The sequence below is a fragment of the Ruegeria sp. Alg231-54 genome, from assembly GCF_900143525.1.
Lineage (GTDB): Bacteria > Pseudomonadota > Alphaproteobacteria > Rhodobacterales > Rhodobacteraceae > Ruegeria.
The window spans coordinates 57,123-111,907 of the sequence record NZ_FREZ01000007.1 but is presented as its reverse complement, the minus strand read 5'-3'; the positions used below and the strand labels follow the sequence as shown (position 1 = coordinate 111,907).

Sequence of the window (54,785 nt, the reverse complement as noted above, 5' to 3'; positions counted from 1 at the left end):
TGAACCTGGCTTTTGGCCGCGCGGATCAGGCTCAGGTCATGGGTCGCGATCAGCACGGTCTTGCCCATCTTGTTCAACTCGACCAGCAGGCGTAGCAATCGCTGGGACATTTCCCAATCCACATTGCCGGTCGGCTCATCGGCCAGCACAACGTCCGGCGACAAGATAACCGCCCGCGCCAACGCCGCGCGCTGACGTTCGCCCCCGGAAAGTTCCGGAGGAAGCGCATCGAGCCGTGTGCCCAGCCCGACCCAGTTCAGCAATTCCAGCAGGTCTTCTTTCTGCGCATTCTCGCCTTTGCCGGACACCATCAACGGTAAAGCGACGTTTTCAGCCAAGGTCATATGGTCCAGAAATCGGCAATCCTGATGCACGACCCCGATCCGGCGACGCAGCAGCGCCATCTGATCTCGGTCCAGGCGTGCAATGTCCTGCTCAAATGCGGTCATCCGTCCTGATGTGGCCAGCAACGCGCCATAACATAGCTTGAGCAAGGTCGTCTTGCCCGCACCGGACGGACCGGTCAGAAAATGGAACGACCCCGGCTGCAACTGAAGCGACACGTCGCTTAGCAACTCACCATCACCATAGGTGTAGCTGACGTTTTCCAGCTCGATCACAAGGGCCCCCAATTATTGTTGCCGCCCTTCTTGCCCGAGCGCGGTTGTGGTTTCAATGCCTGCACCGGGTCGAATTGGTGACACTTGCCGTGTGAAACCGAAAACACCCTTTGCGGTCAGGTCTTAACGGAATAACATCCCTGAAAAAACTATTATCAGGTCGGGCCCCCGACCGGGAGGCAGCATGCGTCTTACTTGTCCGAATTGTGGTGCTCAGTACGAAGTGCCAGACGAGGTCATTCCCGAGGAAGGCCGCGATGTGCAGTGTTCCAACTGCGAAAAGACTTGGTTTCAGGCCAAATACCCCGAAACTGCATCTGAACCGGAAAAGCCGGAACCGCCCGCGGACGAACCCGCGGCAAAGGCGGAAACGCCAGAGATTGTCGCGAAACCTGTCGAAGAGCCCAAATCAGAGCCTGAACCTGCCGCAGCTTCCTCGACCGGCAATGTCGACCCGGCGGTTGCCAACATCCTCAAGGAAGAAGCGGCCCGCGAAGCAGACCTGCGCGCCCACGAAGGCGGCGGCCTTGAGACGCAGACCGATTTGGCACTCGACGCGCCGCCCGAAGTGGAAAAAGCCGCTAAGGACTTGATCGCGACAGAAACCGCAAAGGATTTCGGTCAGAAAGACGCGTTGCCGGATGTCGAGGCGATCAATTCCAGCCTGCGCAGCGACGACCCCCTGCCAAAGCTGGACGAAGACATTCCCCCGCCCCGCAAGTCTGGTGGGTTCCGGCGCGGGTTCCTGCTGATTCTGGTTGTCGGCGTGATCCTGTTGCTGATCTACAGCAATTCTCAGAAGATTTCCGAAGCGGTGCCGCAGGCTGATCCGGTTCTCAACAGCTATGTCTCTCTGGTGGATCAGGCGCGTTTGTGGCTTGAGGCACAGACCGGGTCTGGCACTTCTCAGAACTGACTTAGATCAGAACCTCTCTAACAGGCGTTTGAGGTATTCCAGTTCGATCTGGGGGCGATCCGATTCCCCAGTCCGGCGGCGAATTTCGTCCAGCAATTCGCGGGCGCGGCGATAGACATCTTCACCCTGCAGCAGGTTTTCATCGGTTGAGATTGTGCCATTGGCCCCCGGGCTGCGGCCCAGCGGATCACGGTTGTCGGCTTGCATGTCGCCTTCCTGCGAACCTTGGCCCGGCTGGTTCTGCTGGTTTTGTGCCAGCGCTTCGCCCAGGGATCGCATGCCCTCGCGCAGGGCCTCCATCGCTTCGGACTGTTGGTCGATTGCTTCGGCCAGATCATCTCCGCGCAGGGCTTCTTCGGCTCCCTCCATCGCGCGCCCGGCACGGTCCAGCGCATCGCGCGCGGCGTCACCTTCGGGGGTTCCGGTACCGGGCAATCCTTGCTGCTGCCGATTGAGCTCATCGCGTAAGGCCTGCTGGCGATCTGCAAGTGACCCCTGGCCTTGCTGGCCGCCGCCCTGTTCGTCAGTCCCCTGACCCTGACCGCCCTGCCCTTCATGGCTTTGACCCCGGCCCTGCCCACCCGAACGGCCTTCGTTGCCCTGGCTTTCGCCGGCTTGCGCGCCAGGGTTGAACTGTTCCTGCAGATCACGGAAGGCCTGATCGCTCAGACCCTGCTGTTCGCGCAGAGTTTCGGCCAATCCTTCCATCGCCTGTTGGCCTTCAGACTGTTGCCCCTGACCCTGTCCCTGGGTAACGCGCATATTCTCCATCATCTGCTGGAACTCTTCCAGCGCCTGCTGCGCCTCGGCCATGCGGCCCTGTTCCATCAGCTCTTGTATACGGTCCATCATGCGCTGCAGGTCGTCCTGCGTCATTTGCATGGACTCGCCGTCCTGACCTTGCTGGTTCTCGTCGAAATCGCCGTTTTCCTGCGCCAGACGCTGCAATTGGCGCATGTAGTCCTGCGTTGCCTCGCGCAGTTCCTGCATCAACTCGGCGATCTCTTCATCAGTGGCACCGTTTTTCATCGCCTCAGTCAAACGTTCCTGCGCGCGGCGCATACGCTCCAGCGCGTCGGCAAGAGTGCCGTCTTCGATCAGAACGCCTAGCTCCCAAAGCGCCTCAGCGATTTCTGCCTGCTGTTCCTGTTTCAGGCCGTACTCGTTGAACATTTCCAACCGTCGTAGGATCACGCGCAAGCGCAGATAGGCGGTGTCGGACCGGAAAAGCTCTTCGGGCAGGTGCGATACCGCCCGCAGCATCTGCGAAACCCGGGTCGCGTTTTCGCGCGTCCACAGTAGATCGCGGCGCTGTTCGATTACGGCAGCCGCCAGCGGATCAAAGAACCGACGGGCGGGCAGCGCAGTCGCATAAGGCTCGGATTGCCCCTCTTGATCCGCCGCGTCTCGGGCCATCAAAGTGATTTTTACCGGCAAATGCGCCCATGGATGCTGTGAAAAATCCTCGATAAGATCTTCGGTGAAATCCGCACGGTCGCCGGTGATCGGCATGGGTAGTTCAACCGTTATGACCTCGCGCGGCTCAGGCGCAGCCGTCAGACCATACTGCCGGTCGACTGAGGCCAGATCCAATTCGATCACAGCCGAGCCGGATACCACGCCATAATCATCGCTGGCAGCAAATGGCAGTTTCATCTGACCGCCGGCCTCGGACTCGGCGGAACCCGCCACGGCCACCTGTGGGCGGGTATCCGCAACGACGTTCAGCGCCCAGTCGCGGCCCGATGGGCCGTCGATTTTGAACTGGCCCGAGCGTTCGACGACAAAATCCTGCTCCGGCTCGGTGGCCGCCTCAGTGCCCAAAGGCGTGGTGGTTTCCGTCAAACTGTGCGCGCCGATTTCTCCGTAGAAGCGCAGAGTGATCCGGCTGCCCTGCGGGACAGACAGTGTTGGATCGGATTGATCAGCCAGATAAAGCGTCGGTAGCCCGGTGTAACGCGGCGGCTCAACCCAGCCTTCCCAGCTGGGGCCTTGCCCTGCCACGGCAGCGCCCGGCGTCATCTCAGCCACCGAGCCGATGCGCCAGAACGACCCGAACATCGCTGCGATTACCAGCGCAAGCAGTGCCGAATAGCGCAGCGCATAGGGGTCGCGATCCGCCAGCCGCAAATCGGGTTTGACAGGTTCCGCCTGCGCAACACGTCGTGCCATCCGATTTTGGTGCGCGTGCCACAGTGCAACGGAATCCGCGTCCATCGCGCCGATGGCCTGATCATCTATCAAAGCTTGGATAGGCCGCCCCGGCATCGCCGCGTCCAGCCGCATCAGCGCTTCGGCCCGTGAAGGGAAATGGAATCGCCTTGCACCAACAAACAGCGTAGCGGCCAGCCCCAACAGTGCGACAGCGCCCACGCCCCAGACGATTTCAACGCGGACCTCGTCCTGCAAACCCAGCATCAAAGCCGCCAGAATTGCCATCAAAACCGAGAAAAACGGCCAAAATGCACGCAAGAACTGCTCGGCCAGCATCCCTGCGTGCGTCAGCCACAGGGACAGTCTTGGGATCGGCAGGTTGTGTTTTGCGCGCAAGGCGGGCCTCCTGATCGGGCCCACGCGCCTATCGCGTCAAAGCCACTCAGGTATGGTATCGCGGTTTATGATTTCGTCAAAGCTTGGGCGTTCACGAATAACTGCAAATTGATCCCTGTGCACCAGAACCTCGGGGATCAGAGGGCGGGTATTGTATTCGCTGGACATCACTGCGCCATAGGCCCCGGCGCTGCGGAACGCGACCAGATCGCCCGGTGAAAGGGGCGGCATGTTGCGTTCCTTGGCAAATGTATCGCCGCTTTCGCAAACCGGGCCGACAATGTCATAGGGTTGCTGTTCGACGCCCGGAGCGGGTTCCTGCACGGCCACAATATCGTGATGCGCCTCGTACATCGCCGGGCGGATCAGGTCGTTCATCGCCCCGTCGAGGATCAAGAAATCACGGCCCTCACCAGATTTCACGTAGATCACTTTGCTGACCATCAAACCCGCATTACCGGCAATAAGACGCCCGGGTTCGATTTCAATCTCGCAGCCCAGATGGCCCAGCGTTTTCTTGATCAACGCGCCATACTCCACCGGCAACGGTGGTGCGTCATTGGCGCGGGTGTATGGAATGCCCAATCCCCCGCCCAGGTCAAGGCGGCGGATATTGTGGCCCTCGGACCGCAGCTTTTCGGTAAGTTCGGCGACCTTGGTGTAGGCCAGCTCGAACGGCTCCAACTCGGTGAGTTGCGAGCCGATGTGGACGTCGATACCGATCACCTCCAGCCCCGGAAGGCTGGCAGCGTGGGCGTAGACCTCAGATGCGCGGGTGATCGGAATGCCAAACTTGTTCTCGGACTTGCCAGTCGCGATCTTGGCGTGGGTTTTTGCGTCAACATCCGGGTTCACCCGAACGGTGATCGGTGCAACCACCCCGAGTTCCAACGCGATAGCGTTGATCACTTCCATCTCGGGTTCGGATTCAACGTTGAACTGGCGGATGCCGCCGCTCAGCGCAGCGTGAATCTCATCCGCGGTTTTGCCAACGCCCGAGAACACGATCTTGTCGCCCGGTACGCCCGCCGCCCTGGCACGCAGGTATTCCCCGCCCGAAACCACGTCCATCCCCGCACCGGCCTGTGCCAGCGTCTTCAGGATCGCCTGATTGCTGGCCGCCTTCATCGCATAACAGACCAGATGATCCATGCCGTCCAGTGCATCGTCAAACAGCTGGAAATGCCGCAATAACGTCGCGGTGGAGTAAACATAGAATGGTGTTCCGACCGCAGCTGCGATTTCAGAAATCGGGACATCCTCGGCGTATAGCGCGCCGTCGCTGTAGAGAAAGTGATCCATGACTGCGCGCTTAGACCAAAATGGCCACGCGGATCAATGGATTCCGCGCAAGATCAGTTCGATGTGGAAACACCGACCCGGCCATAGCCAGAGATTTTGATGCCGTTCCCGGTTGATGTCTCTGCGGGCTCGGGGCGGGGTTTATACGTTGGGTCGCAGGCTGCCAGCACGACAAGCGAGAGGATCAGGCCGATGATTTTCATTGTCTTGACTTCTTTTTTGAATTTGGCGCTCAGCCACTATGCCGTTCAAATAGGCATGGTAATGCGAGATTGCTATCGACGACTACAGCCCCAGGAAAACGCCGACCCCGCCGCGTCGCAGGCCGACCCCGACACCGCCATAGGTGCCGCTGCTGCCAACACCGATATTTGCGCTCATCGTGGGTTGGATGGGTTCGCCGTCCGCTCCACAGCCGGCCAGAAGAGCCCCGGCCGAAATAAGAAGCACCACACGTAGTATCTGCATCACACCAGCGCCTTCCACCGCTTGACCTGGGCACGCACCTGATCCGGCGCTGTGCCACCATAAGACTGGCGTGAGTTTACCGAATTTTCGACGGTAAGGACAGAATAGACATTGTCGGTGATGTCCGCGTGGACCGATTGCATGTCTTCCAGTGTCAAATCGGGCAGGTCACAGCCCTTGCTTTCGGCCATGGCGACCAGCGATCCGGTGACATGGTGCGCGTCGCGGAACGGCAGGCCCGGCACACGAACCAGCCAATCGGCCAGATCGGTCGCGGTCGAGAAACCAGACCCTGCGGCGGCAGCAAGGCTTTCGCGGTTGGCCGTCATGTCCTTGACCATGCCTTCCATCGCGGCCAGAGCCAGCATCCAGTTGTCGGCGGCGTCAAAGACCTGTTCCTTGTCTTCCTGCATGTCCTTTGAATACGCCAGAGGCAGGCCCTTCATCACCATCATCAGCGCAGTATTCGCACCGTAAATCCGACCCACTTTGGCACGGATCAGTTCCGCGGCATCAGGGTTCTTTTTCTGCGGCATGATTGACGAACCGGTCGAGAACCGGTCGGACAGCGTAACAAAGCGGAACTGGGCTGAAGACCAGATCACCAGCTCTTCGGCAAAACGCGACAGGTGTACAGCGCAGATTGAGGCGGTCGACAAGAATTCCAGCGCGAAATCACGGTCGCTGACGGCGTCCAGCGAGTTGGCGGCGGGGCGGTCAAAGCCCAGCGCCTCAGCCGTCATCTGACGATCGATGGGGAAGGACGTTCCAGCCAGCGCGGCAGCACCCAAGGGGGATTCGTTCATCCGGGCGCGTGCATCGCGGACACGGGACAGATCGCGACCAAACATCTCGACATAGGCCATCATGTGATGGCCCCATGTGACGGGCTGCGCCACCTGCAGATGGGTAAAGCCCGGCATGACCCAATCGGCCCCGGCCTCAGCCTGCGCCAAAAGCGCGCGGATCAGGGCCAGCAGGCCGGATACAGCCGCATCAAACTGATCGCGGACCCAAAGTTTGAAATCGGTCGCCACCTGATCATTACGCGAACGGCCTGTGTGCAATCGACCTGCGGGTTCGCCAATCACCTCTTTCAGGCGCGCCTCGACATTCATGTGGATGTCTTCCAACGCAGTCGAGAACTGAAATTCTCCGTTCTGGATTTCTGACAAAACGGTGAGCAGCCCTTCCCGAATAGCCTGCGCATCACTATCAGTTATAACACCTGTGGCAGCCAGCATGGCGGCATGGGCACGCGAGCCTGCAATGTCCTGGGCTGCCATCCGCTGATCGAACCCGATCGAGGCGTTGATCGCCTCCATGATCGCGTCTGGACCGGCGGCAAAGCGGCCGCCCCACATCTGGTTCGAAGATTGATCGGTCATGTAAGAAAACCCGGAGTTGATATGCGCCTATTTCGTCTGATCCCCCTTTATATGGCCCTTGCGTTGGGTGCAAACGCGGCTTTCGCCACGGATGCCGAAACTCTGGCACCGCTCCGGGAGGACTCCCTAAAACGACTGATCCTGCACAAAGAGCCAAAGCCAGTCGAAGCAATTGAATTTCAGCTTGAGGATGACGGCGGCACCGCGACGCTTGCGGATTACAAGGGCAAGTATGTTCTGCTGAACTTCTGGGCCACCTGGTGCGCGCCGTGTCGCAAGGAAATGCCCCAGATCGCCGAACTGCAAGAAGAATTCGGCGGCGACAAGTTCGAGGTCGTGACACTGGCCACCGGGCGCAACTCGCCAGCCGGGATCAAAAAGTTTTTCGAGGAAAACGGCATCGACAACCTGCCACGTCATCAGGATCCCCAATCGGCAGTTGCACGCAAAATGGGCGTGATCGCCCTGCCAATCACCGTCATTCTGGATCCCGACGGCAATGAGATTGCTCGATTGATTGGCGATGCCGAGTGGAATTCGGACAGCGCCAAGGCCATCGTTTCAACCCTTGTCGAGGGCAACAGCTGAAGCATCAGGCCTTCCTGAACGTTTTGTGTTATGCTGAAACCGGCCCAGATGGGCCGGTTTTCGTTTGCAACCTGAAGGAAGGGGAGACGACGATGAAACCGGTAGTTCTGTTGATTGGAAAATTGCCCAACGTGATCGGTGATGTTGCGCGTCAATTGGATCACCTTCCGATCCAATGGCTTGGCGCGCATGATCAGGAAGAAGTCAAACGGCAGCTGGACGAAGAGCCGCGCATCGCCTGCGCGATCATGGGTGCCGGTCTTGATGACAGGATGCGCGGCGAGATGGTGGGCATCATCGCGGCGCGCAGGCCCGATATCTGTATCCACCTAAAGGATCGCGCCTCGGGGTCGGAGGGGTTGGTGCCGTTTGTCCAGCGAGTTGTCCAGTATGAGGTTCTGGACAGTCTGGAACATAGCTGACGCGACGCCACCTTTGACAGCCTGCCTGCCGCTTTGCACTCTGCCTCGCAGGAGGACGGAATGCCGCTTGATATTCTATTGGTTCTGGTGGTCGGAGGCATCGCCGGGATAACCCTGTTGCTGCACCTGACAGGTAGATCCAGATTGCGCGTGCTATCGCCCGAATTGGCGTGGTCAGAATGGCTGCGCCATGCGCCGGATGATTCGATCATCGATGTCACCGTTGCACATGACGGGCACGCGGCCCTGATCCGAACCGAAACAGGAAATGGTCTGCTGTGGTCTTTCGGTGCAGACACCGTGGCCCGGCACCTGCTGGACTTTGATCTGCTGGATCACCCGCAAGGGTTCCAGGTTCAATTCCACGACTTCGCAACGCCCAAGGCCATAATCCACCTTGATGAACGCGAACGCCGCCACTGGCAGCACCTGATGGAGCCCGCATGACCGACCACGTGACTTTCCCGGACGCCGTGCAATGGGCCGTCCCCTTTTTCATAGCTGCCATTCTGGCCGAGTTTCTGTGGATCGCCGTCAAAGGACGCGGTGGCCGCTATGAGACGCGGGACGCTGTCACATCGCTGATCATGGGGGCTGGCAACATCGCGTCCGGCTTTCTGTTGGGGTTCATCGCCTATGCATTCTTCATGTGGCTGTGGCAGATCACGCCGCTGAACCTGGGCACCTCTATCCCCGTTATCCTTCTGTGTTTTGTGCTGGATGATTTCCGCTACTACTGGGTGCACCGCTTTGGTCACCGCATTCGTTGGGTCTGGGCCAGCCACGTGAACCACCACAGCTCGCAACACTACAACCTGACCACCGCCCTGCGTCAGACATGGACCTATACGTTTACCTTCATGATGTTAGTTCGCGCGCCTTTGATCCTACTAGGTTTCCATCCGGCGATGGTACTGTTCGTCGGTGGTCTGAACCTGATCTACCAGTTCTGGATTCATACCGAAGCCATAGGCAAGATGCCCCGCTGGTTCGAGGCGGTGATGAACACGCCCAGCCACCACCGCGCCCATCACGGTCGCAACGCGCGTTATCTGGATTGCAACTATGCTGGCGTTTTCATCATCTGGGACAAGATGTTCGGAACATTTGTCCCCGAACAGGAAGATGACCGCGTCGACTATGGGCTTGTGCACAATATCGGCACCTTCAACCCGCTGCGCGTGGCCTTTCACGAATGGGTTGGAATTTGGCGCGACGCGACACAACCTGGCCTGACAATACGTCAGCGACTGGCTTATTGCTTTGCACCCCCGGGCTACAGCCATGATGGCAGCCGGGACAATTCCGAACAGATCAAGGCCAAGCATCTGGACCGCCACCCGGAAGATCGTGGAACGCCCGGATTCGAACAATTCGACACCAAACAGCCCAATACGCAGGCAAAACAGGCCTGATACCGCCGACCTATCCGACCTGATTCTTGAAATCCGGCCCTCGCGTCCCATATCCAATCGATGTGTGCAGTGCGAGTAACCGGAGGCAACATGACCAGACTGACAACCCTTTCCACCGTTATGGGTCTTACCGGAGTGGTGCTGGCAATGTTGACGGCTCTGGCTGGCGGTGCGACCGGGATTGTCGCGTTGGGCTTTGGCATGATGCTTTTGGGTTTCATGGGTGCGCTGGTCGGTGGCTTTGCATCGCTGGGACGCATCTGGGAAACGACTCGTTGACCCAAGCTTGAACTCCATCAATTGCGTTTGTCTTAACCGCAGATTCATACCTTTCCTCTGAAATCGTCATCGGACCGGCGGCGTTAAAGGAAACGGGTTGCATATGCGGAACAAGGTACTGGCAGATTTGCCCGAAGGTGGGGACAGCCCCTTGAACGCGGCTGTCAAATCTCGCGATGCTTCCACGATCGAGATGGCGACCGAGGCGGTGAAGCACAAACAGTGCAAACTGGCCTTTCAACCTGTGATGCAAGCGAACAGGCCGCATGACGTCGCTTTCTATGAAGGGTTCATCAGAGTGCTGGATGAAACCGGTCGGGTCATCCCCGCGCGCGAGTTCATGCCACAACTGGAAAACACTCCAATCGGGCGCGAGCTGGACTGTGTCGCGCTTGAAATGGGATTGCGGACGCTGACCAAAAACCCCGACATTCGCCTGTCCATCAACATGTCAGCCCGTTCGATCGGTTACGCGCGATGGTCACGTGTGCTGGAGCGGTTTTTGAAGAAAGATGCCAATATCGGCGAAAGGCTGATTTTGGAAATCTCAGAAAGCTCGGCCATGACGGTGCCTGAACTGGTGATCGATTTCATGGACCGGCTGCAGCCACGCGGCATCGCCTTTGCGCTTGATGATTTTGGGGCCAGCAATTTCAGCTTTCGCAATTTTCGCGAGTTTTTCTTTGATGCCGCCAAGATCGACGGCCAGTTCATCCACGGAATCGGCGAAAACCGGGACAATCAGGCGTTGGTACGGGCCCTGATCGCCGTGGCGCGAGAATTCGAGATTCTGGTGACCGCCGAATCAGTCGAAACACAGAAGGATGCCGAATTCCTAATTGCCAACGGCGTCGACTGCCTGCAGGGGTTCCTGTTTGGCGCCCCTACCGTTTCCGCCCCGTGGAAGGCGGAAAAGCGCAAACATACAGCCAGTTAGAGTGATTTATCCGGTCCACGCCCGACCTGAGGCAAGCTGACCGTTGCTGCAACTGCAGCGTTGCGCTATGCCATGTGGAGTTGGAGCGGGGAACATGAGGCGCTCTTACTGCCACAGAGTTGTCTCTGTGCGATCCGCGCCGTCGAATATCCCGCAGGACCTTGACGGTAAAGGATTGTCTAAATGACCAACGTAGTAATCGCATCCGCCGCGCGCACCGGAGTGGGCAGCTTTGGCGGCTCGTTTGCAAACACACCCGCGCATGATCTTGGGGCCGCCGTACTGGAGGCTGTAGTAGAACGCGCAGGTGTGGAAAAGGGCGAAGTCAGCGAAACCATACTGGGACAGGTGCTGACGGCAGCTCAGGGTCAGAACCCCGCCCGTCAGGCACATATCAACGCTGGTCTGCCGCAGGAAAGCGCAGCCTGGGGTATCAATCAGGTTTGCGGCTCGGGCCTGCGCGCCGTGGCTCTGGGTGCTCAGCACATCCAACTGGGCGACGCCGAGATCGTTGCTGCCGGTGGACAAGAGAACATGACTCTTTCGCCCCACGCCGCCGCTTTGCGTGCCGGTCAAAAGATGGGCGACATGAAATACATCGACACGATGATCCGCGATGGTCTGTGGGATGCGTTCAATGGCTATCACATGGGCCAGACCGCTGAAAACGTCGCCGAGAAATGGCAAATCAGCCGTGACATGCAGGACGAATTCGCCGTCGCGTCGCAGAACAAGGCTGAAGCCGCGCAAAAGGCTGGCAAGTTCGCCGACGAAATCACGCCCTTCACCATCAAGACCCGCAAGGGCGACATCGTGATGGACGCTGACGAATACATCCGCCACGGCGCCACCATGGAAGCGATGGCAAAGCTGCGTCCGGCCTTCGCAAAGGACGGTTCGGTCACGGCCGCAAACGCATCCGGCCTGAATGACGGCGCGGCGGCGACCCTGCTAATGTCCGCCGAAAATGCTAAAAAGCGCGGAATCGAGCCACTGGGCCGTATCGCATCCTATGCAACCGCCGGTCTGGACCCGTCGATCATGGGCGTAGGCCCGATCTACGCTTCGCGCAAAGCGCTGGAAAAAGCGGGCTGGTCCGTTGACGATCTGGATCTGGTCGAGGCGAACGAAGCGTTTGCCGCACAGGCCTGCGCCGTGAATAAGGACATGGGCTGGGATCCGTCGATCGTGAACGTGAACGGCGGCGCCATTGCCATCGGTCACCCGATCGGCGCTTCGGGCTGCCGCGTTCTGAACACGCTGCTCTTCGAAATGAAACGCCGCGACGCGAAGAAAGGTCTCGCCACTCTCTGCATCGGCGGCGGCATGGGCGTCGCCCTGTGCGTGGAGCGCGACTAAGTGCTTTGACAAGCGAATAGAAAAGGGCGTCCCTTGGGCGCCCTTTTTTGTTACATTGGGGCCTTAACCCAAAGATGCGACGATATTGCCACGCGGAATTTAGAAAATCATGACGAAACAATATTGCGCACGATCACCTCTCAAAGTAACAGCATTACCAAGACGACTTTAATTGGAGGATTCCTAAATGGCACGTACAGCACTCGTTACCGGCGGCTCCCGCGGCATCGGCGCAGCAATTTCCAAGGCGCTCAAGGCCGAAGGGTACAATGTTGCAGCCACCTATGCGGGGAACGACGAAGCCGCCGCGAAGTTCACCGAAGAGACCAGCATCGCCACCTACAAGTGGAACGTCGCTGATTATGACGAATCCAAAGCCGGAATTGAAAAAGTCGAAGCCGAGGTTGGCGCGATCGACATCGTGGTTGCAAACGCGGGCATCACTCGCGACGCACCTTTCCACAAGATGACCCCCGAACAGTGGCACCAGGTCATCGACACCAACCTGACCGGCGTGTTCAACACCGTGCACCCTGTCTGGAACGGTATGCGCGAGCGTAAGTTTGGCCGCGTCATCGTCATCAGCTCGATCAATGGTCAGAAGGGTCAGTTTGCTCAGGTGAACTATGCCGCGACCAAAGCGGGCGATCTGGGGATTGTGAAGTCGCTGGCGCAAGAAGGCGCACGCGCAGGCATCACCGCCAACGCCATCTGCCCGGGCTATATCGGCACCGACATGGTTATGGCGGTACCTGAGAAAGTGCGCGAATCGATCATCGCGCAAATCCCGGCTGGCCGTCTGGGTGAGCCTGAGGAAATCGCGCGCTGCGTGGCGTTCCTGGCATCCGACGATTCTCAGTTCATCAATGGCTCGACCATCTCGGCCAACGGTGCGCAATTCTTCGTCTGATCTGAGCCGCAGAAAAGACAACGGGCCGGTCCATTGCGGACCGGCCCTTTTTTATCCCGTAAGAACGCGCGCGCTGCGCTCAGCGGGAACCGAATAGCCACATAAGGGCGTGTTTGATCATCTTGCCACGTTCAGCATGGGCCCGCTGAAAGGCGCGGGCAGCTGCGGGGTTAGTCGTCATTTCGATCATGGCAGTCATCCTTTCAGTTCAGCTATGTTTGACTTGAACCCAATATGCGCCTTATCAAGAAAGGCGACAAACGAGCTTTCTTTGGGTTTCAGTTAAGATATTCTTGCGTATTGATGAGCGATTACCTTCCTCCGCTAACCGCCCTGCGTGCCTTCGACGCCGCAGCACGCCACATGTCCTTTGCCAAAGCCGCAGAGGAGTTGCGCGTGACCCCGGCAGCCCTGTCTTTCCAGATCAAATCACTGGAGGAGCATCTGGGCCGGCCCTTGTTTCACCGATTGAACCGCGCGGTTGAGCTGACCGAGGCCGGACGCGCCCTTGCCCCCGGCGCGGCCGAAGGATTCGCCGCACTGCAGATGGCGTGGCAAGCTGCGCGCCGGCATGGCAACGATACCTCGCTGACCGTGACAGCAGGCCCGGCGCTGACAGCCAAGTGGCTGGCACCGCGCCTGTATGAATTTGCACGGGCGCATCCCGAGATTGACCTGAAATTCTCGGCAACGTTGCGGATCATGGATCTTGAACGTGATGACGTGGATGTCGCCATTCGATTTGGCTACGGTGGGGATGAAGGATTGTATTCCCTGCCGGTTCGCAAGGAATGGCTGACCCCGGTGATGACACCAGATCTGGCTGAGCAATTCCCCACCCCCGACAGCCTGAGGGACGCACCACTGATTTTTGACGATTCGATTGCGTTCCTGCAACCGCCCAGCGATTGGCCAACCTGGTTCCGCGCGGTCGGAGTGGAATATGCCCCAACCCATGGGGCGCATTTTTCGAACGCAGACCACGCAATTGATGCTGCGGTTGCGGGCGTTGGCGTGGTGCTCGGTCGCCGGGCGATGATCTTGAAGGATCTGACCGAGGGTCGTCTTGTTGCTCCGTTCAAAACGGCTATCGAAACACAAGGCCGATTTCGGTTTCTGTGCTTGCCAGGAGCAGAAAACAGACCCCAAATCGCCGCTTTCCGCGACTGGTTCATGGCCGAGATTGAAAAGACCGCGCATATCTCAGACGAATTCAACATTATCCCGGTTGAAGAAGTTATAAGCCCATGACCAAATCGCGCGCTACAGCCATCGGGTTTGCCGCCGTCTTGCTGTGGTCGCTGCTGGCCTTGTTCACAGTCGGGTCATCCCCCACGCCGCCACTGTTGCTGAATGCAATCTGCTTTTCGATTGGTGGAACACTTGGCCTGATCTGGACTTGGCGCAGCGGTGGGTTGCAGCAATTGCGTGACGTGCCGTGGACCACCTATCTGTTCGGCACAATCGGGTTGTTCGGCTATCACGCGCTATATTTCTCCGCCCTGCGCATGGCCCCGGCGGCCGAGGCTGGTCTGATCGCATATCTCTGGCCATTGCTCATCGTATTGTTCTCCGGACTTTTGCCGGGCGAACACCTGCGCATTGGACATTTGTTCGGCGCGTGCCTTGGGTTTGCAGGGGCCGCCGTGATCATCGCCGGAGGTGGCAGCACTGGGTTTCAGACCGACCACCTGCCCGGCTACGCCTTGGCCTTGTTATGCGCGCTGACATGGTCCGGATACTCGGTCCTGTCGCGTCGGCTGGGCGACACACCAACCAGCTCTGTCGCCGTGTTCTGCATTGCGACCGCCATAGCATCCGGTGTGCTGCACCTTGCTGTCGAAGATACCGTCTGGCCTGACAGTGCCCTTAGCTGGACGTCCGTGATCGCACTGGGCCTGGGGCCGGTGGGGTTGGCGTTCTATGTCTGGGATATTGGGGTCAAGCAAGGCGACATACAACTCTTGGGGACGGCGTCGTACGCGGCACCCTTGTTGTCTACGCTAGCTTTGGTTGTGGCCGGGATCGCCGCCCCGTCCTGGGGTCTGGCGATCGCGGCCCTATTGATTACTGGCGGCGCGGCCATTGCCGCGCGGGCGAGTATGAAAACCTAGGCTGACAGGCGTTCGATCTCTTCTTTTAGCCTTAGTTTTTGTTTTTTGAGTTGAGCGATATGGAGATCATCGATACCTGGCGCGCGTTGGGCTTGTTCAACTTCAAGACCGAGAGTTTCGTGCTTTTTCTTCAGTTCGGTCAGATGTGCGCTCACGCTCATGGCGATACTCCTTCGTTGGTGTCTCAGGTTCACGTAAGAAGTTGACCACATCGTTTCCAGCCTGTCACGCCGCAGACGCACAGAATCTGTAATAAATCCGACAAATTCGGCTGGTTAATGCCTATTGATCAGAAAACCCCGGCAACGAGGTCCCTTTGCGCAAAACGTCTGAGACCTGTGGCGTATAGCTTTCCCCATCACGTTCGTGCCGATCCCCGTCGTGTAAAACGACTGGCGCATGCAACTTAAAATCAGCTCGCCCACCCTTTCTGGCCCGTAAAATCACCAGTTCGGCCTTGCGACCGGCTCTGGCGGCCAGTGGCAGGATTTCGACCGATCCCAGCCGCCCTTCGCACGCCATCAACATGTCTGGAAGACGGTTGGCTTTCTTGATCATGTGCAAGTACCCGCGGGGCGCGAGGCGCTTGGCCGCGCATTCAACCCATGTCTCCAAAGGCGTTTGCTCGCCCAACGCAATTCTACGCCCCGGGTCATCGGCCGGGCTATGCGCGCCAGCACGGTAATAAGGTGGGTTTGCGATCACATGATCGAATTGCCGCTGTTTGAGCGTGGCTGGCAATGCACTGAGATCAGCCTCGACAACCTCTAGCGGCGCGGCATTTTCCGCAGCGTTTCGGCGTGCCAATTCTGCATAGCTTGCCTGTAACTCGACCCCAACGGCCTGCAGACCCGGCACGCGGGCCAGCAGGCAAAGGATCGCGGCACCCGCGCCACAGCCCAGTTCCAACACGGTGTGACCACGTGTCGCCGGGACCGCCGCCGCCAGCAGAACCGGGTCAACCCCCGCGCGATATCCTGCGCGCGGCTGCAACAAACGCACACGCCCGCCCAGAAAATCATTTTGGGTCAATTCACTATCGGAAAACAGGTTCATCTGCCCAGCGGGATTTCATTGTCACGCATTACCCGTTCTGCACGGGTCAGGTCATCGGCTCGCACCATCAGGCGGCGCGGAAAGATTCCTATGCCTCCTTCGAGGATGCTCATATTTACGTCCATCTGAAAGCAGTCTATATCCTCGCCCTCAAGAAGGGCAGAAGCAAAGGCCAGAATCGTCGGATCGGTGCTGCGCAAAAGTTCTTTCATGGGGATGGATGTAAGGGCAAGGCAAGGCGGAAGTCGAGCCTTGTATCAGGAGAGTGATGAACATCGACACGATCTCGAAACCACATGAGCGACTGGCAGAGATTCTGGACGGCGAAATGGACGCCGTAAACCAGTTGATCCGCACGCGCATGGCCTCGGAACACGCACCGCGCATCCCGGAAGTGACTGCGCATCTGGTTGAAGCAGGCGGCAAGCGTCTGCGCCCAATGCTGACGCTGGCGGCGGCCCGGATGTTTGACTATCCGGGTGATCATCACGTGCGTCTGGCTGCGACAGTCGAGTTTATTCATACCGCGACCCTGTTGCATGACGATGTCGTTGATGAAAGCGCCCAGCGGCGTGGCCGTCCCACAGCGAACCTGTTGTGGGACAATAAATCCAGCGTTCTTGTAGGCGACTACCTGTTTTCACGCAGTTTCCAGCTGATGGTTGAGACCGGGTCGCTGCGTGTGCTGGACATTCTGGCCAATGCCTCTGCCACCATCGCCGAGGGCGAAGTGCTGCAGATGACCGCAGCCACCGATCTGGGCACTACCGAGGCCATTTACCTGCAGGTCGTGCGCGGTAAGACCGCCGCGCTGTTCTCCGCTGCAACCGAGGTAGGCGGCGTGATTGCTGGCGCGGCTGAGGATCAGGTTAAGGCGCTATACGAATACGGCGATGCGCTGGGAATTGCGTTCCAAATTGCCGATGACCTGCTGGATTATCAGGGGGACAGCAAGGCGACCGGAAAGAATGTCGGTGACGACTTCCGCGAGCGCAAATTGACCTTGCCTGTCATCAAGGCCATCGCACAGGCCACCCCGGAAGAGCACGCCTTTTGGGAGCGTACAATTGGTCGAGGCCGTCAGGAAGACGGTGATCTGGACCATGCGCTGAGCCTGATGAACAAATACGGCACGCTGGACGCAACACGGTCGGATGCGTTTGGCTGGGCCACCAAAGCCAAGACCGCGCTGGACGCGCTGCCCGATCACGAGATCCGATCGTTGCTGCGCGATCTGGCCGACTACGTGGTTTCGCGCCTCAATTAAGCTGCGTGGCGCGGCACCACCAATCGGGGTGCGCCGCGCCAATCTCGTAGGCTGCGAAATGGGCGGCTTTCATGGTTGGGTAGAGCGCAAAACAGGTCGAACCCGAGCCTGACATCCGAGCCAGCAGAACATCTTTCGTATCCGACAGATCATCCAGCACCCGGGCAACCTCGGGTGCGATACTCTTTGTCGGTGGCTCCAAGTCATTGCGTTGTTCCCGCAGCCAATCCGCGCATGCCTCAGGCGTTTCAAAGACCGGAATATCATCAGGCATTGGCGGGTTGTCACGGCTCTGCAGGGCAGAGAATACAGCTCCCGTTGGAACTTCAACACCGGGATTGACCAAAAGCGTTGGCAATTGCGGCAATGACACCGGTTGCAACCGTTCGCCGATGCCGCGCATCCGGGTAGCCTTGGCCACCATGCAAACCGGTACATCCGCACCAAGGGTCAGGGCAGTTTCGCTGGGGATAGCCACACCCTGATCTGCGATTATTCGCAGTGTCGCCGCGGCGTCGGATGATCCGCCGCCAATGCCGCCACCGTGGGGCAACGCTTTGTTAAGGTTGATATGCCCGGTCCATCCAGCGGCGACGGCGGCTTTCCAGACCAGATTTCTGTCGTCCGCCGGAACGCCCTTGGCCTGTTCACCGGCGATTGACATCGACAGCTCCGGCCACGGCGTGAATTCCAGCGTGTCACCGACATCCGCAAACACCACAAGAGAGTCCAGCAGATGATACCCATCATCGCGTCGGCCGGTCACATGCAGGGTCAGGTTGATCTTGGCGGGCGCGAAACCCTCAATTGCCATTGGCGACTTTCAATGGATCGGCGCCTTCTTCGGCCAAGACCGCGTCCAGGCCCACCTCAATCTTACGACGAATGCGTTCGGGGTCGGCCTCGCCATCCGTGTCGTCAGGGTCAACAAAGGACAGAGCACGCTTCCACTGGAATTCAGCTTCACGCGCGCGGCCCACAGCCCAATATACATCGCCAAGGTGGTCATTTACTACAGGATCAACCGGCATCAGTTCGACCGCACGCTCCATATGCGCGACTGCTTCGTCGTAGCGGCCCAGTCGGAACAGAACCCACCCAAGACTGTCGACAATATAGCCGCTGTCAGGGCGCGCCGCGACAGCGCGTTCGATCATGTTCAGTGCTTCGTCCAGCTTTTCCTGCCGTTCGACCAGCGAATAGCCCAAATAGTTCAGAACCTGTGGCTGATCGGGGTTCAGTTCCAGCGCACGACGGAAATCGGCCTCAGCCGCTTCCCAGTGCTTGAGACGCTCATGCGAGATACCGCGGGCGTAGTAAAGAAACCAGTTGCCGCTGACACCCTGCTCGGTCAGTTCGATAGCAGTGTCATAGGTCCCAACGGCATCGACATAGTTTTCTTGCCGTCTTTGCAGATCAGCTAGGGCCACATGCACACTGGGCAGGCTGGGGCTTTGTTCCGCGAGGTTCTGCAGAACTTCGGCCGCTGCATCCGTTTTCCCCGAACGGCTCAGAACTTCGGCCCGGCCCAACTCGGCCGCGTGGTAATCGCTGCTGGTCGACGGCACCATTCGATAGGCTTCGACAGCCAGGTCATATTGTTCCAGCGCATCCAGCAATTCGGCACTCAGAAGGATCGCGTCCACGTGGTCCGGGCGCAGGAACGCGGCAATCCGGGCATAGAGAAGCACATAGTCCTGGGACGCCTCGCTACTGAGCGCGGCACCAACAGAAAAGAAAACCTCGGCCATACCGTCCTGCGCCGACTGTATGTGTGTAAACGGCAAGGTTTCACCCGCCTTCAAACGCGCCACGTAACCTTCAATGGATGGGTCGCTACCCGCCGCAAAAACGTCTTCCAGATATTGCAGGGCGTCTTCGTTGCGGTCCAGCTGCGACAATACTTCGGTCCGGGCCAAGGCTGCACGGCGCGAGAACCGCGACACCGCTCCGTTGTTTGCCGCAAAAATCTCTTCGGCCCCTTCGAAGTCACCAATCGACGCCAGCGCCAACGCCTTGTGGTAAAGCGCGAATTCCAGAAGCCCCTCCTGGGTGCCGACTTCCTCGAACTTTTCCATCGCTTTGGTCATGGCACCTTGCGCCACATAAACCCAACCCAGAACCAAACCATCTACTAATGGCCCAACGCCTTGGGTTTCAGGATCACGTGCAAGCAGCTCATCCAGCTTTCCGTCGTCGATCAGGTTGGCCATGATGACCATCTTTGCCGCCTGACTTGGCAGTTCGAGCGCCTCAATTGACTGCGCAACCGGCAGCGCGCTCTCAATCTCACCCAATGCAAGACGCGCTACGACGACGTTTTCCAGAAGTTTGCCATTTTCGGGGTCGGCGCGCAGGGCCTGCGCATAATATTTCTCGGCAGAAACATAGTCGCTTTGATAAATCGCCTGACGCCCGGCCAGATACGACCCAGAGGCAGAATCCGACAGCGCCGGGAATGCAAATGACGAGGTTAACAGCGCGGCAAATGCCGCGCGACGAACGAGGGAAGCCACCAAAATCCTGCCTTGCTATCGTTGATTGGACGACAAGCTAGGGCTTTGACCGGAAAGAGGCAATGGCAGAGCCTTCACGACCCCGCCATTGCCCATGTTTTCGCTTACATGTTGGGATAGTTGGGTCCATCCCCGCCCTGCGGCGTGGTCCAGGTGATGTTCTGACTGGGGTCCTTGATGTCGCAGGTTTTGCAGTGGACGCAGTTCTGGAAATTAATGACGAATCGCGCGCCATCTTCATCCTCGACCATCTCGTACACACCGGCAGGGCAATAGCGCTGCGCCGGTTCGTCGAACTTGGGCAGGTTTACTTTGACCGGGATTTCCGGATCGGCCAGCATCAGGTGGCAAGGCTGGCTTTCCTCATGGTTGGTCATCGCAAAGGACACGTTGGTCAGACGGTCAAAGGACAGCTTGCCATCGGGCTTTGGATAATCGATGGGCTTGTGCTTGCTGGCCTCTTCGGTCGATTCAGCATCGTTCTTGCCGTGACTCAACGTGCCCAGCAGCGAAAAGCCCAGCGTGTTGGTCCACATGTCCATACCGCCCAGCATCAGGCTGGCAGTCAGGCCGTATTTCGACCACAGCGGCTTAACGTTGCGCACCTTCTTCAGGTCTGCGCCGATTGCACCTTCGCGCACGTCGGTTTCATAGGCGGTCAGTTCATCACCCGAACGCTCGGCCTTGATGGCGTCAAACGCCGCTTCAGCCGCCGCTTTGCCCGACAACATCGCGTTGTGGTTGCCCTTAATGCGCGGCACGTTGACCATACCTGCGGAACAGCCCAACAGAGCCACGCCCGGCGCAACCAGCTTGGGCATAGACTGATAACCACCCTCGGTGATCGCACGGGCACCGTAAGCGACGCGCTTGCCGCCTTTCAGCAGCTCGGCCACCATCGGGTGATGCTTGAAGCGCTGGAACTCCATGTACGGATACAGATGCGGGTTCTTGTAGTTCAGGTGAACCACGAAACCGACATAGACCTGATTGTTTTCAAGGTGATAGATGAACGATCCGCCGCCCGCGTTGCTGCCCAGCGGCCAACCCATGGTGTGCGTGACCGAGCCTTCCTTGTGCTTGGCCGGGTCGATCTCCCAGATCTCTTTCATGCCCACGCCGTATTTCTGCACCTCTTTGCCAGCAGAGAGATCATACTTGGCGATCACTTCCTTGGACAGCGAACCGCGCACACCTTCCGACAGGAAGACGTATTTGCCATGCAGCTCCATGCCCGGCTCGGTCTGCGGCCCGTATGATCCATCAGGCTCTAGACCGAAGACACCGGCGACGACGCCTTTGACTTCGCCATTGTCGCCATAAACCAGTTCCGAACACGCCATGCCGGGGAAGATTTCCACGCCCAGCTCTTCCGCCTGTTCAGCCATCCAGCGGCAGACATTGCCCATCGAAACAATGTAGTTGCCGTGGTTGTTCATCAGCGGCGGCATTGGGAAGTTGGGAATGCGAATCTTGCCCGCCTCGCCCAGCATGTAGAAGTTGTCTTCATGTACCGGCACGTTCAGCGGCGCGCCTTTTTCTTTCCAGTCCGGGATCAGTGCGTCCAGCCCGCAAGGGTCTAGAACCGCGCCCGACAGGATATGCGCGCCCACTTCCGAGCCCTTTTCCAGAACCACGACGTTCAGGTCGGCATCCAGCTGTTTCAGACGGATGGCCGCCGACAGGCCCGCGGGGCCTGCGCCCACGATCACCACGTCGTATTCCATCGCTTCGCGTTCAATCTCGGCCATCGCGGGCTCCCTAGCTAACTTTCCGAATTGGCGCTTTCACTGCATGCTCTGCGCAATTTTGTTTCACGGCTGATTACATGGTCGCAAACACCTTGGTCAATCAAAACACGGCGTAACTTTGCTGCAATGCGGCAGTTATGCCTCGGGTGAGTCCCCCATCAGGTACCTGGGACCGCTACCATTGGATTTTGCGCGGTCATCCGGGTTGTAGAGGGCGCATTTCGGCAGGCTTAGACATCCGCAGCCGATGCAGCCATCCAAATTGTCGCGCAAACGCGTAAGGGTATCGATTCGCTGGTCCAGATGGGCCTTCAGCCCCTTGCTGATGTCCTGCCAATCCTGCGGTGTTGGCGTGCGATTTCCGGGCAGGCCAGACAGGACCTCGCGGATCTCGGGCAAAGTCAGGCCGAACTGCTGTGCGATCATCACAAAACTCAGCCGTCTGATATCTGCGCGCTGATATCGCCGCTGCCCTCCCGCATTGCGCCAGGGCGATATCAGACCTTGCGCCTCATAGTACCGGATCGCCGAAACGGCCAAGCCTGTGCGCCGGGCCAATGCGCCAATTGCCAACCCTTCCGAAGCCGCCATCACTTCCTCCCGAAAAATCCCTTGATCTAAAGTTAGGTTTAGAAATTATAGTGAGTCGGGACAAGCCTCAAAACACGAAGGAGATCCCATGATGGCGACACTTGAACACACCAATTTCACCGTTCGCGACCCGCAAGCCTCGGCTGCGTGGATGCACAAGGTATTTGGTTGGAAAAAACGCTGGGAAGGCCCGGCAATTGCAGGCGGCTACACGGTTCACGTGGGCTCCAAGCACACCTATCTGGCGCTTTACGCGCCCAGCGATCCGCAACCGTCCGGGGAAAGCAGCTATGACATCGTGGGCGGGCTGAACCATGTGGGTGTTCTTGTCGAAGACATCGACGCGACCGAGAAAAAGGTGATCGACGCCGGTTTCACGCCCAAGTCCCATGCTGATTATGAACCGGGTCGGCGGTTCTATTTCAATGACGACAATGACATCGAATTCGAAGTGATTAGCTACGATTAAAGTGTTCTGGGAAACACCTGATAGATTCTTCATCGCCAGTGCCCCAAGAGCTACAAACGCCGCAGGGTATTGGCGATTCAGACTTTTCCCGAACATCATAGGCCGTAATCCGCGCGTTGCGCGACCAAGCCCCCTTGCAATTCACGCCTCATTTGGGTCAGTTAATTGACGACCCATCAAATCGCCCCGACGCGTGTCTCATGCGGCGGGGCGAACCAATTTATGCGTGGACGACAAGAACATGGAAAAAATTCCAATGACGCCTGCGGGTAATGCCGCGCTTGGGGCGGAGCTCAAAAACCTCAAATCCGTCGAGCGCCCGGCGATCATCGAAGCCATTGCTACAGCGCGCGAGCTGGGCGACCTGAAAGAGAATGCCGAGTATCATTCGGCCCGAGAAAAGCAGGGCTTCATCGAAGGTCGCATCAAAGAGTTGGAAGGCATCCTGTCGCTGGCTGATGTGATCGACCCCGCCAAACTGAACGGCGCGATCAAATTTGGCGCCAAGGTTACCCTGGTGGATGAAGACACTGACGAAGAAAAGACGTGGCAGATTGTTGGCGAATACGAAGCCAACATCGAAAACGGCCTACTGAATATCAAATCACCCATCGCGCGGGCGTTGATCGGCAAGGAAGAAGGCGACAGTGTCGAAGTACGCACCCCCGGCGGTGTGCGGTCCTATGAAGTTCTAAGTATCGAGTATGCCTAACCGGAGCCTTGACCATGTCAGAGCCCAATCCCGAACAAGATCCCGAACGGCCGACCCCTTTGGGTATATATGATAAGCCTTCACATCCTTCGGTAACCGAGATCGAGATCGTTGCCGTCGCGCTTAGCGTGGTTTGGCTGATTGTGTCGATTGTGTTTCTGGTGCTTCCCGACGAGGTCGATGGCGGCGGATTCGTCGTGACTCTGCTGGCTGTTTTCATGCCGGTGGCGATGATTTGGGTCGCCGCTATGGCGATGCGTGCCAGTCGCGTCATACGCGAAGAAAGCGCCCGGCTGCAGACCGCGATAGATGCGATCCGTCAGGCTTACGTGATTCAGCAACAGCGCGCCGCCAGCTTGCAAGAACCCGGTGTCAGCAAAAAACTGGACGAAATCGCCGAGACCGCCAAAAAAGCAGAAACCGCGCTGGCGACGTTTTCGTCGAAACGGACCGAGCCGGTTCGCGGCGAAGCATCCGTTGCCACAGGCGATCAGACATCTTTGGAACTGGGCACCCCGGCCGAAGATATCGCGCCGCCATTGACGATCGATACCTTCATTCGAGCGCTGAATTTCCCGGAAACGCAGGATGATGCTGAAGGGTTCGACGCCCTTAGGTTGGCGCTACGGGATCGCAAGACCGCCCAACTGGTGCAGGCTTCGCAGGATGTGCTTACACTGCTGAGCCAGGAAGGCATCTATATGGACGATCTGCGCCCGGATATGGCGCGTCCCGAAATCTGGCGGCAGTTCGCACAGGGCGCGCGTGGCCGCGCGGTTGCCGCGTTGGGCGGGATCAGGGACCGGTCTTCGCTGGCACTGACGGCAGCGCGGATGAAGCAGGACCCGATATTCCGGGACGCCGTTCACCATTTCCTACGCCGCTTTGATCACATGATTGTTGAATTTGAACCGATTGCCAGCGACGCGGACCTGACCGCTTTGGGCGACACGAGAACCGCCCGTGCGTTCATGCTGCTGGGGCGTGTCGCAGGTACCTTCGATTGATCACAGCCCAAAGCTGCCATAGGGAATAAACTGCACCAGATCGCCCGGCCTAATGTGACATGCGCCATCCTGAATCTCGACCAATCCCTCGGCCCAGCTAAGGCCGCTGATACGACCCGATCCTTCCGATGCAAAAACCTCGACCCGCCCATCGCGGACACGAGCGCGCAGATATTCGCGTCGCCCCGGTTTTTTGCGCTTCTCGAAATTGGCTGGCAGGTCGAACCCCTGCGGCTCAGACCAGCCCTCGCCCGCCATCAGACCCAGCGCAGGACGGGCAAAGATCAACGTACAGACTTTGGCAGCGACGGGATTACCCGGCAGGCCAAATACGGGCGTTTCGTTCCACATACCCAGCGCCAAGGGGCGTCCGGGCTTTAGCGCAATGCGCCACTCCTGCATCGCACCGACCTCTCGCAACAGGGCCGAGACGTGATCCTCATCCCCGGCGGACGCGCCGCCGCTGGTCAGAATGACGTCGGCCTGTTCCGACGCCTTGTCCAGCCTGTCACGCAGATCTTCCCGGTCGTCGGAAACGCGCCCCATATCCACCGGCTCATAGCCCAGCCGCGCGATCATCGACAACAGCATCGGACGGTTGGCGTCAAATATTTGGCCGGGCCCGGCAGAGTTTCCAGGCTCGACCAGTTCATCCCCGGTTGAAAGCACCGCAACCCGCAGCGTCTTGCGTACCGCGACCTCGGATATCCCGGTGGCCGACAAAAGGGCCATGTCAGCAGGGGTCAATCTGCGCCCGGCAGGCAGAACCAAATCGCCCTCGGCCACGTCTTCGCCAGCTTTGCGGGTATTTGCGCCCTGTTTCAGCGGGCCGTGAAAGGCGATGTGGCCATCCTGAACGGTCACGTCTTCTTCCAGTATGACAGTATCCACGCCGGCAGGCAGCGCTGCGCCGGTCAACACGCGCAGCGCCATGCCATGTGGCACCGTGCCATCAAACGGAATACCAGCCGCAGCGCGCCCATCCTGCAGCGGCATCACTTGGGGACCCTCGGGGGCAGCCCCGGAAAACCCATAACCATCCACAGCCGTGTTCGGTTGCGGCGGGTTTGAACGTTTCGCAAAAACGTTTTCTGCCAGTATCCGCCCCACAGCCTGCCCGATCAGAGCGGTTTCGACCGACGTCACCACCGTCAACCGAGATCGCAACAAGGCCAGCGCGTCGTCAACAGGTGTCCAGTTGACCCCGGCAGGCAAGGCAAAACAATCGTTTCGCAGGGGCGGAGGCGTGATGTTTGGCGGCGTCATAATCCGACCTCTTTCAAGATGAAATCCGCGACCGCAGCGGTGTTGTTCAGATCAAACACCGGAACCTGCACCTGCAGGGGCGTATCGCTGGCTACGGCGCGGATCGTACTGTTTTCCCCAGCCATCAACGCATTGCCGGCCTCTGCGCGAAACGCCTCGATCTTGGGGTGACTTTCTTGTTTGAACCCTTCGATCAACACGAGATCGACCGGGAGCAGCCGCGTCAGAAGGTCAGCCAGTGGCGGCTCGGGCGCGCCGCGCAGTTCCTGCATAACCGCAATGCGCTTGCCGGATGCCAACAGCACCTCGGACGCGCCGGCTTCTCGATGGCGGTGGCTGTCGGTGCCGGGCTGGTCGACATCGACCGCGTGATGGGCATGTTTGACCGTCGAAACTGAAAGGCCGCGCCCGGTAATCTCGGTCACTAACCGCTCCACTAGGCCGGTCTTGCCTGCGTTTTTCCAGCCGGTGACGCCGTAAACCCTCATGCCCGCTCCAGCAGCTTTTGCGCTCGCGCCAAATCGTCGGGCGTGTTGACGTTGAAGAAGGGATCGAAAGGTTCCGCAGGAAACAAAGCTTCACGACCAGCATGTTTGTCGGTCCACAGCACAACCTTGCGCAGCCCGTCATTCAAGGCATCCCGCAGATCATCGCGCAGCGCGACAGGCCAGAGCCCAAATGTCGGATGCCTGTTGACCCGCTTGCCGCCGCCGGACTTTAGAGCTTCATCCCCGGTGCGCGACGTGGTGGCCAGCACCAGAGGATGTGTTTGCCCTTGGGCAGCGTCGGTCAGCCGCGCCACAAGATCGTGTGGAAAAAACGGCGTGTCGGCGGCGGCTGTGACTATGCTGTCGGCGCCTTGCTTAGCAGCCCAGTCGAGTCCAGCCAGGACGCCGGCCAGAGGCCCGGCGAAACCTTCGATGGTATCGGGCAGAACCGGCAGGTTCAGATCGGCGAACCGCTCGGGGTCGCCATTGGCGTTCAGCGCCAGACCATCGACCTGCGGGCCAAACCGGTCAATGACATGAGACAGCAGGCTTTGGCCCCCGATCTGCAACAGACCCTTGTCGCCGCCGCCCATACGGGTGGCGAGGCCGCCTGCGAGGATTACGCCCAAAGGGGTGTTCATTGCTGCACCTTGTTGCTTGCGTCCAAGTGATCAATAGATCGCAACTTTGTAGAGCGAACTCAATGCAATTGGAACGCGGTAGGATGCAGATGATGCAGGACAAACAGCCACAGGATCAAAGTCCCGACCGCCAGGAACGAGGTCGCCGACACGGTGTGAGCGGCGAACTGCGGCTCCTGATCATAATGTTTGGCCAGCAAAAAGATGCTCTTCGCCGTGGGCGCTGCTGCAGAAACCGTCGCCGCAATGATCCAAAGCGGATCCAGCCCAATCAAATGCCCAGCAAGCAGCACCACCCCCGGAACAACGAGAAGTTTTACTACCGTCAAAAACAGGATCATCGGTCCAGTCTGAACAATCGTGCGAACACTTGTGGTAAACCCGATCGCAAACAGCGCAACAGCTGCAAGCGCCTGGCTCATAAGCTCTAAATAATCCGAGACGGCGTCAGAAAACCCAATACCCGTGAAAGAGTAGAGAACGCCCAACAACGTTGCCGCGATTATCGGGTTTTTCAAAACATTAAGAAGGATCTTGTAAATTGGCGTCTTGGCGCTTGCCTTGTGCCCGGCCGAGGTTTCTAGAATGGTGGTCATGATCAACAGCAGAATGGCGACCACCAGATTTGCCAATACGGCCGGCAGCGCCCCCTTTGACCCAAAAATCGAATGAAGGATGGGCAACGCCACCAACGCTGTGTTCGAGGCAACGCCAGCAAAGGCCAATACGGTTGCTGATCCGACCTGAAAACTCGTCAGCGTTTTCAAACCGATGAACAGGACGGCAAAAAGAGCCAGTATCGTACCGCCATACGACACGTAGAAACCGTAATTTAGAAGGTTCTCAAACTCCTCCTGACCAATCAGGTAAAACATGATGGCGGGGATCAGGACGTAAACCGCAAATTGCACCAGAGCTTCTGACGTGTCTTCACCCAGAAGTTTCGTCCAAGAAAACACGTACCCCGTCAAGATCACCGCGAAGACCGGTGCAATCAAACTGATTAATTCCATAGCTTCCCTACGTGGCAACCATCTAAAATTCCACTCTGAGTTGCTCCACCTTAGTGTATATCTTCTGGAACTTGCAGAGTTTTCTCAGAACGACTGGCCACCCACGGATTTCAGGACTGGGAACTTTTCCTTTTGTGCTTCTTATCTTCAACCGCAACGGTAGACGGGTCTACATCGCGCACCAGACGGTCTTCGCCTGAAAGACATACAAAGCGCTGCCCACGCATACGGCCGATCAATGTCAGTCCGACTTCGCGAGCGATCTCTACGCCCCATGCGGTGAAGCCCGATCGAGACGCCAGAACCGGGATGCCCATCATCGCGGTCTTGATCACCATTTCCGAGGTCAGGCGTCCGGTGGTGTAGAGGATTTTGTCTTCGGCCCCCTCACCTTCTGACAGCATCCAACCCGCGATCTTGTCGACCGCGTTGTGGCGGCCCACGTCTTCCATATAGACCAACGGGCGGTTCTCGTGACACAGCACTGTACCGTGGATCGCCCCGGCCTCAAGATACAGCGACGGGGTGCGGTTGATCTGGGCGGCCAGATCGTACAGACACGAGGTGCGGACCGAGACCTGCGGCAGGCGCACGTCCTCCAATCCTTCCATCATGTCACCGAACACCGTGCCGACCGCACAGCCGCTGGTGCGTGTCTTTTTCTTCAGTTTGTCCTCATATGAGGTCTCGCGCGCGGTACGCACCACTACGGTTTCCAGATCTTCATCGTAATCGACGCGCGTGATCTTATCATCAACCAGCAGCATCCCCTGATTGCGCAGGAACCCCAGCGCCAGATATTCGGGATAGTCCCCGATGGTCATTGCGGTCACGATCTCTTGCGAGTTGAGGAAAATCGTCAGCGGGCGCTCCTCGACCACCGAGATCTGGCTGTTCTGTCCATTCTGGTCCACGCCTTCAACTGCGCGGGTCAGGCGGGCTGCACCGGGATCGGGGGCGATGATGTAGTCTGACAGGTTCAGTTCCGTGGCCAATTGCAACCCTTTCCCAAGACGGCTACTGCTGCGGGGATCACCATAGGATTTAGCCATGGCAGACACCACATCCAAGTCATACTACTGGAAGGGTTTTCGCGACGGGACCCCATTCATCTTTGTCGCTATCCCTTTCGGCACGTTGTTTGGCGTTTTCGCGACTGAGGCCGGGTTGAACATCGTGCAAACCATGGCCTTTACGTCCACGGTGTTTGCGGGTGCTGCGCAGTTTGCCGCACTGCAATTGCTGCAGGATCAGACGCCGACGGCCATTATTCTTGTTTCTGCTCTGGCGGTGAACCTGCGGATGGCGATGTATTCAGCGTCACTGACCCCCTATTTGGGGGCTGCGCCGATGTGGCAACGGGCGTTCGCCGCCTATCTGACCGTCGATCAATCCTATGCCTGCTCAATCGTGCAGTTTGAAAAAGAACCCAAAATGACCGTCCCGCAACGCATGGCCTTTTTCGTGGGCTCGGTCACGCCCATCACGCCGTTATGGATATTTGCGACTTATCTGGGCGCGGTTCTTGGCACACGCATTCCCGAAAGCTGGGCGCTGGATTTTGCCTTGCCGATTACATTTCTGGCAATGATCGGGCCAATGATGCGTACCCTGCCCCACGTGGTGGCTGCGCTGGTCGCCATTGTCGTTTCTTTGTTGACCGCTGGGATCCCATACAATCTGGGCCTGCTGATTGCCGGATGTGCTGGCATGATGGCCGGTGCTCAGGCCGAATTGTTCGCCGAACGCAGAAAGGCCACATCATGACCGCTGTTGATCCGGTCACGATCTGGTCCATCATCATTGGACTTGCCATTGGCAGTTATAGTTTGCGGTTTGTCTTTATCGGCCTCGTCGGAGATCGCCCGATGCCTCCCTGGCTGTTGCGCCACTTGCGCTATACTGCTGTGGCCATCTTGCCTGCCCTGATTGCACCGCTGGTCGTGTGGCCGACCGCGACCGAGGGGCAACCGGACATTCCCCGAATGGCGGCCGCCGCGGTTGCGCTGAGTGTTGGAGTGATCACAAAGAATGTGCTGGCAGCGATCTTCAGCGGCGCCGCAACCCTGTACGGTTTGCTGTATTTACTGGGCTGAGACAGCGTCCTGTTGGTTCAACGCCGCATTGTTGGCGGCCAGGCCTTTTTGCAGGTCGGCATCGTCGTTCTCACGATACTCCGTTGTCACAACACCCGGGATCTGACCGAACTGATCTGACAGCTTGACCGGAAAAAAGGTCACGTCGATCTGTTCGAACCCCGGAACCTGCTTCAACAGCGACGCGGTGGAATTCGCACAATAGGCGCCAGCGACCGGACCGGATTGTTTGGCTAGTTGCAATGCAATCTCAGCCTGTTGCGGGCTTACCTGAATCGTCTGGATACGCGCATAATGCGTTTCGCGCGCGTGCGAGCTGCGATAGGCGCGCTCGGCATTAGGGGTGATGCCGTACAGCACGTCGTCCTTGATCGGAACCACATCTGCGCGGAAAGACCCCGCAGGATCAAAGATCACCCGCTCGCTGCCGCTGATCATCAATGAGGTATGCGCACCAGACCCGGTGCGCGTGCTGATCATCGTATACAGCGTCAGGGTCGAGGGACCCGGATCACGATAGGATCGGGCAACGACCTCGGCCCGGTCGGCTTGCGGACGCTGCGATCCCGTGCAGCCAGCAACAGTTGCTGCCAGCAGGCAGGCAATCAAAATCCGGATCAAGGTCAACCCCGTTTTGGATTATGCGGCGAAGACCGCCAGGAACAGGCAAAGGAGGGCGATGGCAACCACACACCATGTGGTGGCTTTGACGAACCCATCAAAGGTTTTGGTTTGAACAGTGATATCCATTTCGCCGTGCTTGTGTTCAGCCATGAGTCTCAGAATCCTAATTCGCGTGTTTGAAATGTTGGATAATGGAAAATCCGGGGCCTGTCACCACGTCATTCGCGCGCAGGGGCCAAAGGTGGGAACACCGAGCACCCCGGATACCCAAAACCCCAACGCCAGGGCAGGCCCGAACAGGGGCCACCGCCAAATCGGACCGCCGCATACATCGCCTCGGCCGTGACGGAATGAGCGGTGCGAATCTGTTCGGCCGTCATGTCATAGCGTTCGGCATATTCCTCGGCATGGTCTGTCCCATGCTGTTTGACGCAGGCACGCAGTGTGTCGTCCGCGGACAGGCGTGCGTCATAGCTGTCTTCGGCCCGCAAAGCCCCGCCGGCATGGTGATAGGCGCGATCATGGGTCACACAGCAGTATTCCCACGGCGGGTGCGCCTCATACAGTCCCCGAAAGCTGGGGAATGTATCCGCCACAAAGCGCCAGCTGGCCGAAAGACCACCCGAACAGCCATCCGTTTCAAACGGGGTCAACTCTGCGCTGCTGCGCTCCGTCATCAGGGCGCGATGCGCGGGCAACTCAAAGCTGCGCATGACGTCTTGCGCGAAGGCTGGCGCGGCACTCAACAAAAGGATTGCCGCCAAATTAAGGGCTTTCATCGCGCATCGCCTTAGTATCAAAGGACATGCCGAAGGTCGTCGCCAGCCACAGCAACAAACGCTCTGCCGGCCCCATTTCGGCGCGCACACGCAGAACTTCATTCGCCATCGCGGGTCGGTCCGTGATCAGCCCATCCACCCCCATCGACGCCATAGCCGACATTTGCAGCGGATCATTAACGGTCCAGACATAGATGTCCTTGCCCGCAGCGTGGACCGAATTGACCAACCCTGGCGTCGCCATCGCGGCGTTCACCGCAACAAAATCACCTTCGAGACCTGAGAGATTACCCACAGCAGTCGCGGCCAGAACACCGGCGCGCCAGTCGGGGCGAATCGTTTTCATCTTTTGCACTGCCGGGTATTTCAGGGACATCGTTGCAATGTCGTCCTGCATGCCCAGCTCTTCGACCAGAGCGACAACCCGATTCTCAAGGTCTACGTCGTGGCCGTAGTATTTCAATTCGATAATGACCTTGGCCTTGCCCTTCGCGGCCTCCAGCACGTCACGCAGAGTCGGCGTACGCTCATCGGCGTATTCGGGACCGAACCAGCTGCCGATGTCGATCTGATCAATATCCTCCATCGTGGCATCCCACACCTTGAGGTTAACACCGGCCAGTTTCATGAAATCACTGTCATGGGCCACGATGACCACGTCATCCGCTGTTTCCTGAACGTCGATCTCAACCCAGTCGGCACCGTCCTCGATCGCCTTGAGAACCGAGGCCATCGTGTTTTCGGGCTTCAGCGCGGCAGCGCCGCGATGACCGATAACCTCTGCACGGTCCGGTGCCTGCACCCTCTCCAGAAGGTGCTGCCCAAACCATATTCCAACAATAACGGAAACGACGGCGGCCCCAACAGCCGTGACCATTGTTCTGCGCAGGTTGCGCGGCTTTGGAGGGGTTGGTTCTGATGTCTGGATATCAAAGAACCTATCGAGCAGCACTGCCAATGCGCCCAGAGCCGTGGCTGCCAATACCAGTCCGGCCAGTGACCAGAAACCGGCGACGGCGAGGCTGTAAATCAGGGCCAATCTCAGGTTGGCTGCGCCTTGCAGCGGCACCAGTGCGAACAAAAGCCCGGCCACCCAGGCGATCACGGCGGCGATGACAAGGCGCACAGCCAGCCAGATGGCCAATTCTATCTTGAGGCGACCGCGCTTACCTTCCATCCGACTGGCGCTGATGCCGAACGCATGTCCGGGGTGAACGCCTTCGAACAAAACCAGATGCAGCGACAAAGCCCAGGCTGACAGGCGTCGGATCAACACCCAGGCCATAGCCAGCGCAACCGCCCCGATCAGTACCACAGCCACCCAGAATGAGGGCGGGTGGAAGGTCAGATAATAGTTGATGTCATATTCAGTCAGCGTCCACCATGCGATCACGGCAGAAACGACCGCAAAGGGCAGAACCAACAGCAGAACGCGCATAACAAAGCGCACCGCAAATCCAAACAGGGATGGAAGCCGCGACAGGATCAGCCTGATCGAAGAACTACCAGCGCGCCATGGGTCCGGCTCTGCCATCCGCAGCGACCCGGCCATGACCGAGAAGACAAACACCTCGGCCAGTAGAAACAGGCTGAGAACCACAACGGCCGCAATAAACCCGGCAGGTGAGAGGATGAATGCAGCGATCGCCTGATCAGTCAGCGCCGTCTGGTTGGACAGCGATACGGCAAGATTCACCGTGATCGCCACGCCGGGCGCAATCAGCGCAACCAAAAGCAGGCGCACAACAAGATAGATAGGCACAAAGACACGGCGACGGCTCCACGCACCTTTGTAGGCACTTGTAACGGCAGAGAAAGTGGTCACGTGAGGCCCCCTTGAATGGTAGACTCATTCAAGGCTGCGCAGACGTGAATTGCAAGTCAGGTGATCAGCTTTCTTCCAGATCAGCCGCCAAGCGGAACCCGATCCGGTTGGCGGGCTTATCCTCGACCGATTTGGGCAGGGCCCGCAGCATCACATTCAGCTGGCTCACATGTTGCACAAGCTGAGTGCGCGCACCGGTCGCATCCGATCCGTAAAAGGTGATGATATCGGGATCAAAATACCCCATCCCTTCGATCCGCATGACGCCTGCGTCGCCACCGGTGAATCCCATCGCGACCTCTTGGTCGCCAGTCAGCGTCTTTTCGAAATTCTGGATATAGAGGATCAGCCGCTCATAAGCCCATTGCGCGGGGCTTTTCGTCTCGACCGGTTTTTGCAACGGACCGGGCAGGTCTTTTGCGCCTGACTTTGCTTCGGGGTCGGAATGCACTTCGTAGCAGCGCGGCAAAGCTGCGGCTTCGGCGGCCTCGGCCGAGGTTTCGATCTGATCCTGCATAGCTTTACCCTTTGCGCTGAAACTCCCACGCCCCGTCCGCGCGGCGCGTTCGGGTGACAGCTCCAATCTGGTAAAGATGATTCAAATGTGCAACCGCTTCGACCAGCGCAAGCCCATACTCGCCACCGCTGATCTGCCGTTTGAACAAGGGCATGAAACATTCGGCAGCGGTCTTGGGCTGGTCCAAATACTTTTCCAAACGATCCAATGCGCTGTGGTGATTTTCGATCAGTTGCCTCATCCGGATGGGCAGCCCAGTAAACGGCAGCTTATGCCCGCCCAGTGCCAGATGATCAGGCCGTACCAACCCCTGAAGCCGCTCGCAGGCTTCCAGCCATTCGGCAACCGGGTCGGCCAAAGGTTCAGTGACATAGACACCTAAGTTGGGACTGATCGAACTGAGTATCTGATCGCCGGTGATCACGAGGTTGTCGTCGCGGCTCCAGAACGTGGCGTGTTCTGGGGCATGACCATTGCCCATATGCAAGTCCCAATCGCGCCCGCCCATACGGATCACGCTACCCTGCTTGATCCGAGTGAACCCCAGTGGCATCGGATAAACGGTGTCGCAATAATTGAACGGGCGCTCAGCCATCCGCTTTGCTAGAACCTCGGGCGCCATGCCTGCGCTGCGATAATAATCCAGAGTTTCCTGCGGCCAGCTTTCCTGAACATCCAGTTGCAGCATACGCGAAAACAGCCAAGAGGTGCGAGAAGACACCAGCTCGACGCCATGTTCGGATTGGAACCAACCCGCATTGCCCACATGGTCGGGGTGATGATGCGTCACCACCACCCGCTTGATGGGCTTGCCACCCAACGGGCCAGCCATAAGCTTTTCCCAGATGCGCCGAGTCTTGTTCGATGACATGCCCGTGTCGATTACGGTCCACCCATCGCCATCATCCAACGCATAGATATTGACGTGATCCAGTGCCATAGGCAGCGGCAAGCGCATCCAAAGCACTCCTTCGGCGACCTCGATCGCCTCACCCTCGGCCGGAGGTTCGGGCCACGGATACCGGATCGCCAAAGGGGTATCTCCGTCCATCAGGCCAAAAGCTCCTCGACGCTGAGCCCGAATACATCATCTGCGCCGTTCTGAGCTTGCGCCAGCAGTCCGGCATATTCGGGCAACAGCGCGTTGATGTAGTAACGAGCCAGTTTAAAGCGTGGACCACCCGGTTCGGCCAAAGCAGCCATCAGGTGATAGTGCGCGCCTAGGACGCGGGCAAAGGCGTGAAGGTACGGAACCGCACCAGCAAATCGGTTGTTCATCTCGGATTGCGCAACCATCCATTCGGTTGTTTCGCGCAGGCTTTCCGTGGCTTCCCAAACCGGGCCTGCCAGTTCGGGCAGGGTTGCCCGCGCCTGCTCGGCACGATCCTCGATTTCGTCCAACAGACGCGATGCTGCATCGCCGCCGTCCATCATCTTGCGCGCGACAAGGTCCATAGCCTGAATGCCATTGGTTCCCTCGTAAATCGCAGTCACGCGGACGTCTCGGTAATACTGCGCGGCACCGGATTCTTCGATAAATCCCATGCCGCCATGGACCTGAACGCCGTTCTCGGACACCCGCATACCGGTCTCGGTGCCAAAAACCTTTCCGATCGGAGTCAGCAGGGCGGCACGAGCTGCCCAGTCTGCATCGCCGGTTGCGTTGGCCATATCAATGGCGGCAGCGGTGGCCAGCATGATCGCACGGGCGGCGAACGTGTCGGCACGCATACTCATCAGCATCCGGCGCACATCGGCGTGGTCAACGATCGTGCCTGATGGCGTTTTGCCCTGCTTACGTTCCAGCGCATAGGCCAGCGCGTGCTGATAGGCACCTTCGGCTGCACCCACACCCTGACCGCCAACACCTAGGCGCGCGTTGTTCATCATGGTGAACATCGCGGCCATGCCGCCATGTTCCTTGCCTACAAGCCAGCCTTTGGCACCGTCAAACTGCATCACGCAGGTTGGTGAGCCGTGCAGGCCCATCTTGTGCTCGACCGATACGACCTTCAGATCATTGGCCACACCGGGATTGCCGTTCTCATCCGGCAGCAGCTTGGGCACCAGGAACAGCGAAATGCCCTTGGTTCCGGGAACGCCATCGGGCAGGCGCGCCAGTACCAAATGGCAGACATTCTCAGCAAAATCGTTGTCACCCCATGAGATAAAGATTTTCTGCCCTGTCACAGAAAAGGTGCCATCCCCATTGGCTTCGGCTTTCGAAGTCAACGCACCCACATCCGACCCGGCCTGTGGTTCGGTCAGGTTCATGGTACCAGACCATTCACCTGCCATCATCTTAGGCAGATACAGCGCCTTGAGCTCATCGCTGGCGTGATGTTCCAGCGCTTCGATCTGGCCCTGTGTCATCAGCGGCGCAAGTTGCAGCGACAGACAGGCGGCAGACATCATTTCATTCACGGCGGTGGTCAACGTCATCGGCAGACCCATGCCGCCATAATCCGGATCACCACTCATCCCGACCCAACCGCCTTTGGCTATGGCATTCCAGCCATCAGCATACCCGGTCGAGGTACGCAGCACGCCGTTTTCCAAGCGCGCGGGCTCAAGATCACCGGGGCGTTGCAGAGGGGCCATCACCTCTTCGCACAGTTTTCCGGCTTCGGTCAGAATGGCACTGACCACATCGTCGCTGGCTTCCGAGAATTTCTCGGTAGCAGCGATCTTGTCAAAATTGACCGCGTGGCGGAACAAGAATTCATAATCAGAGATTGGGGCGCGATATGGCATGTCTTCCCTCTAGGCTGTCTGATTGCGTTTACGCCGACGGGCTTGGAATTTCCACCGCCCACCTTTATGCATCTGGGTTCCACCGATTAGGTATCGGTCCAAATGCTATACGCAATCAAAACGCGACGTCACCACCAATGATCCCCAACGGCACTCTGACATTAAACGCCGATCCTGCCGGAATTGCGCAAGCGGCAGACCTGTTGCGTCAGGGTCTTCTGGTGGCTTTCCCGACCGAGACGGTCTACGGCCTGGGCGGGGATGCCCGTAACGGAGCAGCGGTGGCAAGCATCTATGCCGCCAAGGGACGACCCAGCTTCAACCCGTTGATTGCGCATGTGGCCTCGATCGAAGCCGCCCAGCGGTTCGTGACATGGTCCGATCAGGCCGAGGCCTTAGCGGCCGCGTTCTGGCCCGGACCGCTGACTCTGGTTCTGCCACTGCGACCGAATCACGGGATTTCATCGCTGGTGACAGCCGGGCTGGACACGCTCGCCGTGCGAGTGCCAGCCCACCCTGCGGCCCGTGCGCTACTGTCCAAATTCGACGGCCCGGTCGCCGCGCCATCTGCCAATCCGTCCGGGCAAATCAGCCCGACCACAGCCGCGCACGTCCTGTCCGGCCTGAATGGGCGCATCGCCGCGGTGCTGGATGATGGGCCCTGCGGGGTCGGGTTGGAAAGCACCATCGTGGGCGTTGCGCGCGAGCCTGCCCTTTTGCGCCCCGGCGGCGTTTCGCTGGAACAGATCGAGGCGGTTCTGGATACTCAGCTGCACCACCACCAGCCGGGTGATGCGCTGAACGCGCCCGGTCAGTTGCAATCGCATTATGCTCCGGATGCGCCCGTTCGTCTGAACGCCAGCACCGCCCAAGGCGATGAAGTTCTGCTGGGGTTTGGCCCGGTGGGCTGCGATCTGAACCTGTCAGCGAAAGGTGATCTTGCCGAGGCTGCGGCCAACCTGTTCGCCGCACTGCACACCCTGAATGACACCGGCAGACCAATTGCGGTGACCCAAATTCCCGAACATGGTTTGGGTGCGGCCATTAACGACCGCCTGCGCCGCGCTGCGGCCCCGCGTAACGGCTGATCAGGCGCGCCCGGACTCGGCAGACAGGATCAAGGGGTCAACGCCCAAAGTCGCAAGCGCACCTCCCCATTTCTCATCATCAGCTACATCGAAGACCAGCTTGGACGACGCCTCGGTCGTGAGCCAGCCGTTCATCGCGATCTCATCCTCAAGCTGACCAGGTCCCCAGCCCGAATAGCCCAGCACCAAAGTGGAGTTCAAAGGCCCGCGGCCCGAGGCAAGATCCTCGAGGATATCCAGCGTTGCCGTCATGCTGAAGTCATCCGTGATGTGCATGGAATGCAGGTTCGCCTCGTAATCCGAGCTGTGCAGGACAAAACCACGCGACATCTCGACCGGGCCGCCGAAATGGACCAAACGTTCACCCACAACCGGAATCCGGCAGGGGATGTTGAGCTGACTCAACAGAGTTTTCAGCCGCAGATCCGAAGGTTTGTTGATAATCAACCCCATAGCACCATCTTCGCCATGGCTGCACAGGTACACCACCGAATGATCAAAACGCGGATCGCCCATGCCAGGCATCGCAATCAACAGTTTTCCGGTAAGATCCATGGGCCGACATCTCTTATCAGGTATGCTTTAACAATGACCCTTGGTCACCCGGAATGGCAAGGGATCAGCGCACATTTCCGCAGATTTCATCCCGGTTACCGGAACGTGACTTGGATTCTGTGCCGCAACCGCGCATTTATGAACCATGAGCGTAAAAAATGTATTACCAGCAATCGCCATAACCTTTGGTCTGGCCTTACCTGCAACAGCGCAGGTCAACGGCCCCGTTGCCGAGTTGGATATTCTGGATGGCGGACGCACCGCTAAAGGAACGTACCTCAGCGCCGTGCGCGTGACACTGCAGGACGGTTGGAAAACCTATTGGCGTGCGCCGGGGGATGCTGGCATTCCGCCGCAATTCGACTGGAACCGTTCGAACAACGTCGGGGATGTGTCGATTACATGGCCCGCACCCAATGTTTTTGACCAGAACGGATTGCAATCGATCGGCTACGAAAACCAACTGGTTTTGCCAGTCGAGATCACGCCGAAAAACCCGGCCAAGCCCGTACGCCTGCAGGGAACGATGGATCTGGGCGTCTGCAAGGATGTTTGCATCCCGGAACAGCTGGATTTCGACCACACGCTGAACGCAGACGCCGGGCGCAACCCCACCATCGCCGCTGCACTGGCACAAAGGCCCTTTTCCGAACACGAGGCCAGAGTGGCCCATACCACCTGTCACCTCTCACCCACATCAGACGGGATGAAGATCGAGGCCCGGGTGACCATGCCCTCGGCAGGCGGTCGCGAGGTGGCCGTGATCGAGCCGGGGAACCCGGCGCTCTGGGCTTCGCAGACCGAGACGACGCGAACCGGGAATACTCTGATCGCAACCTCTGAGGTGATTAATGCATCCGGTGGACCGTTTGCGCTGGATCGGTCGGAAATTCGGATCACCGTGTTGGGTGCAAATCACGCAGTCGACATTCGGGGATGCAGCGCAAGCTGAGCCCGGTGATTTCATGACACAAACTCCAAAAATCGGCGCTTTGGCAGTAGTCCTGCATCAGGACCAAGTGCTGCTGGTTCAACGCAGCAAGCAACCTGATGCTGGGCTATGGGGGTTTCCTGGGGGTCACGTGGAATGGGGCGAGACTGTTTTGCAAGCCGCACAAAGAGAGCTGCGCGAAGAAACCTCGGTCATTGCAGACCCTCAGCACTACTTAGACAATCTTGATTTGCTGCGCTGGAACGAAAACGGCGACGTCCAGACACACTACCTGCTGGTAGGCGTGGCCTGTCAGTATCAAACCGGCGACCCCATTGCAGGTGACGACGCGCTCGATGCGCGTTGGTTCCCTGTGGATCAGATCCGCCGCGGCGAACTAGAGATGAGCAACCGCGTCATCGATCTGCTGGAAACCGCCCTGCGCCGGACTTAGGTCGCGGGCCTTTTGAGCCGGGTATAAAGCAAGCCAGAGACTGCCACGCTGAGGAACAGTATCAGCGCAGCACCTGTCACGAATGCGCCTAAGCCCATCCGAAGAATAGCCATGCCATCCTCGCCCGCATAAAGCCCGGACAAGAACCCGATGGGCGCGCCGTAAATTGCGGGCCACACCATCGTGACCGTAAACCATGAAAGCAAGGCGAGGCCCGAACACGCCAACGTCCCCTGCACCACACGGTCCGGGGCACGTGCCGCCCGACGCATCGCGGTCATTGGGCGAGACAGATCGTTCAGAATGGCAAGCAACGCCGGGACTAGCAGCAGGACCAGCAACATTCCAAAGCCCAGCCCATAGACCAAAGTAATGACTGTGGGTTTGAGAAACTGCGCTTGCTGCGACCCTTCATACAGTAACGGGGTCAGCCCCAGAACCGTGGTCAGCGTCGTCAGCATCACAGGCCGCAACCGGTCTGCGGTGCCTTCAACTATCGAAGGCACAAGCCCGCGCTCTTTCTGGTAATCGTCGATGGTCGTCACCAAAACAATCGAGTCGTTGATGATGATCCCCGTCATCCCCAGCAGACCGACGACCGTGAACATGCTTAGCGGAACCTCCCACAGGTAGTGCCCCCAGATCGCGCCGACCAACCCAAATGGGATAATCGCCATCACCACCAGTGGCCGCGTCCAGCTGGCAAACACCCAGGCCAAAACAAGATAGATGCCCGTCAGGCACAGGATCAGGCCAGTGCGTGCCTCGGACAGGAACTCGTCTTCCTGTTCGCTCAGACCGGCCATCCGCCATTCAACCTGTCGTTCCGAGGCGATTTTCGGCAGGATTTCCTCGCCCATGGCACGTGCAATCTCAGCCGCGCGCGTCGGGTCATCTTCCGAGATGTCGCCATTCACCGATATCACCCGCAGCCCATTTTCGCGTCGGACGGTCGAGAAGCCGGATTTCCGCTCGACCGAAACGATATCGGCCAGCGGTACATAAACGCCGTCCGGCGTGCGCATCAGAGTGCGTTCCAGGAAGTCGGCGGTCAGCTCTCCTTCGGGCAGTTCAACCCTGATCTCGGCACTACGCGGGCCATCTGGGAAGGTCGCCGCCTCGATCCCGTTTAACCGGTCACGCAACACGCGTCCCAGCGTTTCGATCCTGAACCCCAGCGACTGACCCTGCGCTGTCAGGTCCAGAATGTACTCTTCCTTGTCATAGGCAAGATTGTCTTCCAGCGCCGAAACTTCAGGATATTTTGAAAGCTCGGTCTGCAAATCCTCTGATGCGGATTTGAGCGTATTCACATCCGCGCCATAGAACTGAACGTCAATGGCATCGCCACCCGGCCCAGAGCGCCATCCCCGGAAGCTGAGCAGTTCGACCTTCGGGTGGCGCGGAACAAAATCCTGCAACTCACCCACAAACTCAAAGCTGGAATAGGGGCGCAGATCCGCATCGATCAGCTCGATGGAAATACCACCCAGCAAGTCAGCGTCTTTGCCATCAGCGGCGGCCAATCCCCATCCTGCGGACCCGCCCACCTCGGCCAGCACATAGTCGATCGGGTTACGACCGTGGCGGTCTTCATAAATCTGGCCCAGCTCTTCGGTCGCGCGCTGCAGCTCATGCATCATGGCCACAGTCTCGGCGCGGGTGGCGCCTTCGACCATTATGAAGTTGCCCGTGACCGAGCCGCGCTCGGGTGCGTTGAAAAACCGCCAGTTCACATCACCGCGAATGAACAGGGCAACCTGGCTGGCCAGGATCACCACCATCATGGCAACTACCACATAGCGTGCCCAGACGACCCAGGCGATCAACGGGCGGAACAGATGATCGCGCACCCACCGGAACCCGCGATTGACCACACGGTTGGGCAGGTCATACCAGTGCTCTTTCGTGGAATGCGCGATGGCATGCGCCATATGGTTCGGCAAAATAAGGAAACATTCGATCAGCGACGCTATCAAGACCGCAATAACGGTAAAGGGGATGTCACGGATCAACTCTCCGAACCGACCACCAACGAGGGTCAGGCCAAAAAAGGCGATCACGGTTGTCAGGGTCGCCGCAAAGACCGGCATCGCCATTCGTCGTGCAGCGCGTTCAGCGGCCACCATTGGGGCCTCACCTAATCGGCGTGCCCGGAAATCGGCATGCTCACCCACGACGATGGCGTCATCTACAACAATGCCCAACGTGATGATCAGGCCGAACAGGGACACCATATTGATCGACAGCCCGCCGATAAACATGAAGGCAATCGCGGCAGACATGGCAACCGGAATGCCGGCAGCGACCCAAAAGGCGATCCGCGCATTCAGGAACAAAAACAGCAGACAGACCACCAGGCCCAAGCCAACAAGGCCGTTGTCGACCAGAATATCCAGACGGTCGGTGATCGCCTGAGCGCGGGTTCTGATCAGCTCGATCGTCACACCTTCGGGAACGCTGGCCTGCATTTCCGTCACAACGTCTTCGACCGCGTGCTGGATTTCGATCGCGTCACCCAGGTTTGAGCGATCTACGCGCACAGACATCGCCGGGTTTTCGCCCACGAAGTAGCTGCGATCGCGGTTGACCCCTTCGACCCGGATCTGGGCTACATCGCCCACCATCAACTTGGACCCGTCCGCAAAATTGCGCAGGGCGATGCCTTCGATTTCCTCGGGTGTGCGCTTTTCCGTACCCGTGCGAATACGGGCATTCGCGCCAGTCACGTCACCCGCTGGGTTTGCGTTGACCTCGGCCGCGACAGCTGACGCGACCTCGGACAGGGTGATGTCGTTGGCAATCAGTTGGGCGGTCGGTATCTCGACCACGATGCGCGGCGCAGCAAGCCCCCGAATCGTGGTACGGGTAACCCCAACCGCGAAAAGACGGTTGATTAATTCGTCCGTGAATTTGGCCAGTTGATCAGGATCGACAGGTCCGGTCACAACCACATCTGTAACCCGGTCCCGCCAGGCACCCCGCCGGATTGTTGGTTCTTCGGCATCGTCGGGCAGGCTGGTGACACTATCGACAGCCGTCCGTACTTCTTCGACAGCGCGGGACATGTCCCAGTTTGGCTCGAACTCGAGCCGAATGCTGGCGCGCCCCTCGCGTGACGTGGACTCGGTGCTGGCGACACCCTCGACCGCCAGCAAGGCGGGCTCAAGCACCTGAACGATACCGTTGTCCACATCTTCGGGACCGGCCCCATCCCAGTCCACACTCACGTCGACGCGTTCCAGGATCACATCCGGAAAGAACTGTGCCCGCATGTTCGGGATTGCCGCCGCGCCCAGGACCAGCATCACCAGCAACAGCAGGTTTGCCACCGTTTTGTGACGCGTGAAGTAACTAAGGATGCCGCCTGCCGCGCCGGGGATCTCGCGCATCATAGCGCTTAGCCCCCCGCCCTGTTTTCAAGCCGCTGGACAAGCGAGGCGGGCACCTTAGCCTCGCTCAACTGACCCAGAACCCGTTCTTTGACGTCCTTTGGCATGCGGGTGCTGGCCTCAACCTGAGCGACCAACTTAGCGCGCTGTTCCACAGACAGCTCAACCATATCCGGTGCGGCCCCGGCTCTATCATCTATCCGCAGGGGCCGGACACGTACGCCCGATCCCAGCAGCGGCGTGCGGCCGATCACGACCTCACGCCCAACCAAACCTTCGCCGCGCAACAAGACCTCATCGCCCTGACGACGGATCAGCTGTACTGGCAGCGTTTCGAGCCTGTCATTCTCATCCAGCACCAACACTGTGCCGACAGCATCCAGAACTGAAGACGGCAGCAGAACTACGTTGTCCAGCGGTTGTTCCTGCACCGTGACGGTAACAAAATCGCCCGGCTTGAACCCCGACGCCTCATCCAGGCGGGCATAGATCAAACGCCCGGTCTGCCCTTCGCCCGCCGATCCGCTGTCGCGGCTAATGCGGCCTTGGGCGGTCAGGTCGGTGCCTGTGACCTCAAGCGAGATTGTCACAGGTGCGTCGATCAGATCACCGGCTGCATCCAGCAATCGGACGTATTGCGCGGTTGAGACCCGGAATGCCACCTCCAATGCATTGGGGTCGACAAGCTCCGCCAGCTTTTCGTTCGCGGACACAAGCCGGCCTTCGACCAGTGTTACATCCGTCAATGTGCCCCCGAACCGGGCGCGGATTGTCATATCATCCAGATCGCGTTCAGCGGCCTCAAGCGCAATGCGGGCTCGTGACAACAGGGTGGTCGCCTGATCGACGCGGGATTCGGCCTGGGCCAGTGCAATCCGCCGCGCCAGCACCGCCTGCTGCGCGGCAGCTTTGGCCAGTTCGGCCTCTTCCACAGATGCTGCGGCCCCGACCCCGCGGGTCTGCAAATCCTGTTGGCGCTGCAAGGCGCGCCCGCGCAGTTCCGCCTGCGCCTCAGCCGAGTTCAACTCGTCCTGCGCCAGCAGCAGAGACCGCTCCGCGTCACGCTCTTCAAACTGCGCGTCCAGCAAATCGGATTTTGCCCGGTCCAGCGCGGACTGGGCGTCTGCGGGATCAAGTTCAACCAGAACTTCGCCTGTTGTTACCACACCGCCGTCTTCGAAATCCTCGGCCAGCCCGACAACGCGCCCACCCAAGGCGGCCCGCAGTTCTAACCTGCGGCGGCTTTGAACCTCGCCAAAGGCTTCAAGATACGGGGTGACGGTTTCCAATTCCGCAGACCGAACAGAAACGGCAAAGACACGCTCTCGCGCCTGCGGAGCCGACTCCTCCCGCGTCAGAACGTCTTGCACGGCGCCCGTAATCATCTGCGCCGCCACAAACAACAGGGCCACTGTCAACGACGTCAAAAAGACTCCTACAAGGCTTTGCCTCAGAAATCGCATATATAAATCACCCCGGTTGCATCAGGCTGCCATTAGCAAAAGGTAGCTGGGCAGCAAAAAATGCCAAGCCACAAAGCGGTTATGAACGGTTTAACGTGCGACCAGTCTACTTCCGTCGCAAATGTTCGTCCAATCTAGGCATTATTTCGACGAAATTGCAGGGACGGTGGCGATAATCGAACTGTTTCTCCAATATCCCGTCCCAGGCGTCCTTGCAGGCACCGGGACTGCCGGGCAATGCAAACAGGTAGGTGCCACCCGCGACCCCACCGGTCGCACGTGATTGCACGGCCGACGTACCAATCTTCTCCATTGAAACGATTGTGAACACCGTGCCGAAAGCCTCGATTTCCTTCTCATAGACATCGCGATGCGCTTCGACCGTTACGTCGCGGCCCGTCAGGCCTGTACCACCGGTCGAAATTACCACATCTATTTCCGGGTTAGCGATCCAGGCCCGCAACTGATCAGCGATCTTGTTGCGTTCGTCCTGTATTATGCTGCGATCAGCAACGTGATGCCCGGCGCGTTCGATGCGGTCCACAAGTGTCTGGCCGGATTTATCTTCATCCAGCGACCGCGTGTCCGAGACGGTCACCACGGCGATACGGACCGGAATGAAGTCTTTGGTCTCATCAATGCGCGACATGTTTCCTCAGGCCCTTTCCAAGATGGCAAGCCGGATGGCGAGGCCTGTGAAGATCCCCCCGGTCAGCCAACCCATGATGCGTGAGGCGCGCGGGTTCTCGATTAGCATCCACTCCGCACCACCGGCAAAAATTCCCACTAGCCCATTCACCACAAATCCGCCCAGCGCAATGATGGATCCGAAAATCAAGAACTGCAGCAGGATCGAACCCGCCGCCGGGTTCACGAACTGCGGGATAAAAGCCAGAACAAACAGAATTACTTTGGGGTTGGTCAGGTTCACCACCAGCCCGTCCCGGAATGCCAATTGAGTGGGACCGGAGGGAGCATCCGCAGAGACCGCCCCATTCCGAAACGCCCCCCAGGCGAGATACAGTAGATAAGCAACGCCCATCCAGCGGATCACATCGAACAGCCAGGGCATCGTGGCCACCGCCGCTCTTAAACCAAGACCAGCTACCAGAACGTGAACCATCGATCCGGCCGAGATACCTGCGCTGGCGGCGATTGCAGGCCGCGCCCCGGACCGCAGTCCCTGCCCAAAGCAGAACATCATGTCGGCCCCGGGGGTCAGATTCAGGACAATTGCCGCCGGGATAAACGCCAGCAGCGTAACTGTATCAATCACGTGGTGACCTCGAACCAATTTACCGTGGGGCCGAGATTGGCGACCTGCGTCACGCCGATTGCGCCTCGGTAGCCCCAGCTGTCGTGGATATGGCCACAAAGGGCAAATTGCGGCTGCAGCCGCTCGATTGCGTCACGGACCGCCACCGATCCAACCGCATCACCCGTCGATGTAAGATCACCGTGACCCTTGGGCGGAGAATGGGCAATCAGGATGTCAGCCCCTTCGCAACGATCCAGCAACTCAGCCGCTTCAGGGTCCGTCAGATCGCAGGACCACTCACCGAATGGCGTCACCGGCACGCCGTAACCAAGGCCAAACAGACGCAGCCCATCCACAGTCATGCCTGTCCCGTGTAGAACGTGCACACCTTCGGGCGCGGCTTCGGCCAGCTCACCGGAGCTTTCGGCATTGCCCGGCACCAGAACCAGCGGCGCATTGATACCAGAGAGCATCGCCATCGCGTCATCCAGACCTTGCCGCATGTTGCAATAATCTCCGGCTCCGATAACCAGATCGGCCTCGTCGCTGGCGGCAACAACGTCGGCGGCACGGTTTCGGGCCATATGCAGGTCCGAGAATGCGAGGATTTTCATGCCTTGCCCTCCAGCCTTGCCTTGAGCTCTAACAAATCAGCCCATGCCTGCCGCTTCATCTGCGGTTGACGCAGCAAATAAGCCGGGTGGAACATCGGGATAACCGGCAAGTCCATCGCCTGATCCCACTGACCGCGAAGCCGTGTGATCCCCCGTTTACCCAGAATAGCCTGACAGCTGATATTGCCCATCACCACCAAAACTTCGGGTTTGGCCAAGGCCACGTGCCGTTCGAGAAACGGCTTCAACATGCCAATCTCTTCGGGCTTGGGGTCCCGGTTCTGCGGTGGGCGCCACGGCAGGACGTTGGTGATATAGACGTTTTCGGTCCGATTCAGATCAATCGCGGCCAGCATCCGGTCCAACAACTGACCGGCGCGTCCGACAAAGGGCTTGCCCTCGCGGTCCTCATCGCGGCCTGGAGCCTCTCCAATAATCATCACCCGCGCACCCGGCGTGCCGTCGGCAAAGACCAACTGCCGCGCACCGCGCTTCAACTCGCAATGATCAAACGCGTCCATGGCCGCCTGCAACTGATCCAGCGACGCGGCAGTCCGGGCCGCAGATTTCGCAATCGCAACTGGATCAACCCGCTTGGGTTTTTCTGTTGCGGTCTGGGCCTTTGCGGGTTTCTTGGCTTTGGGCGCTGTATCCGGCAACGCATAGCGATCAACCGGTGCATTACCGATCGCATCCGTCGCACCCAGTTCGATCTGCCATTCCAGCAGGGCGCGGGCAGTATGATAGTCCAAAGCCGATTCCATAGCCCTCAATCTAACCACCTTTTGAACGAGGGAAAGCGAATAGGCCTTGATTGGTCGGTCCGTCGCACCGACCATTGGCGTATTCATGTTGTGTGTATTGCGATTCTTTCTCATCAGTTTGCTGCTGACTATGCTCAGCGGCCCGGCCGTTGCGCAGTTTCAAGACCGATACGGGCAGTGCCGTGCCGGCCAGTTCAAATGCGGCAGTACCTGCTGTTCGGGTGGCCAAAGATGCAGCTTTGACGGCCACTGCATTCCCTTAGGCGGGACCTATTGTGGCGGCGGCCGTACCTGCGGCCCGTTCGAGCGCTGCGTGGCAGGCGGGACCCGATGTGCCCCAGCGGGGCAAAATAAGTGCAGGTCGCGTCTGGACTGCCCCGGCGGCAGCATTTGCAATGCCCGTGGCGAATGCGAGCGGAACACGCCTGACATTCGGGAACTGCCTTCACTGACATGCGACGACGGTCGGATCTGCGGCTCGGGAACATCCTGCCTGCCGGGCGGCGGATGTTCACGCCCCGGCTGGTATCTCTGCGAAAAAACCGGGTCGCAGTGCCGTCAAGGGTTCAAGTGCTCCAAAAATCAGGGCTGTGTTCCCGTCAAAGCCGTCGACTGCGGATATGGTAAATGGTGCAAACCAGGCGAACAGTGCCTGCCCGAAGGCGGATGCGAGAAACTGCCCAAGTGAACCGAACCTTAGGTTGCCTTGCGCAGCGCGGCTTCTTATAAGCGGCGCGATTGTCAGACAGGAGCCCGCCAATGCGTTTTGCCCATCGTCACCTTCTTGGCATCGAGCATCTGTCGCAATCCGATATCACTGCCATTCTCGACCTGGCCGAGAAGTATGTCGACATGAACCGTCAGTCGTCAAAGCACTCTGACGTGCTGTCGGGGCTGACTCAGATCAACATGTTCTTCGAGAACTCGACCCGCACGCAGGCCAGTTTCGAGATCGCAGGCAAGCGGCTGGGCGCGGATGTGATGAACATGGCGATGCAGGCCAGCTCGATCAAAAAAGGCGAGACGCTGATCGACACGGCAATGACGCTGAATGCAATGCACCCTGATCTGCTCGTGGTGCGCCATCCGCACTCGGGCGCGGTCGACCTGCTGGCGCAGAAGGTGAATTGCGCAGTGCTGAATGCAGGTGACGGCAAGCATGAACACCCGACGCAAGCTCTGCTGGACGCGCTGACCATTCGCCGCGCCAAAGGTCGCCTGCACCGCCTGAACATCGCGATCTGCGGCGATGTCGCCCATTCCCGCGTGGCCCGGTCAAACCTGATACTGCTGGGCAAAATGGAAAACCGTATTCGTCTGATCGGACCACCGACGCTGGTCCCCAACCAGTTTGCCGAGTTTGGCGCCGAAATTTACGACGACATGAACGAAGGCCTCAAGGACGTCGACGTCGTGATGATGCTGCGCCTTCAGAAAGAGCGGATGGATGGCGGGTTCATCCCGTCCGAGCGGGAATACTATCACCGTTATGGTCTGGACGCCGCTAAGCTGTCGCAGGCCAAACCGGACGCCATCGTTATGCATCCTGGCCCGATGAATCGCGGTGTTGAGATTGACGGAACGCTGGCGGACGACATCAACCGGTCCGTTATTCAGGAACAGGTCGAAATGGGCGTCGCCGTTCGCATGGCCGCAATGGAACTGTTGGCCCGCAACCTGCGCGAGGCGGCATGAGTGATCTGATCGTCGCCCCCCACGAATACGGCGTCCTCCGCCTGTTTCAGCTGGACATGCGGCCCGAGGCGGCAAAGTTCCTGCGCGAACCGGGTGCCGCCGACCAGGTTCTGGGTGTCGAGGGTCTGGATCCTGTTCAGATCGACGTCTTTCCCGTATCAGATCTCGAGGAACTGGGTCTTTTCGGCTGCCTCAACGAAGGGTGCGGCGTTCCCAATGATCAACTGGACCGGGCTGCACTGGACAGCGTTGAAGGCTGGGTCATGGTCGTGCGCAGTGCCGCGTTTCAGGGACGTGCCGCCACTTTGGAACCGGACCCAAAAGTGCGCCTGGTTGGCCTTTACACAGAAGAGGCGACAAGCTGGACCGGTGGACCGATCAAAACCGAAAGTGCGAAACCGTTCTCGGCCCCGCAAACCCCGCCACAAGACGACAAACCCGGCCGCATTGGGTCGGCCATGCTGGCAGTGGTGGCGCTGTTGGTCATAGGAGGCATCCTGTGGCTGACCCTGTGACCTTCACCCCCGACAAAGGCGCGTATATCCGCACGAATACATGGCTGGCCGCCGGGGCCATGGCGGTCGCGATGATCGTGCTGTGGTTGGTCGGCAACCCCTACGTCTGGACCGGGGCGCCCGCGGGTCTTGCCGCGGTTGCCTTTCGCGCATGGTACCTGGCCTCAGAAGAACTGACCACCACATGGCAGATGACGGAAACCACCCTAACCGGCCCCGGCCCGCGCAATGTGACGCTGAACCAGATAGAGGCGGTCAACCTCATGGGCAGTTTTGTCCAGATCGTCACCAAGGGCGGTGACAAACACCTGATCAAGTATCAGGCTGACCCCGCCGCCACCAAAGCCGCCATCGAAAGGGCAATGGCATGAATAACACTCTTTTTACCAATGCCCGCCTGATCGACCCGGAAACCGGCACCGACAGCCCTGGCTGGCTACATGTATCCGACGGTCAGATCGCTGCGCGCGGCGAAGGGGATGCTCCGACGCCGGAGGCGCAGGTCGTCGATTGTGGCGGACAGTGCCTTGCCCCCGGCATCGTCGATATCGGCGTCAAGGTCTGTGAACCGGGTGAGCGACACAAGGAAAGCTATAAATCTGCCGGTCTGGCCGCTGCGGCCGGAGGCGTGACCACCATCGTGACCCGCCCCGATACCAGCCCCGCGATCGACACGCCCGAAAGTCTGGAGTTCGTCACACGCCGAGCGCAGGCCGACACTCCGGTCAACGTCCTGCCAATGGCCGCGTTGACCAAAGGTCGCGAAGGCCGCGAAATGACTGAGATCGGATTCCTGCAGGATGCCGGTGCCGTCGCCTTTACTGACTGCGATCACATGATCGCCAACACCAAGGTGTTTTCCCGCGCCCTGACCTATGCCCGGGCCTGTGGCGCGCTGGTCATCGCCCACCCGCAAGAACCCATTCTCAGCAATGGTGCCGCAGCCACCAGTGGCAAGTTCGCCGTGCTGCGTGGCTTGCCCGCCGTTTCGCCCATGGCCGAGCGGATGGGACTGGACCGCGACATTGCCTTGCTTGAGATGACCGGAGCCGCCTATCACGCTGACCAGATCACCACCGCCCGTGCCCTGCCCGCGCTTGAACGGGCCAAGCGGAATGGTTTGGATATCACCGCAGGTACGTCGATTCACCACCTGACTCTGAACGAGCTGGACGTGGCCGACTATCGCACCTTCTTCAAGGTCAAGCCGCCGCTGCGATCCGAGGATGACCGGCAAGCGGTGATCGAAGCAGTGCGGACCGGCCTGATTGATACGATCAGTTCCATGCACACGCCTCAGGATGAGGAAAGCAAACGCCTGCCGTTTGAAGAGGCGGCCTCCGGCGCGGTAGCGCTGGAAACACTGCTGCCCGCCGCCTTGCGTCTGTATCATGCCGGGCAGTTGGACCTGCCGACACTGTTCCGCGCAATGGCCCTAAACCCGGCGAAACGATTAGGGCTGGACAGTGGCCGCCTGTCCGAAGGCGCACCCGCCGATCTGGTCCTGTTTGACCCGGATATGCCCTTTGTGCTGGACCGGTTCTCGCTCAAATCCAAATCTCAGAACACACCGTTTGACGGCCAACGCATGCAGGGTAAGGTCACCGCAACTTTCGTTGCAGGACAAGAAGTTTACCGGAGACCCTGATGCCGATCATCGACAGCACAATGACCCAGCTGATCCTGTGGGCGGCACTTGGATACCTGATGGGGTCGATCCCGTTTGGCATGGTCCTGGCCAAGGTGATGGGGTTGGGTAACCTGCGCAACATCGGATCGGGCAATATCGGCGCAACCAATGTTTTGCGGACAGGCAACAAGACCGCCGCTGCCCTGACCCTGATCTTCGACGCCGCAAAAGGCGGGGTTGCCGTTCTGGTGGCGCGCGCACTGGCGGGCGAGGATGCCGCGCAGATTGCGGCGCTGGCAGCACTTTTGGGCCATTGCTTTCCGGTTTGGCTGGGATTTAAGGGCGGCAAAGGGGTCGCCACGTTTCTGGGGATCTGGCTGGCGTTGGACTGGCGCGTCGGTGTGGCCTGTTGTTTGACCTGGTTGGTTGCTGCTGCAATCTGGCGCATCTCATCCCTTGCGGCACTTGCAGCGGCGGCAACGTCCACTATCTGGGCCCTTCTGCTGACAGGTTCGCAAACGCTGCTACTGGCTGGCGTCCTGACCCTGTTGGTCTATTGGCGCCACAGCGCGAATATTGCCCGCATCAAATCCGGCACTGAACCAAAAATCGGGCAGTCTTGAGCGCCCCGAACGCCTTCCTGACCGCCTTTTTTGCCATCCCCAAGGGGTCGTCGACCGGGCGTGCCCACGGCAGGCGGTATATCGTCAGTCGAACGGAGTTTTCAGACGGCAAGTCGCAGAAACTTGTCGCACGCGCACTGGACGGCAGCGACTACATCAGCCTGAACCTTTATCTGACCAAACGCGGATCTCTTCTTCGCCCCTGCGAAATGTCCGCGGGAAAAGTCACCGAATTCGTTTTGGATCTGGCGCCCGATACCTAAGGCCTACCCTGCATTTGTGAACAGTGCCTCTTCGCCCCTGCACATTCACAATTGATTGCTTTGAACGTGATGAGCCGCCTGCCCACTTGGGTTCCGTGACGACCAATTGCGGGTCTCACGGACAAAAAACTCTTGGGTTGTCTGGGCGCAATTTTCTGCGTCACGTGGCGGCCCCTTCACGAAAGGTGAAAACAATGAACAAGTTCAAATCTCTTATCGGCGGCGTCGCGCTGTCTGTTTCCATCGCAAGCTCGGCTCTGGCCGCTGGTGTTGAGCTGAACGCAAGCTCGACCGGTCTGGCCATGCAGGGCTATGATCCGGTTGCCTACTTCACCGCTGGCGAGCCGACCAAAGGTGACTACCGCATCACCACACTGCACAACGACGCGATGTATCGCTTTGCCAATGAAGAAAACAAAGCCGCGTTCGAAGAAAACCCCGAAGCGTACCTGCCTGCATATGGCGGCTATTGCGCCTTCGGCGCTGCGATGGGCTTCAAGTTTGACGGTGACCCGACCTATTGGAAGATCGTTGACAACAAGCTGTACCTGAACCTGTCGCAAGACATCCAGCAGCGCTGGGAAGGTGACATCCCTGGTTTTGTCGAACAAGCCAGCGCCAATTGGGAAACCATCGCGGATAAAACACCGGCGGAACTGCAGCAATAATTCCTGAAATTCTCCAAAAAGGCGGCGGCAGAGTATTCTGCCGCCGTTTTTCGTTTCAAGATCAAACACCAGCAAGCCGGGTTTAGTCGGTCTTACGGTTCAAGAACCGTGCTGCCTGTGGTTTGACGCGCTTCAAGCACCCGATGCGCCTCGGCCACCTGATCCAACGGGAACCGCTGGTCGATGTGGATTTTGACCTCGCCGCCTTCAACTTTGCCGAACAGCCGCCGTGCCATTGCCTGACAGACAGAAGGATCGGCGATATGGGTAAACAACGTCGGGCGGGTGATTTTCAATGAACCTTTCTTGCCCAAAATACCGATATCCATCAACGGGACTGGCCCCGACGCATTGCCGAATGAGATCATCATTCCCAGGGGTTTCAGGCAGTCCAGCGAGCCATTGAACGTGTCCGCACCGATGGAATCCATGACCACGTCCACGCCCTTGCCGCCGGTGATTTCGGCCACACGTTCGGCAAAGTTCTCGGTCCGGTAGTTGATGCAATGCGCAGCCCCATTGAACTGCGCGAGGCTGCATTTTTCGTCTGTCCCGGCTGTTCCGATCAGGGTGATGCCCTCGGACTTGGCCCATTGGCAGGCAATCAGACCAACGCCACCGGCGGCCGCGTGAAACAGAACCGTGTCACCCCGTTTCAAAGGCGTTGTCCGGTGAAACAGATACTCGACCGTCATCCCCTTGAGCATCATCGCCGCAGCCGCGTCAAAAGAAATCCCTTCGGACAACGGACATACCTGTGCCGCTGGCATCACGCGCGCTTCACAATAGGCCCCGGCGGGTGCTGCGGCATAGGCCGCGCGTTGGCCCGGTTTCAGATGGGTAACACCTTCGCCAACGGCCTCAATCACACCTGCCGCTTCCATGCCCAGCGCGTGCGGTAAATCCATCGGGTACAACCCCGTGCGCTGATAGACATCAATGAAGTTCAACCCACAGGCCCGGTGGCGGATGCGAACCTCGCCGGGTCCGGGATCGCCCAAGGGCCGGCCTTCGATCTTTAGAACTTCGGGGCCGCCGTTTTCGTGAATGACGACGGTTCTTGCCGTTTGCTGCATGCTGACCTCCTGTTGCCTGACGCCAAGCTAACACGCGTGTGAAACAGGGCAATTGGTAGGTTTTTCCTGCCGCGCAACCACAACGGGAAAAACTGTGCTATAATAGGGCCTGAGCGTTGCCGGCTGGTCCGGCCAAAGGCAACCACCGCCGGATTCAACCCGTTGCGCACTGGCAAAGGGAGGGGATCAAGATGGCCAAAACAATAGGAAATCCGATCAGTTGGGCCGCCCGAAACATTGGCGCGACCGGCGATCATATTACCGAAAGCGTGCACCATATCGGCAGCGCGGACACCCGGCATCTGCCGCAGGTGCAAACCCTGACGATGCAGGACCTGAAGGCCTGTTTGCAGGCCGGGTACAATGATTTTCTGGAAACGCGGGCGGATGCCATTTTCATCATACTGGTTTACCCGATTGCAGGTCTGCTGATGTTCGGGTTTGGCCTTAATCGCAACATGGTGCCCCTACTGGCACCGCTGATCATGGGTTTCGCACTAGTCGGTCCGATCGCAGCCGTGGGCCTTTACGAAATCAGCCGCAAACGCGAGCAAGGCGGCGAGGTCCATTGGCTGGACGCCTTGGGCGTCTTCCGGTCCCCGTCCTTCGGTGCAATTCTGGCCTTGGGGTTCTATCTGGTCATGCTGCTGCTGATTTGGCTGATGGTCGCGCAGAGCATCTATGTGCATACGCTTGGGCCTGATCTGCCCACCTCGCTCGGGGCTTTCGTGACTCAGGTATTCACCACGGGCGCAGGCTGGTCCATGATCATTTTCGGCAATGCGATCGGGTTTCTATTCGCGCTGGTCGCATTGGCCATGAGCGTCGTCAGCTTTCCATTGCTGTTGGACCGTCCTGTCGGACTGCCGGTGGCGGTCGTGACGTCGGTCCGGGTGTTGCGGCATAATCCCGGTGTCATTTTGGCATGGGGGTTCATCGTAGCGGCCCTGTTGATCATCGGAGCCATCCCGATGCTGCTGGGGCTGATCGTTGTCATGCCAGTCCTGGGCCATGCAACCTGGCATCTTTACCGCCGCGCAATGGTCTGATCGGAAAAAGCGCGGGATCTACCCGCGCCAAAGTTTTAACCAGCGACCTTGAGGACAATCTTGCCGATGTGGCCCGAGCTTTCCATCCGCGCATGGGCGGCTGCCGC

General features: G+C 58.9%; 62 protein-coding genes (2 of these 62 cut by a window edge). 28 read left to right on the top strand and 34 right to left on the bottom strand.

The genetic code is table 11. From position 1 onward, the window contains the following. On the bottom strand, window positions 1-620 hold the 5' portion of the coding sequence (locus DHN12_RS13935; protein WP_058273548.1) for a cell division ATP-binding protein FtsE. 58 nt of this gene lie to the left of the window's left edge; only the first 620 of its 678 coding nucleotides appear in the window; it begins with the start codon at window positions 618-620; its stop codon lies off the left edge, out of view. A gap of 184 nt (window positions 621-804) precedes the next feature. On the opposite strand from DHN12_RS13935, the gene DHN12_RS13930 reads away from it, so the two are divergent. Continuing rightward, window positions 805-1,536 carry a zinc-ribbon domain-containing protein gene (locus DHN12_RS13930; protein WP_108860744.1) on the top strand — a complete coding sequence of 244 codons (732 nt, stop codon included), beginning with the start codon at window positions 805-807 and terminating at the stop codon, window positions 1,534-1,536. Between the two features lie 6 nt (window positions 1,537-1,542). Here the strand turns inward: DHN12_RS13930 and DHN12_RS13925 are convergent, their stop codons facing one another. The 5 genes from DHN12_RS13925 to argH all read right to left on the bottom strand — a co-directional run bounded on the left by DHN12_RS13925 (window position 1,543) and on the right by argH (window position 7,244). Then, entirely contained in the window at window positions 1,543-4,086 is a 2,544-nt protein-coding gene (locus DHN12_RS13925; protein WP_306418405.1) for a TIGR02302 family protein, read from the bottom strand. A gap of 36 nt (window positions 4,087-4,122) precedes the next feature. Next, a complete protein-coding gene (gene lysA, locus DHN12_RS13920; protein ID WP_108860743.1) occupies window positions 4,123-5,388 on the bottom strand; it encodes a diaminopimelate decarboxylase in 1,266 nt (421 codons plus the stop codon). Window positions 5,389-5,441: 53 nt separating this feature from the next. After that, on the bottom strand, window positions 5,442-5,591 hold the full coding sequence (locus DHN12_RS24625) for a hypothetical protein (RefSeq protein WP_186437433.1): 150 nt from the start codon (window positions 5,589-5,591) through the stop codon (window positions 5,442-5,444). Window positions 5,592-5,673: 82 nt separating this feature from the next. Continuing rightward, complete coding sequence (locus tag DHN12_RS13915; RefSeq protein WP_058273686.1) at window positions 5,674-5,856, bottom strand: hypothetical protein; 183 nt, start codon at window positions 5,854-5,856, stop codon at window positions 5,674-5,676. Further along, a complete protein-coding gene (gene argH / locus DHN12_RS13910; RefSeq protein ID WP_108860742.1) occupies window positions 5,856-7,244 on the bottom strand; it encodes an argininosuccinate lyase in 1,389 nt (462 codons plus the stop codon). Before argH ends, DHN12_RS13915 begins: the two co-directional genes overlap by 1 nt. Window positions 7,245-7,265: 21 nt before the next feature. On the opposite strand from argH, the gene DHN12_RS13905 reads away from it, so the two are divergent. The 10 genes from DHN12_RS13905 (at window position 7,266) to DHN12_RS13855 (ending at window position 15,268) form a co-directional block, all read left to right on the top strand. Then, window positions 7,266-7,832, top strand: a complete 567-nt coding sequence (locus DHN12_RS13905) for a TlpA disulfide reductase family protein (RefSeq protein WP_108860741.1) — start codon at window positions 7,266-7,268, stop codon at window positions 7,830-7,832. A gap of 92 nt (window positions 7,833-7,924) precedes the next feature. Further along, a complete protein-coding gene (locus DHN12_RS13900; protein ID WP_108860863.1) occupies window positions 7,925-8,254 on the top strand; it encodes a hypothetical protein in 330 nt (109 codons plus the stop codon). 60 nt (window positions 8,255-8,314) lie between these two features. Beyond that, window positions 8,315-8,701, top strand: coding sequence for a hypothetical protein (locus DHN12_RS13890; RefSeq protein WP_108860739.1), 387 nt, complete (start codon window positions 8,315-8,317; stop codon window positions 8,699-8,701). Beyond that, window positions 8,698-9,669 (top strand): sterol desaturase family protein, encoded by a 972-nt coding sequence (locus tag DHN12_RS13885; protein ID WP_108860738.1) that lies wholly within the window; start codon window positions 8,698-8,700, stop codon window positions 9,667-9,669. The genes DHN12_RS13890 and DHN12_RS13885 overlap by 4 nt, the downstream gene beginning before the upstream one ends. A 90-nt stretch (window positions 9,670-9,759) precedes the next feature. Beyond that, entirely contained in the window at window positions 9,760-9,948 is a 189-nt protein-coding gene (locus DHN12_RS13880; protein ID WP_108860737.1) for a hypothetical protein, read from the top strand. 103 nt (window positions 9,949-10,051) lie between these two features. Further along, on the top strand, window positions 10,052-10,885 hold the full coding sequence (locus tag DHN12_RS13875) for an EAL domain-containing protein (protein WP_108860736.1): 834 nt from the start codon (window positions 10,052-10,054) through the stop codon (window positions 10,883-10,885). Window positions 10,886-11,068: 183 nt separating this feature from the next. Continuing rightward, a complete protein-coding gene (locus DHN12_RS13870; protein WP_108860735.1) occupies window positions 11,069-12,244 on the top strand; it encodes an acetyl-CoA C-acetyltransferase in 1,176 nt (391 codons plus the stop codon). A gap of 187 nt (window positions 12,245-12,431) precedes the next feature. Continuing rightward, window positions 12,432-13,154 (top strand): acetoacetyl-CoA reductase, encoded by a 723-nt coding sequence (phbB, locus tag DHN12_RS13865; protein ID WP_108860734.1) that lies wholly within the window; start codon window positions 12,432-12,434, stop codon window positions 13,152-13,154. A gap of 303 nt (window positions 13,155-13,457) precedes the next feature. Beyond that, on the top strand, window positions 13,458-14,405 hold the full coding sequence (locus tag DHN12_RS13860; protein WP_108860862.1) for a transcriptional regulator GcvA: 948 nt from the start codon (window positions 13,458-13,460) through the stop codon (window positions 14,403-14,405). Beyond that, window positions 14,402-15,268: a DMT family transporter gene (locus tag DHN12_RS13855; protein ID WP_108860733.1), complete on the top strand. Its 867-nt coding sequence runs from the start codon at window positions 14,402-14,404 to the stop codon at window positions 15,266-15,268. Before DHN12_RS13860 ends, DHN12_RS13855 begins: the two co-directional genes overlap by 4 nt. Here the strand turns inward: DHN12_RS13855 and DHN12_RS13850 are convergent. From DHN12_RS13850 to DHN12_RS13840, 3 genes are all read right to left on the bottom strand, one after another. Beyond that, window positions 15,265-15,429 carry a YdcH family protein gene (locus tag DHN12_RS13850; RefSeq protein WP_082649277.1) on the bottom strand — a complete coding sequence of 55 codons (165 nt, stop codon included), beginning with the start codon at window positions 15,427-15,429 and terminating at the stop codon, window positions 15,265-15,267. The two genes, DHN12_RS13855 and DHN12_RS13850, sit on opposite strands and share 4 nt — an antisense overlap. 121 nt (window positions 15,430-15,550) lie before the next feature. After that, entirely contained in the window at window positions 15,551-16,324 is a 774-nt protein-coding gene (locus DHN12_RS13845) for a tRNA1(Val) (adenine(37)-N6)-methyltransferase (protein WP_108860732.1), read from the bottom strand. Further along, window positions 16,321-16,536 (bottom strand): DUF2007 domain-containing protein, encoded by a 216-nt coding sequence (locus tag DHN12_RS13840; RefSeq protein ID WP_037316655.1) that lies wholly within the window; start codon window positions 16,534-16,536, stop codon window positions 16,321-16,323. Before DHN12_RS13840 ends, DHN12_RS13845 begins: the two co-directional genes overlap by 4 nt. Before the next feature lie 56 nt (window positions 16,537-16,592). Between DHN12_RS13840 and DHN12_RS13835 the strand changes: the two genes are divergently transcribed. Further along, a complete protein-coding gene (locus DHN12_RS13835) occupies window positions 16,593-17,591 on the top strand; it encodes a polyprenyl synthetase family protein (RefSeq protein WP_108860731.1) in 999 nt (332 codons plus the stop codon). Here DHN12_RS13835 and DHN12_RS13830 read toward each other — a convergent pair. The 4 genes from DHN12_RS13830 to soxR form a co-directional block, all read right to left on the bottom strand. After that, entirely contained in the window at window positions 17,584-18,405 is an 822-nt protein-coding gene (locus DHN12_RS13830; protein WP_108860730.1) for a 4-(cytidine 5'-diphospho)-2-C-methyl-D-erythritol kinase, read from the bottom strand. The genes DHN12_RS13835 and DHN12_RS13830 overlap by 8 nt on opposite strands. Continuing rightward, the gene (locus DHN12_RS13825; protein ID WP_108860729.1) at window positions 18,395-20,107 is read right to left on the bottom strand and encodes a tetratricopeptide repeat protein; all 1,713 of its coding nucleotides are present in this window, start codon (window positions 20,105-20,107) and stop codon (window positions 18,395-18,397) included. The genes DHN12_RS13830 and DHN12_RS13825 overlap by 11 nt, the downstream gene beginning before the upstream one ends. A 104-nt stretch (window positions 20,108-20,211) precedes the next feature. Beyond that, window positions 20,212-21,858, bottom strand: a complete 1,647-nt coding sequence (locus DHN12_RS13820) for an electron transfer flavoprotein-ubiquinone oxidoreductase (RefSeq protein ID WP_108860728.1) — start codon at window positions 21,856-21,858, stop codon at window positions 20,212-20,214. A gap of 135 nt (window positions 21,859-21,993) precedes the next feature. Further along, a complete protein-coding gene (gene soxR / locus DHN12_RS13815) occupies window positions 21,994-22,449 on the bottom strand; it encodes a redox-sensitive transcriptional activator SoxR (protein WP_108860727.1) in 456 nt (151 codons plus the stop codon). 88 nt (window positions 22,450-22,537) lie between these two features. Between soxR and DHN12_RS13810 the strand changes: the two genes are divergently transcribed. From DHN12_RS13810 to DHN12_RS13800, 3 genes are all read left to right on the top strand, one after another. Continuing rightward, the gene (locus DHN12_RS13810; RefSeq protein WP_108860726.1) at window positions 22,538-22,918 is read left to right on the top strand and encodes a VOC family protein; all 381 of its coding nucleotides are present in this window, start codon (window positions 22,538-22,540) and stop codon (window positions 22,916-22,918) included. 241 nt (window positions 22,919-23,159) lie between these two features. Then, window positions 23,160-23,630, top strand: coding sequence for a transcription elongation factor GreA (gene greA / locus DHN12_RS13805; RefSeq protein ID WP_058278909.1), 471 nt, complete (start codon window positions 23,160-23,162; stop codon window positions 23,628-23,630). A 14-nt stretch (window positions 23,631-23,644) separates the two neighbouring features. Next, window positions 23,645-24,637, top strand: coding sequence for a hypothetical protein (locus tag DHN12_RS13800; protein ID WP_108860725.1), 993 nt, complete (start codon window positions 23,645-23,647; stop codon window positions 24,635-24,637). Here the strand turns inward: DHN12_RS13800 and glp are convergent, their stop codons facing one another. The 5 genes from glp to DHN12_RS13775 form a co-directional block, all read right to left on the bottom strand. Then, entirely contained in the window at window positions 24,638-25,903 is a 1,266-nt protein-coding gene (glp, locus tag DHN12_RS13795; protein WP_108860724.1) for a gephyrin-like molybdotransferase Glp, read from the bottom strand. Further along, complete coding sequence (mobB, locus tag DHN12_RS13790; protein ID WP_108860723.1) at window positions 25,900-26,391, bottom strand: molybdopterin-guanine dinucleotide biosynthesis protein B; 492 nt, start codon at window positions 26,389-26,391, stop codon at window positions 25,900-25,902. The genes glp and mobB overlap by 4 nt, the downstream gene beginning before the upstream one ends. Beyond that, window positions 26,388-27,032, bottom strand: a complete 645-nt coding sequence (gene mobA / locus DHN12_RS13785; protein WP_108860722.1) for a molybdenum cofactor guanylyltransferase MobA — start codon at window positions 27,030-27,032, stop codon at window positions 26,388-26,390. Before mobA ends, mobB begins: the two co-directional genes overlap by 4 nt. A gap of 59 nt (window positions 27,033-27,091) precedes the next feature. Then, window positions 27,092-28,045 carry an AEC family transporter gene (locus DHN12_RS13780; protein WP_108860721.1) on the bottom strand — a complete coding sequence of 318 codons (954 nt, stop codon included), beginning with the start codon at window positions 28,043-28,045 and terminating at the stop codon, window positions 27,092-27,094. Window positions 28,046-28,155: 110 nt separating this feature from the next. Next, complete coding sequence (locus DHN12_RS13775; protein ID WP_234416644.1) at window positions 28,156-29,097, bottom strand: formate dehydrogenase accessory sulfurtransferase FdhD; 942 nt, start codon at window positions 29,095-29,097, stop codon at window positions 28,156-28,158. On the opposite strand from DHN12_RS13775, the gene DHN12_RS13770 reads away from it, so the two are divergent. Then, a complete protein-coding gene (locus DHN12_RS13770) occupies window positions 29,096-29,812 on the top strand; it encodes an AzlC family ABC transporter permease (protein WP_108860720.1) in 717 nt (238 codons plus the stop codon). The genes DHN12_RS13775 and DHN12_RS13770 overlap by 2 nt on opposite strands. Beyond that, entirely contained in the window at window positions 29,809-30,141 is a 333-nt protein-coding gene (locus DHN12_RS13765; protein ID WP_108860719.1) for an AzlD domain-containing protein, read from the top strand. The genes DHN12_RS13770 and DHN12_RS13765 overlap by 4 nt, the downstream gene beginning before the upstream one ends. Here DHN12_RS13765 and DHN12_RS13760 read toward each other — a convergent pair. The 7 genes from DHN12_RS13760 to DHN12_RS13730 all read right to left on the bottom strand — a co-directional run bounded on the left by DHN12_RS13760 (window position 30,130) and on the right by DHN12_RS13730 (window position 36,640). Beyond that, a complete protein-coding gene (locus DHN12_RS13760) occupies window positions 30,130-30,762 on the bottom strand; it encodes a hypothetical protein (RefSeq protein ID WP_108860860.1) in 633 nt (210 codons plus the stop codon). The genes DHN12_RS13765 and DHN12_RS13760 overlap by 12 nt on opposite strands. Window positions 30,763-30,780: 18 nt before the next feature. Next, complete coding sequence (locus DHN12_RS13755; protein ID WP_058273578.1) at window positions 30,781-30,915, bottom strand: aa3-type cytochrome c oxidase subunit IV; 135 nt, start codon at window positions 30,913-30,915, stop codon at window positions 30,781-30,783. A gap of 68 nt (window positions 30,916-30,983) precedes the next feature. Continuing rightward, entirely contained in the window at window positions 30,984-31,544 is a 561-nt protein-coding gene (locus tag DHN12_RS13750; protein ID WP_108860718.1) for a hypothetical protein, read from the bottom strand. Beyond that, window positions 31,531-33,369 (bottom strand): glycerophosphodiester phosphodiesterase, encoded by a 1,839-nt coding sequence (locus DHN12_RS13745; protein ID WP_108860717.1) that lies wholly within the window; start codon window positions 33,367-33,369, stop codon window positions 31,531-31,533. Before DHN12_RS13745 ends, DHN12_RS13750 begins: the two co-directional genes overlap by 14 nt. Window positions 33,370-33,433: 64 nt before the next feature. After that, window positions 33,434-33,886 (bottom strand): DUF6173 family protein, encoded by a 453-nt coding sequence (locus DHN12_RS13740; protein WP_058273581.1) that lies wholly within the window; start codon window positions 33,884-33,886, stop codon window positions 33,434-33,436. A gap of 4 nt (window positions 33,887-33,890) precedes the next feature. Next, complete coding sequence (locus DHN12_RS13735) at window positions 33,891-34,937, bottom strand: MBL fold metallo-hydrolase (RefSeq protein ID WP_108860716.1); 1,047 nt, start codon at window positions 34,935-34,937, stop codon at window positions 33,891-33,893. Further along, a complete protein-coding gene (locus tag DHN12_RS13730; protein ID WP_108860715.1) occupies window positions 34,937-36,640 on the bottom strand; it encodes an acyl-CoA dehydrogenase in 1,704 nt (567 codons plus the stop codon). The genes DHN12_RS13735 and DHN12_RS13730 overlap by 1 nt, the downstream gene beginning before the upstream one ends. Window positions 36,641-36,777: 137 nt before the next feature. Between DHN12_RS13730 and DHN12_RS13725 the strand changes: the two genes are divergently transcribed. Then, window positions 36,778-37,728: an L-threonylcarbamoyladenylate synthase gene (locus DHN12_RS13725; RefSeq protein ID WP_108860714.1), complete on the top strand. Its 951-nt coding sequence runs from the start codon at window positions 36,778-36,780 to the stop codon at window positions 37,726-37,728. Here DHN12_RS13725 and DHN12_RS13720 read toward each other — a convergent pair whose 3' ends face one another. Next, on the bottom strand, window positions 37,729-38,283 hold the full coding sequence (locus tag DHN12_RS13720; RefSeq protein WP_058273585.1) for a YqgE/AlgH family protein: 555 nt from the start codon (window positions 38,281-38,283) through the stop codon (window positions 37,729-37,731). Between the two features lie 145 nt (window positions 38,284-38,428). Between DHN12_RS13720 and DHN12_RS13715 the strand changes: the two genes are divergently transcribed. Both DHN12_RS13715 and DHN12_RS13710 read left to right on the top strand, forming a co-directional pair. After that, window positions 38,429-39,235 (top strand): protein-disulfide reductase DsbD domain-containing protein, encoded by an 807-nt coding sequence (locus tag DHN12_RS13715; RefSeq protein ID WP_108860713.1) that lies wholly within the window; start codon window positions 38,429-38,431, stop codon window positions 39,233-39,235. Between the two features lie 13 nt (window positions 39,236-39,248). After that, window positions 39,249-39,668: an NUDIX hydrolase gene (locus DHN12_RS13710; protein ID WP_058273587.1), complete on the top strand. Its 420-nt coding sequence runs from the start codon at window positions 39,249-39,251 to the stop codon at window positions 39,666-39,668. Here DHN12_RS13710 and DHN12_RS13705 read toward each other — a convergent pair. From DHN12_RS13705 to DHN12_RS13680, 6 genes are all read right to left on the bottom strand, one after another. Next, the gene (locus DHN12_RS13705) at window positions 39,665-43,063 is read right to left on the bottom strand and encodes an efflux RND transporter permease subunit (protein ID WP_108860712.1); all 3,399 of its coding nucleotides are present in this window, start codon (window positions 43,061-43,063) and stop codon (window positions 39,665-39,667) included. The two genes, DHN12_RS13710 and DHN12_RS13705, sit on opposite strands and share 4 nt — an antisense overlap. 5 nt (window positions 43,064-43,068) lie before the next feature. Then, on the bottom strand, window positions 43,069-44,523 hold the full coding sequence (locus DHN12_RS13700) for an efflux RND transporter periplasmic adaptor subunit (protein WP_108860711.1): 1,455 nt from the start codon (window positions 44,521-44,523) through the stop codon (window positions 43,069-43,071). A 106-nt stretch (window positions 44,524-44,629) separates the two neighbouring features. Further along, window positions 44,630-45,172, bottom strand: coding sequence for a molybdenum cofactor biosynthesis protein B (moaB, locus tag DHN12_RS13695; protein WP_108860710.1), 543 nt, complete (start codon window positions 45,170-45,172; stop codon window positions 44,630-44,632). 6 nt (window positions 45,173-45,178) lie between these two features. Then, window positions 45,179-45,799, bottom strand: a complete 621-nt coding sequence (locus DHN12_RS13690) for a LysE family translocator (protein WP_108860709.1) — start codon at window positions 45,797-45,799, stop codon at window positions 45,179-45,181. Continuing rightward, complete coding sequence (locus DHN12_RS13685) at window positions 45,796-46,395, bottom strand: metallophosphoesterase (protein ID WP_108860708.1); 600 nt, start codon at window positions 46,393-46,395, stop codon at window positions 45,796-45,798. The genes DHN12_RS13690 and DHN12_RS13685 overlap by 4 nt, the downstream gene beginning before the upstream one ends. Continuing rightward, window positions 46,392-47,159: a uracil-DNA glycosylase family protein gene (locus DHN12_RS13680; protein WP_108860707.1), complete on the bottom strand. Its 768-nt coding sequence runs from the start codon at window positions 47,157-47,159 to the stop codon at window positions 46,392-46,394. Before DHN12_RS13680 ends, DHN12_RS13685 begins: the two co-directional genes overlap by 4 nt. Window positions 47,160-47,918: 759 nt before the next feature. Here DHN12_RS13680 and DHN12_RS13670 point away from each other — a divergent pair. From DHN12_RS13670 to DHN12_RS13640, 7 genes are all read left to right on the top strand, one after another. Continuing rightward, entirely contained in the window at window positions 47,919-48,854 is a 936-nt protein-coding gene (locus DHN12_RS13670; RefSeq protein WP_108860706.1) for an aspartate carbamoyltransferase catalytic subunit, read from the top strand. Next, window positions 48,851-49,369 carry a hypothetical protein gene (locus DHN12_RS13665; protein WP_108860705.1) on the top strand — a complete coding sequence of 173 codons (519 nt, stop codon included), beginning with the start codon at window positions 48,851-48,853 and terminating at the stop codon, window positions 49,367-49,369. The genes DHN12_RS13670 and DHN12_RS13665 overlap by 4 nt, the downstream gene beginning before the upstream one ends. Further along, window positions 49,354-49,740, top strand: a complete 387-nt coding sequence (locus DHN12_RS13660; protein ID WP_234416643.1) for a hypothetical protein — start codon at window positions 49,354-49,356, stop codon at window positions 49,738-49,740. Before DHN12_RS13665 ends, DHN12_RS13660 begins: the two co-directional genes overlap by 16 nt. Then, window positions 49,737-51,017: a dihydroorotase gene (gene pyrC, locus DHN12_RS13655; protein ID WP_108860704.1), complete on the top strand. Its 1,281-nt coding sequence runs from the start codon at window positions 49,737-49,739 to the stop codon at window positions 51,015-51,017. Before DHN12_RS13660 ends, pyrC begins: the two co-directional genes overlap by 4 nt. Beyond that, on the top strand, window positions 51,017-51,622 hold the full coding sequence (gene plsY / locus DHN12_RS13650; RefSeq protein ID WP_108860703.1) for a glycerol-3-phosphate 1-O-acyltransferase PlsY: 606 nt from the start codon (window positions 51,017-51,019) through the stop codon (window positions 51,620-51,622). Before pyrC ends, plsY begins: the two co-directional genes overlap by 1 nt. Continuing rightward, window positions 51,619-51,885 (top strand): hypothetical protein, encoded by a 267-nt coding sequence (locus tag DHN12_RS13645; protein ID WP_108860702.1) that lies wholly within the window; start codon window positions 51,619-51,621, stop codon window positions 51,883-51,885. Before plsY ends, DHN12_RS13645 begins: the two co-directional genes overlap by 4 nt. A gap of 194 nt (window positions 51,886-52,079) precedes the next feature. Continuing rightward, a complete protein-coding gene (locus DHN12_RS13640; RefSeq protein ID WP_108860701.1) occupies window positions 52,080-52,553 on the top strand; it encodes a YHS domain-containing (seleno)protein in 474 nt (157 codons plus the stop codon). 92 nt (window positions 52,554-52,645) lie between these two features. Here DHN12_RS13640 and DHN12_RS13635 read toward each other — a convergent pair whose 3' ends face one another. Continuing rightward, entirely contained in the window at window positions 52,646-53,629 is a 984-nt protein-coding gene (locus DHN12_RS13635) for a quinone oxidoreductase (RefSeq protein ID WP_108860700.1), read from the bottom strand. Window positions 53,630-53,820: 191 nt separating this feature from the next. Between DHN12_RS13635 and DHN12_RS13630 the strand changes: the two genes are divergently transcribed. After that, window positions 53,821-54,678, top strand: coding sequence for a DUF2189 domain-containing protein (locus DHN12_RS13630; protein WP_108860857.1), 858 nt, complete (start codon window positions 53,821-53,823; stop codon window positions 54,676-54,678). A gap of 35 nt (window positions 54,679-54,713) precedes the next feature. Here DHN12_RS13630 and DHN12_RS13625 read toward each other — a convergent pair whose 3' ends face one another. Further along, window positions 54,714-54,785, bottom strand: partial view of an NAD(P)H-quinone oxidoreductase gene (locus DHN12_RS13625; RefSeq protein WP_108860699.1) — the 3' portion only. It continues 915 nt past the right edge of the window; the window shows 72 of its 987 coding nt (coding positions 916-987); the start codon falls outside the window, past its right edge — the gene reads right to left on this strand; it ends in the stop codon at window positions 54,714-54,716.

Bases quoted from the DNA above. Each gene is read 5' to 3' on its own strand.
- DHN12_RS13720 (WP_058273585.1), bottom strand. From the start codon at position 38,283: ATGGATCTTACCGGAAAACTGTTGATTGCGATGCCTGGCATGGGCGAT.
- DHN12_RS13685 (WP_108860708.1), bottom strand. From the start codon at position 46,395: ATGAAAATCCTCGCATTCTCGGACCTGCATATGGCCCGAAACCGTGCC.
- DHN12_RS13665 (WP_108860705.1), top strand. From the start codon at position 48,851: ATGAGTGATCTGATCGTCGCCCCCCACGAATACGGCGTCCTCCGCCTG.
- DHN12_RS13885 (WP_108860738.1), top strand. From the start codon at position 8,698: ATGACCGACCACGTGACTTTCCCGGACGCCGTGCAATGGGCCGTCCCC.
- DHN12_RS13835 (WP_108860731.1), top strand. From the start codon at position 16,593: ATGAACATCGACACGATCTCGAAACCACATGAGCGACTGGCAGAGATT.
- DHN12_RS13765 (WP_108860719.1), top strand. From the start codon at position 29,809: ATGACCGCTGTTGATCCGGTCACGATCTGGTCCATCATCATTGGACTT.
- DHN12_RS13735 (WP_108860716.1), bottom strand. From the start codon at position 34,937: ATGGACGGAGATACCCCTTTGGCGATCCGGTATCCGTGGCCCGAACCT.
- DHN12_RS13635 (WP_108860700.1), bottom strand. From the start codon at position 53,629: ATGCAGCAAACGGCAAGAACCGTCGTCATTCACGAAAACGGCGGCCCC.
- DHN12_RS13855 (WP_108860733.1), top strand. From the start codon at position 14,402: ATGACCAAATCGCGCGCTACAGCCATCGGGTTTGCCGCCGTCTTGCTG.
- DHN12_RS13870 (WP_108860735.1), top strand. From the start codon at position 11,069: ATGACCAACGTAGTAATCGCATCCGCCGCGCGCACCGGAGTGGGCAGC.
- phbB (WP_108860734.1), top strand. From the start codon at position 12,432: ATGGCACGTACAGCACTCGTTACCGGCGGCTCCCGCGGCATCGGCGCA.
- DHN12_RS13710 (WP_058273587.1), top strand. From the start codon at position 39,249: ATGACACAAACTCCAAAAATCGGCGCTTTGGCAGTAGTCCTGCATCAG.
- DHN12_RS13775 (WP_234416644.1), bottom strand. From the start codon at position 29,097: ATGGCTAAATCCTATGGTGATCCCCGCAGCAGTAGCCGTCTTGGGAAA.
- DHN12_RS13730 (WP_108860715.1), bottom strand. From the start codon at position 36,640: ATGCCATATCGCGCCCCAATCTCTGATTATGAATTCTTGTTCCGCCAC.
- DHN12_RS13680 (WP_108860707.1), bottom strand. From the start codon at position 47,159: ATGGAATCGGCTTTGGACTATCATACTGCCCGCGCCCTGCTGGAATGG.
- DHN12_RS13670 (WP_108860706.1), top strand. From the start codon at position 47,919: ATGCGTTTTGCCCATCGTCACCTTCTTGGCATCGAGCATCTGTCGCAA.
- DHN12_RS13705 (WP_108860712.1), bottom strand. From the start codon at position 43,063: ATGATGCGCGAGATCCCCGGCGCGGCAGGCGGCATCCTTAGTTACTTC.
- DHN12_RS13820 (WP_108860728.1), bottom strand. From the start codon at position 21,858: ATGGCCGAGATTGAACGCGAAGCGATGGAATACGACGTGGTGATCGTG.
- DHN12_RS13890 (WP_108860739.1), top strand. From the start codon at position 8,315: ATGCCGCTTGATATTCTATTGGTTCTGGTGGTCGGAGGCATCGCCGGG.
- DHN12_RS13800 (WP_108860725.1), top strand. From the start codon at position 23,645: ATGTCAGAGCCCAATCCCGAACAAGATCCCGAACGGCCGACCCCTTTG.
- moaB (WP_108860710.1), bottom strand. From the start codon at position 45,172: ATGTCGCGCATTGATGAGACCAAAGACTTCATTCCGGTCCGTATCGCC.
- glp (WP_108860724.1), bottom strand. From the start codon at position 25,903: ATGACGCCGCCAAACATCACGCCTCCGCCCCTGCGAAACGATTGTTTT.
- pyrC (WP_108860704.1), top strand. From the start codon at position 49,737: ATGAATAACACTCTTTTTACCAATGCCCGCCTGATCGACCCGGAAACC.
- DHN12_RS13770 (WP_108860720.1), top strand. From the start codon at position 29,096: ATGGCAGACACCACATCCAAGTCATACTACTGGAAGGGTTTTCGCGAC.
- DHN12_RS13810 (WP_108860726.1), top strand. From the start codon at position 22,538: ATGATGGCGACACTTGAACACACCAATTTCACCGTTCGCGACCCGCAA.
- DHN12_RS13715 (WP_108860713.1), top strand. From the start codon at position 38,429: ATGAGCGTAAAAAATGTATTACCAGCAATCGCCATAACCTTTGGTCTG.
- plsY (WP_108860703.1), top strand. From the start codon at position 51,017: ATGCCGATCATCGACAGCACAATGACCCAGCTGATCCTGTGGGCGGCA.
- DHN12_RS13875 (WP_108860736.1), top strand. From the start codon at position 10,052: ATGCGGAACAAGGTACTGGCAGATTTGCCCGAAGGTGGGGACAGCCCC.
- DHN12_RS13840 (WP_037316655.1), bottom strand. From the start codon at position 16,536: ATGAAAGAACTTTTGCGCAGCACCGATCCGACGATTCTGGCCTTTGCT.
- DHN12_RS13740 (WP_058273581.1), bottom strand. From the start codon at position 33,886: ATGCAGGATCAGATCGAAACCTCGGCCGAGGCCGCCGAAGCCGCAGCT.
- DHN12_RS13700 (WP_108860711.1), bottom strand. From the start codon at position 44,523: ATGCGATTTCTGAGGCAAAGCCTTGTAGGAGTCTTTTTGACGTCGTTG.
- DHN12_RS13905 (WP_108860741.1), top strand. From the start codon at position 7,266: ATGCGCCTATTTCGTCTGATCCCCCTTTATATGGCCCTTGCGTTGGGT.
- DHN12_RS13830 (WP_108860730.1), bottom strand. From the start codon at position 18,405: ATGGCAATTGAGGGTTTCGCGCCCGCCAAGATCAACCTGACCCTGCAT.
- DHN12_RS13630 (WP_108860857.1), top strand. From the start codon at position 53,821: ATGGCCAAAACAATAGGAAATCCGATCAGTTGGGCCGCCCGAAACATT.
- greA (WP_058278909.1), top strand. From the start codon at position 23,160: ATGGAAAAAATTCCAATGACGCCTGCGGGTAATGCCGCGCTTGGGGCG.
- DHN12_RS13750 (WP_108860718.1), bottom strand. From the start codon at position 31,544: ATGAAAGCCCTTAATTTGGCGGCAATCCTTTTGTTGAGTGCCGCGCCA.
- DHN12_RS13880 (WP_108860737.1), top strand. From the start codon at position 9,760: ATGACCAGACTGACAACCCTTTCCACCGTTATGGGTCTTACCGGAGTG.
- DHN12_RS24625 (WP_186437433.1), bottom strand. From the start codon at position 5,591: ATGAAAATCATCGGCCTGATCCTCTCGCTTGTCGTGCTGGCAGCCTGC.
- mobB (WP_108860723.1), bottom strand. From the start codon at position 26,391: ATGAGGGTTTACGGCGTCACCGGCTGGAAAAACGCAGGCAAGACCGGC.
- DHN12_RS13845 (WP_108860732.1), bottom strand. From the start codon at position 16,324: ATGAACCTGTTTTCCGATAGTGAATTGACCCAAAATGATTTTCTGGGC.
- DHN12_RS13930 (WP_108860744.1), top strand. From the start codon at position 805: ATGCGTCTTACTTGTCCGAATTGTGGTGCTCAGTACGAAGTGCCAGAC.
- DHN12_RS13860 (WP_108860862.1), top strand. From the start codon at position 13,458: ATGAGCGATTACCTTCCTCCGCTAACCGCCCTGCGTGCCTTCGACGCC.
- soxR (WP_108860727.1), bottom strand. From the start codon at position 22,449: ATGGCGGCTTCGGAAGGGTTGGCAATTGGCGCATTGGCCCGGCGCACA.
- DHN12_RS13900 (WP_108860863.1), top strand. From the start codon at position 7,925: ATGAAACCGGTAGTTCTGTTGATTGGAAAATTGCCCAACGTGATCGGT.
- DHN12_RS13755 (WP_058273578.1), bottom strand. From the start codon at position 30,915: ATGGCTGAACACAAGCACGGCGAAATGGATATCACTGTTCAAACCAAA.
- DHN12_RS13640 (WP_108860701.1), top strand. From the start codon at position 52,080: ATGAACAAGTTCAAATCTCTTATCGGCGGCGTCGCGCTGTCTGTTTCC.
- lysA (WP_108860743.1), bottom strand. From the start codon at position 5,388: ATGGATCACTTTCTCTACAGCGACGGCGCGCTATACGCCGAGGATGTC.
- mobA (WP_108860722.1), bottom strand. From the start codon at position 27,032: ATGAACACCCCTTTGGGCGTAATCCTCGCAGGCGGCCTCGCCACCCGT.
- DHN12_RS13780 (WP_108860721.1), bottom strand. From the start codon at position 28,045: ATGGAATTAATCAGTTTGATTGCACCGGTCTTCGCGGTGATCTTGACG.
- argH (WP_108860742.1), bottom strand. From the start codon at position 7,244: ATGACCGATCAATCTTCGAACCAGATGTGGGGCGGCCGCTTTGCCGCC.
- DHN12_RS13915 (WP_058273686.1), bottom strand. From the start codon at position 5,856: ATGCAGATACTACGTGTGGTGCTTCTTATTTCGGCCGGGGCTCTTCTG.
- DHN12_RS13725 (WP_108860714.1), top strand. From the start codon at position 36,778: ATGATCCCCAACGGCACTCTGACATTAAACGCCGATCCTGCCGGAATT.
- DHN12_RS13850 (WP_082649277.1), bottom strand. From the start codon at position 15,429: ATGAGCGTGAGCGCACATCTGACCGAACTGAAGAAAAAGCACGAAACT.